This window comes from Micromonospora sp. NPDC047762 (genome assembly GCF_043204655.1).
Lineage (GTDB): Bacteria > Actinomycetota > Actinomycetes > Mycobacteriales > Micromonosporaceae > Micromonospora.
In genome coordinates this window covers 1-57671 of the sequence record NZ_JBIDCQ010000004.1, presented here as the reverse complement: position 1 = coordinate 57671, position 57671 = coordinate 1, and the positions used below count along the sequence as shown (strand labels likewise).

The 57671-nt window shown below is 71.1% G+C and carries 49 protein-coding genes, 1 tRNA gene and 1 pseudogene (1 of these 51 running past the window's edge); 35 read left to right on the top strand and 16 right to left on the bottom strand.

Annotated features, from left to right (window positions below):
• Nucleotides 1-42, bottom strand: a tRNA-Leu gene (locus ACGF3C_RS14250) (it extends 41 nt beyond the left edge of the window).
• An 83-nt stretch (nt 43-125) separates the two neighbouring features.
• Here ACGF3C_RS14250 and ACGF3C_RS14245 point away from each other — a divergent pair.
• From ACGF3C_RS14245 to polA, 11 genes are all read left to right on the top strand, one after another.
• Entirely contained in the window at nt 126-746 is a 621-nt protein-coding gene (locus ACGF3C_RS14245) for an ANTAR domain-containing response regulator (protein WP_091408093.1), read from the top strand.
• 13 nt (nt 747-759) lie between these two features.
• On the top strand, nt 760-1932 hold the full coding sequence (locus ACGF3C_RS14240; RefSeq protein WP_357229021.1) for a hypothetical protein: 1173 nt from the start codon (nt 760-762) through the stop codon (nt 1930-1932).
• Between the two features lie 257 nt (nt 1933-2189).
• The gene (locus tag ACGF3C_RS14235) at nt 2190-3350 is read left to right on the top strand and encodes a branched-chain amino acid ABC transporter substrate-binding protein (RefSeq protein WP_355007600.1); all 1161 of its coding nucleotides are present in this window, start codon (nt 2190-2192) and stop codon (nt 3348-3350) included.
• 109 nt (nt 3351-3459) lie between these two features.
• Complete coding sequence (locus ACGF3C_RS14230; RefSeq protein ID WP_091407906.1) at nt 3460-4410, top strand: branched-chain amino acid ABC transporter permease; 951 nt, start codon at nt 3460-3462, stop codon at nt 4408-4410.
• Entirely contained in the window at nt 4407-5516 is a 1110-nt protein-coding gene (locus ACGF3C_RS14225) for a branched-chain amino acid ABC transporter permease (protein ID WP_091407909.1), read from the top strand. The genes ACGF3C_RS14230 and ACGF3C_RS14225 overlap by 4 nt, the downstream gene beginning before the upstream one ends.
• The gene (locus ACGF3C_RS14220) at nt 5509-6354 is read left to right on the top strand and encodes an ABC transporter ATP-binding protein (protein WP_393222009.1); all 846 of its coding nucleotides are present in this window, start codon (nt 5509-5511) and stop codon (nt 6352-6354) included. Before ACGF3C_RS14225 ends, ACGF3C_RS14220 begins: the two co-directional genes overlap by 8 nt.
• Nucleotides 6344-7054: an ABC transporter ATP-binding protein gene (locus ACGF3C_RS14215; protein WP_355007597.1), complete on the top strand. Its 711-nt coding sequence runs from the start codon at nt 6344-6346 to the stop codon at nt 7052-7054. Before ACGF3C_RS14220 ends, ACGF3C_RS14215 begins: the two co-directional genes overlap by 11 nt.
• A 35-nt stretch (nt 7055-7089) precedes the next feature.
• The gene (locus ACGF3C_RS14210; protein WP_357229019.1) at nt 7090-8001 is read left to right on the top strand and encodes an ABC transporter substrate-binding protein; all 912 of its coding nucleotides are present in this window, start codon (nt 7090-7092) and stop codon (nt 7999-8001) included.
• A gap of 3 nt (nt 8002-8004) precedes the next feature.
• Nucleotides 8005-8982 carry an amino acid ABC transporter permease gene (locus tag ACGF3C_RS14205; protein WP_355007595.1) on the top strand — a complete coding sequence of 326 codons (978 nt, stop codon included), beginning with the start codon at nt 8005-8007 and terminating at the stop codon, nt 8980-8982.
• Nucleotides 8983-9035: 53 nt separating this feature from the next.
• Entirely contained in the window at nt 9036-9788 is a 753-nt protein-coding gene (locus tag ACGF3C_RS14200) for an amino acid ABC transporter ATP-binding protein (protein ID WP_387354411.1), read from the top strand.
• A gap of 90 nt (nt 9789-9878) precedes the next feature.
• Nucleotides 9879-12578, top strand: coding sequence for a DNA polymerase I (gene polA / locus ACGF3C_RS14195; protein WP_393222004.1), 2700 nt, complete (start codon nt 9879-9881; stop codon nt 12576-12578).
• A gap of 57 nt (nt 12579-12635) precedes the next feature.
• Here polA and ACGF3C_RS14190 read toward each other — a convergent pair.
• From ACGF3C_RS14190 to ACGF3C_RS14175, 4 genes and pseudogenes are all read right to left on the bottom strand, one after another.
• Nucleotides 12636-12980: pseudogene (locus ACGF3C_RS14190) on the bottom strand (DUF3140 domain-containing protein); the annotation flags it as partial.
• Entirely contained in the window at nt 12973-13185 is a 213-nt protein-coding gene (locus tag ACGF3C_RS14185) for a DUF2945 domain-containing protein (RefSeq protein ID WP_357234806.1), read from the bottom strand. The gene ACGF3C_RS14185 and the pseudogene ACGF3C_RS14190, both read right to left, overlap by 8 nt.
• A gap of 36 nt (nt 13186-13221) precedes the next feature.
• On the bottom strand, nt 13222-13773 hold the full coding sequence (locus tag ACGF3C_RS14180; RefSeq protein WP_357234809.1) for a Uma2 family endonuclease: 552 nt from the start codon (nt 13771-13773) through the stop codon (nt 13222-13224).
• A 106-nt stretch (nt 13774-13879) separates the two neighbouring features.
• Nucleotides 13880-14686, bottom strand: a complete 807-nt coding sequence (locus tag ACGF3C_RS14175) for a class I SAM-dependent methyltransferase (protein ID WP_354947970.1) — start codon at nt 14684-14686, stop codon at nt 13880-13882.
• A 521-nt stretch (nt 14687-15207) separates the two neighbouring features.
• Here ACGF3C_RS14175 and rpsA point away from each other — a divergent pair.
• Complete coding sequence (gene rpsA, locus ACGF3C_RS14170; protein ID WP_221309705.1) at nt 15208-16719, top strand: 30S ribosomal protein S1; 1512 nt, start codon at nt 15208-15210, stop codon at nt 16717-16719.
• A gap of 497 nt (nt 16720-17216) precedes the next feature.
• The gene (coaE, locus tag ACGF3C_RS14165; protein WP_393221999.1) at nt 17217-18398 is read left to right on the top strand and encodes a dephospho-CoA kinase; all 1182 of its coding nucleotides are present in this window, start codon (nt 17217-17219) and stop codon (nt 18396-18398) included.
• Between the two features lie 8 nt (nt 18399-18406).
• Here coaE and ACGF3C_RS14160 read toward each other — a convergent pair whose 3' ends face one another.
• Entirely contained in the window at nt 18407-20296 is a 1890-nt protein-coding gene (locus ACGF3C_RS14160; RefSeq protein WP_393221996.1) for a hypothetical protein, read from the bottom strand.
• Nucleotides 20297-20595: 299 nt separating this feature from the next.
• Between ACGF3C_RS14160 and uvrB the strand changes: the two genes are divergently transcribed.
• The 4 genes from uvrB (at nt 20596) to ACGF3C_RS14140 (ending at nt 25109) form a co-directional block, all read left to right on the top strand.
• Nucleotides 20596-22704: an excinuclease ABC subunit UvrB gene (gene uvrB / locus ACGF3C_RS14155; RefSeq protein WP_357230845.1), complete on the top strand. Its 2109-nt coding sequence runs from the start codon at nt 20596-20598 to the stop codon at nt 22702-22704.
• 82 nt (nt 22705-22786) lie between these two features.
• A complete protein-coding gene (locus ACGF3C_RS14150) occupies nt 22787-23596 on the top strand; it encodes a helix-turn-helix domain-containing protein (protein WP_393221992.1) in 810 nt (269 codons plus the stop codon).
• 90 nt (nt 23597-23686) lie between these two features.
• Nucleotides 23687-24055, top strand: coding sequence for a VOC family protein (locus tag ACGF3C_RS14145; protein WP_357229510.1), 369 nt, complete (start codon nt 23687-23689; stop codon nt 24053-24055).
• Between the two features lie 196 nt (nt 24056-24251).
• A complete protein-coding gene (locus ACGF3C_RS14140) occupies nt 24252-25109 on the top strand; it encodes a helix-turn-helix transcriptional regulator (RefSeq protein ID WP_357229508.1) in 858 nt (285 codons plus the stop codon).
• 122 nt (nt 25110-25231) lie between these two features.
• Here ACGF3C_RS14140 and ACGF3C_RS14135 read toward each other — a convergent pair whose 3' ends face one another.
• The gene (locus ACGF3C_RS14135; protein WP_357200510.1) at nt 25232-25525 is read right to left on the bottom strand and encodes an antibiotic biosynthesis monooxygenase family protein; all 294 of its coding nucleotides are present in this window, start codon (nt 25523-25525) and stop codon (nt 25232-25234) included.
• 117 nt (nt 25526-25642) lie between these two features.
• Between ACGF3C_RS14135 and pnuC the strand changes: the two genes are divergently transcribed.
• The 3 genes from pnuC (at nt 25643) to ACGF3C_RS14120 (ending at nt 28735) form a co-directional block, all read left to right on the top strand.
• Entirely contained in the window at nt 25643-26299 is a 657-nt protein-coding gene (gene pnuC / locus ACGF3C_RS14130) for a nicotinamide riboside transporter PnuC (RefSeq protein ID WP_357229505.1), read from the top strand.
• A complete protein-coding gene (locus ACGF3C_RS14125) occupies nt 26296-27420 on the top strand; it encodes an AAA family ATPase (protein WP_393221987.1) in 1125 nt (374 codons plus the stop codon). The genes pnuC and ACGF3C_RS14125 overlap by 4 nt, the downstream gene beginning before the upstream one ends.
• A 316-nt stretch (nt 27421-27736) precedes the next feature.
• The gene (locus ACGF3C_RS14120) at nt 27737-28735 is read left to right on the top strand and encodes a TerC family protein (protein WP_357229499.1); all 999 of its coding nucleotides are present in this window, start codon (nt 27737-27739) and stop codon (nt 28733-28735) included.
• Nucleotides 28736-28845: 110 nt separating this feature from the next.
• Here ACGF3C_RS14120 and ACGF3C_RS14115 read toward each other — a convergent pair whose 3' ends face one another.
• On the bottom strand, nt 28846-29769 hold the full coding sequence (locus tag ACGF3C_RS14115) for an NlpC/P60 family protein (protein WP_393221984.1): 924 nt from the start codon (nt 29767-29769) through the stop codon (nt 28846-28848).
• A 59-nt stretch (nt 29770-29828) separates the two neighbouring features.
• A complete protein-coding gene (locus tag ACGF3C_RS14110; RefSeq protein WP_357200521.1) occupies nt 29829-30926 on the bottom strand; it encodes a dipeptide epimerase in 1098 nt (365 codons plus the stop codon).
• A gap of 44 nt (nt 30927-30970) precedes the next feature.
• Here ACGF3C_RS14110 and ACGF3C_RS14105 point away from each other — a divergent pair, with 44 nt between their 5' ends.
• The gene (locus tag ACGF3C_RS14105) at nt 30971-31768 is read left to right on the top strand and encodes a tyrosine-protein phosphatase (protein WP_357229493.1); all 798 of its coding nucleotides are present in this window, start codon (nt 30971-30973) and stop codon (nt 31766-31768) included.
• On the opposite strand, the gene ACGF3C_RS14100 is transcribed toward ACGF3C_RS14105, so the two are convergent.
• From ACGF3C_RS14100 to typA, 3 genes are all read right to left on the bottom strand, one after another.
• Nucleotides 31737-32438 carry a lysoplasmalogenase gene (locus tag ACGF3C_RS14100; RefSeq protein ID WP_357229491.1) on the bottom strand — a complete coding sequence of 234 codons (702 nt, stop codon included), beginning with the start codon at nt 32436-32438 and terminating at the stop codon, nt 31737-31739. The genes ACGF3C_RS14105 and ACGF3C_RS14100 overlap by 32 nt on opposite strands.
• A 75-nt stretch (nt 32439-32513) precedes the next feature.
• A complete protein-coding gene (locus tag ACGF3C_RS14095; protein ID WP_357229488.1) occupies nt 32514-33365 on the bottom strand; it encodes a serine hydrolase in 852 nt (283 codons plus the stop codon).
• 115 nt (nt 33366-33480) lie between these two features.
• A complete protein-coding gene (gene typA / locus ACGF3C_RS14090) occupies nt 33481-35349 on the bottom strand; it encodes a translational GTPase TypA (protein WP_357200533.1) in 1869 nt (622 codons plus the stop codon).
• A gap of 133 nt (nt 35350-35482) precedes the next feature.
• Here typA and ACGF3C_RS14085 point away from each other — a divergent pair, with 133 nt between their 5' ends.
• Nucleotides 35483-36904, top strand: a complete 1422-nt coding sequence (locus tag ACGF3C_RS14085) for a DedA family protein (RefSeq protein WP_357233278.1) — start codon at nt 35483-35485, stop codon at nt 36902-36904.
• A gap of 34 nt (nt 36905-36938) precedes the next feature.
• Nucleotides 36939-37814 (top strand): transglycosylase SLT domain-containing protein, encoded by an 876-nt coding sequence (locus ACGF3C_RS14080; protein ID WP_393221977.1) that lies wholly within the window; start codon nt 36939-36941, stop codon nt 37812-37814.
• A 46-nt stretch (nt 37815-37860) separates the two neighbouring features.
• Here ACGF3C_RS14080 and ACGF3C_RS14075 read toward each other — a convergent pair whose 3' ends face one another.
• Nucleotides 37861-39987: an MMPL family transporter gene (locus ACGF3C_RS14075; protein ID WP_393221974.1), complete on the bottom strand. Its 2127-nt coding sequence runs from the start codon at nt 39985-39987 to the stop codon at nt 37861-37863.
• Nucleotides 39988-40111: 124 nt separating this feature from the next.
• On the opposite strand from ACGF3C_RS14075, the gene ACGF3C_RS14070 reads away from it, so the two are divergent.
• The 5 genes from ACGF3C_RS14070 (at nt 40112) to ACGF3C_RS14050 (ending at nt 45301) form a co-directional block, all read left to right on the top strand.
• On the top strand, nt 40112-40627 hold the full coding sequence (locus ACGF3C_RS14070; protein ID WP_393222824.1) for a MarR family winged helix-turn-helix transcriptional regulator: 516 nt from the start codon (nt 40112-40114) through the stop codon (nt 40625-40627).
• A gap of 3 nt (nt 40628-40630) precedes the next feature.
• Nucleotides 40631-42307 carry a CocE/NonD family hydrolase gene (locus ACGF3C_RS14065; protein WP_393221971.1) on the top strand — a complete coding sequence of 559 codons (1677 nt, stop codon included), beginning with the start codon at nt 40631-40633 and terminating at the stop codon, nt 42305-42307.
• 158 nt (nt 42308-42465) lie between these two features.
• Nucleotides 42466-43341: a hypothetical protein gene (locus ACGF3C_RS14060; protein WP_357230456.1), complete on the top strand. Its 876-nt coding sequence runs from the start codon at nt 42466-42468 to the stop codon at nt 43339-43341.
• Between the two features lie 107 nt (nt 43342-43448).
• Nucleotides 43449-44024, top strand: coding sequence for a helix-turn-helix domain-containing protein (locus ACGF3C_RS14055; protein ID WP_357230453.1), 576 nt, complete (start codon nt 43449-43451; stop codon nt 44022-44024).
• A complete protein-coding gene (locus tag ACGF3C_RS14050) occupies nt 44021-45301 on the top strand; it encodes an MFS transporter (RefSeq protein WP_393221967.1) in 1281 nt (426 codons plus the stop codon). Before ACGF3C_RS14055 ends, ACGF3C_RS14050 begins: the two co-directional genes overlap by 4 nt.
• A gap of 48 nt (nt 45302-45349) precedes the next feature.
• On the opposite strand, the gene ACGF3C_RS14045 is transcribed toward ACGF3C_RS14050, so the two are convergent.
• Nucleotides 45350-45553, bottom strand: coding sequence for a cold-shock protein (locus ACGF3C_RS14045; RefSeq protein WP_007462771.1), 204 nt, complete (start codon nt 45551-45553; stop codon nt 45350-45352).
• 193 nt (nt 45554-45746) lie between these two features.
• On the opposite strand from ACGF3C_RS14045, the gene ACGF3C_RS14040 reads away from it, so the two are divergent.
• A complete protein-coding gene (locus ACGF3C_RS14040; RefSeq protein WP_393221964.1) occupies nt 45747-46430 on the top strand; it encodes a class I SAM-dependent methyltransferase in 684 nt (227 codons plus the stop codon).
• A gap of 101 nt (nt 46431-46531) precedes the next feature.
• Nucleotides 46532-47140, top strand: a complete 609-nt coding sequence (locus ACGF3C_RS14035; RefSeq protein WP_357230442.1) for a VTT domain-containing protein — start codon at nt 46532-46534, stop codon at nt 47138-47140.
• Nucleotides 47141-47391: 251 nt separating this feature from the next.
• Here the strand turns inward: ACGF3C_RS14035 and ACGF3C_RS14030 are convergent, their stop codons facing one another.
• Both ACGF3C_RS14030 and ACGF3C_RS14025 read right to left on the bottom strand, forming a co-directional pair.
• Complete coding sequence (locus tag ACGF3C_RS14030; protein WP_357234844.1) at nt 47392-48045, bottom strand: MBL fold metallo-hydrolase; 654 nt, start codon at nt 48043-48045, stop codon at nt 47392-47394.
• Nucleotides 48046-48052: 7 nt separating this feature from the next.
• Entirely contained in the window at nt 48053-48769 is a 717-nt protein-coding gene (locus tag ACGF3C_RS14025) for a maleylpyruvate isomerase family mycothiol-dependent enzyme (RefSeq protein ID WP_393221960.1), read from the bottom strand.
• Nucleotides 48770-48947: 178 nt separating this feature from the next.
• Here ACGF3C_RS14025 and rsgA point away from each other — a divergent pair, with 178 nt between their 5' ends.
• From rsgA to ACGF3C_RS14000, 5 genes are all read left to right on the top strand, one after another.
• The gene (rsgA, locus tag ACGF3C_RS14020) at nt 48948-50018 is read left to right on the top strand and encodes a ribosome small subunit-dependent GTPase A (RefSeq protein ID WP_393221957.1); all 1071 of its coding nucleotides are present in this window, start codon (nt 48948-48950) and stop codon (nt 50016-50018) included.
• Nucleotides 50019-50248: 230 nt separating this feature from the next.
• Complete coding sequence (gene uvrA / locus ACGF3C_RS14015) at nt 50249-53194, top strand: excinuclease ABC subunit UvrA (RefSeq protein WP_091408018.1); 2946 nt, start codon at nt 50249-50251, stop codon at nt 53192-53194.
• A 161-nt stretch (nt 53195-53355) separates the two neighbouring features.
• Nucleotides 53356-53844 (top strand): Rieske (2Fe-2S) protein, encoded by a 489-nt coding sequence (locus ACGF3C_RS14010; RefSeq protein ID WP_357232691.1) that lies wholly within the window; start codon nt 53356-53358, stop codon nt 53842-53844.
• A gap of 184 nt (nt 53845-54028) precedes the next feature.
• Complete coding sequence (uvrC, locus tag ACGF3C_RS14005; RefSeq protein WP_357232689.1) at nt 54029-56017, top strand: excinuclease ABC subunit UvrC; 1989 nt, start codon at nt 54029-54031, stop codon at nt 56015-56017.
• 1175 nt (nt 56018-57192) lie between these two features.
• Nucleotides 57193-57671: C39 family peptidase (locus tag ACGF3C_RS14000; RefSeq protein WP_393221953.1), on the top strand; the 479-nt coding region annotated here is incomplete at its 3' end.

Below are 57671 nucleotides of genomic sequence, written 5' to 3'. Positions count from 1 at the left end.
AAGTGTTTGAGACTTCCGTGTATGCCGTTCCACCATCCCGGCGGGTGGCGCCTACTGTACCCGACTACTCTCATGCGGGAGCATGGGTGGTAGCCGTGCAGTGATCGATGGTGGGGGTAGGGCTGGTGGCTGAGACGCCGACGGATGCCGAGCGTAGGCGCGTACTGATCGCCGAGGACGAGGCGCTGATCCGGCTGGACCTCGCCGAGATGCTCGTCGAAGAGGGTTACGAGGTGGTGGGGGAGGCCGGTGACGGCGAGACAGCCGTACGCCTCGCCGAGGAGCTGAAGCCCGACCTCGTCATCCTCGACATCAAGATGCCGATCATGGATGGGTTGGCCGCCGCCGAGCGTATCGCCGGTGCCCGGATCGCCCCGGTGATCATCCTGACCGCGTTCAGCCAGCGCGATCTGGTGGAGCGGGCGCGGGCGGCGGGCGCGATGGCGTACCTGGTGAAGCCTTTCCAGAAGAGCGACCTGGTCCCGGCGGTGGAGATCGCGCTGTCGCGTTACTCGGAGGTCGCGGCCCTGGAGGCGGAGGTCGCGAGCCTGACCGACCGCCTGGAGATCCGTAAGTCGGTGGAGCGCGCCAAGGGTGCGCTGATGACCACGTACGGGATGACCGAGCCGCAGGCGTTCAAGTGGATCCAGCGCACGGCGATGGACCACCGGATGACCATGAAAGAGGTTGCCGAGCGGATCCTCGCGGAGACCGCCGGTGGCGAGGTGACCCTCCCGGCACCCTGACCGGCGTCGATTCATGTCGCGGCGGATGGGGGCAGTGCTCGGCGTTCTCGCCGTGCTGGTGGCCGCCTGTCAGGCCTCGGCTTGTCCCGACTGCGAGGAGCCGCCGCGACCGGTCCGGCCGGCCTGGCAGCCGGTGGTCCTGCCGGAGACGCCGGGTGTGCCGGGTCGACCGGTGCTGCGCGACGCCACCGCCTGTGCCGGCCAGTGGTACGTGGTCGGGGGTGCGGTCGATCCGGCCGGGGAGACCCACCCGGCCGCCTGGACCAGCCCGGATGCCATGTCCTGGGTGCCGCTGCCGACGGCGCCGGTGACGTTCTACGGCCGACAGCACGTGCTCTCCGCTGCGGCCTGCCGAGACGGACGGCTGGCGGCGGTCGGGGCGAAGAACGGGGGCGCGCACGGCAATCCCCGCACCGGCACCTGGAGGCAGGCGTCGGACGGCACGCTGCAGGAGGTGGACGCGCCCTTCGAGCGGTACGCCGGGCCGCGAGCGGTCAACGTGGCCCGGTTGGCGGCGGGGCCGCGGGGCTGGTTGATCGCCGGTAGTCGGATCGACGGTGCGGCGGTCTGGATCTCCTCGGACGCGGCCGGGTTCGCGCTGGTGGAGGGCGCGCCGGAGCTGGCCGGTGACGAGCGGGGGCGGACGGCGGCGTACGACGCGGTCGCCGTTCCGTCGGGTTGGCTGATGGTGGGGTCGTTGCTGCCGCCCGGGGGTACGGCGCTGGTGCCGCTGGCCTGGTCCTCGGCGGACGGCCGGAGTTGGCGACGATCCGCCCTGCCGGTGGTGGACGGGCGGGGGCAGGCGCAACGGGTGGCAGTGGCTGGCGGCGTACCGGTGGCGGTCGGGCCGGTGCGGGCTGGATTCGGCAGTTGGCGGCTGACGACGCAGGGCTGGCGGCCGGCGGGCGGGTTCGGGGCGGTCGGACCGGGTGTGGCGTCGGCGGCCGGGCTGGTGGCCGTCGGGCAGAGGTTGGTGGCGGTGACGAGGGACGGGGACCGTCACGCACTGTGGCTCTCGGTCGATATGGGCGAGTCATGGCGGGCGGTGAGCATGCCGCGGCCCGTGCCGGACAGCGGAGATACTGCGGTCTCGGTGACCTCGACTGGAGATCGACTGCTGTTGGTGACCGACGATGGAAAAACGTCGCGTGCCTGGTGGGCCGGGGTGTCGGACCTTGATCGGTAGCTGACGGAAGCCCTCTGGTCGGTGCCGACGAAACGAAGGTGAAAAAGCTTCACACCCGAAGGTTCTTACAGGGATCGTTTCCAATCCGCCACGGCGTGTAACGGTTCGGTCAACCCGCTCGCTTGGGGCTTACGTCACAGCTCCACGGTGGGATAACGTCCGGCCCCAGACCGGCGACGACGGTCTGGTTCGTCCGCCCCCGCAAGGGCCAATAGCCAGCGGGTGGTTCGGACCATGGGACGAGGAGGGTTCGGGCCTTGAGGCAAAAGCTCGCGCGCGTTATCGGTGGGGTCGCCATGGTGGCGCTCGTCGCCGGCGGAACCGCATGCTCCAGTGGCGACGATTCGGCAGGCGGCGGCGGTGACGCCTGCGGCAGCAAGATCGCGTTCTTCGGCGCGCTGACCGGCAGCTCGGCCGCGCTCGGCATCAACGAGAACAACGGTGTCAAGCTCGCCGTCGACAAGTACAACAAGGAAAACGCCGACTGCAAGGTCGAGCTGGCCGCCCTGGACTCGCAGGGCAGCCCCGACCAGGCGCCTGGTCTGGCGCAGAAGGCGATCGACGACACCAAGATCCTTGGCATCGTCGGCCCGGCGTACTCGGGTGAGTCCGAGGCGGCCGGCCCGCTGTTCAACGAGGCCGGCCTGGTGACCATCACCCCGTCCGCGACCCGGCCGAGCCTGGCCGACCAGAAGTGGAAGACCTTCTTCCGCGCGGTCGGCAACGACTTCAGCCAGGGCCCGGCGGCCGGCAACTACATTAAGAACGTGATGAAGGCCGACAAGGTCTACGTCATCGACGACCAGTCCGCGTACGGTGCCGGCCTGGCCGACGAGGTCAAGAAGGTCCTCGGCTCGGCGGTCGTCGGCTCGGACAAGGTCCAGGGCGAGGGCAAGCAGGTCGAGTTCTCCGGTGTGGTCACCAAGGTCAAGGCCGCCAACGTGAAGGCGATCTTCTACGGCGGTTACTACCAGGAGGCCGGCCTGATCCGTAAGCAGCTCACCGCTGCCGGGGTCACCGCGCCGCTGGTCGCCGGCGACGGCGTCAACGACGGTGCGTACATCACCTCCGCCGGTCAGGCGGCAGCCGAGGGCACCATCCTCACCTGCCCGTGCCAGCCGGCCGCCGAGGCCCGGGGCACGTTCGTGCAGGAGTTCAAGGCGCTCCACGGCACCGACCCGGGCACCTACAGCGACACCGCCTACGACGCGGCGAACATCCTGCTGGCCGGCATCAAGGCTGGCAAGACCACCCGTGAGGGCCTGCTGGAGTTCGTGAAGGGCTACAGCGGCGAGGGTGTCGCGGCGAGCTACAAGTTCACCGAGACCGGCGAGCTGGACCCGGCACAGGTCAAGGTCTGGGCCTTCAAGGTCACCGGCGGCAAGGTTGTCCCGGACCAGGAGATCCCCAAGTCCTGATGTTGGTCGCTGCTACGGCGATTGAGTTGTGATCGCGGGTGCGGCCGGGAGCTGCTCGCTCCCGGCCGCGCCCCATTTTTCTCTCCAGACGTGATGGAGCGTCCCTCCCTTGGACTTCAATGGACTGTTCTCCAACTTCGGAGAACTCACCACGACCGGCCTGACCCAGGGCGCGATCTACGCCCTGGTCGCGCTCGGCTACACGCTGGTCTACGGCGTGCTGAGACTCATCAACTTCGCTCACTCCGAGGTCTTCATCGCCGGCGCGTTCGCGGCGATCTGGACCTGGAACGGCTTTGGACTCGACCAGAACTCACAGGTCAGCGGCATTGGATCGATCCTGTTCTACCTGCTGGTGGCGATGATCGTCGCCGCCATCGCCTCGGCGGGCACGGCGACGGTGATCGAGCGGGTGGCGTACCGGCCGTTGCGTAAGCGCAACGCCCCGCCGCTGGCCTTCCTGATCACCGCGATCGGTGCCTCGATCGCGATTTCCGAGGCCTTCGGCATCTGGACCCGCCGACTGCCGGAGGGCGCGCCCAGTCTGGTGAGCAGCAAGCCGCTGTTCCACCTCTTCGGCGTGCCGATCGACTCGGTGCAGCTGCTGACGATTGGCGCGGCGCTGCTGATGATGGTCCTGCTGGACCTCTTCATCAACCGCAGCCGTACCGGTCGGGGTATCCGGGCCGTGGCCCAGGACGCCAACACCGCCGCGCTGATGGGTGTGAACAAGGACCGGATCATCCTGATGGTCTTCATCACCGGTGGTGCCATGGCCGGCGTGGCCGGTCTGCTGTACGACGTGCGGATCCAGACCCTGACCTACAGCGTCGGCTTCCTGCTGGGCCTCAAGGCCTTCACCGCCGCGGTGCTGGGTGGTATCGGCAACCTGCGCGGCGCGCTGATCGGTGGCCTGCTGCTGGGCGTGGTGGAGAACTACGCCGCCGGTCTGTTCGGCAGTCAGTGGAAGGACTTCGCTGCCTTCGCGGTGTTGGTGGTGCTGCTGATGTTCCGGCCGACCGGACTGCTGGGCGAATCGCTGGGGAGGGCACGGGCATGACGACCGTCCTGGAGAGGGTGCGTTCCGGCCGCGAGGCGGCCGGAGAACGGTGGCGTGGCGCGCCGCGCTGGGTGCGCTGGGCGCTGCTGGTCGCGGTGATCGCGTTCTTCTACGCGCTGCCGAACAGGGAGTTCTACCAGTATCTCGGGCCGATCCCGACCCCCGGTGCGAACTTCACGCAGGTGCTGTTCACCGTCTCGATCTACGTGCTGCTGGCCGTCGGGTTGAACATCGTGGTCGGTTTCGCCGGCCTGCTCGACCTGGGCTACTTCGGCTTCTTCGCCGTCGGCGCGTACACCGTCGCGGTGCTGACGTCGCCGAGCAGCAACCTCAAGACGCTCTGGCCGTGGCTGCTCGTGGTGCCGCTGGCGATCGGGCTGACCATGCTCTCGGGTGTGATGCTCGGTACGCCGACGCTGCGTCTGCGCGGTGACTACCTGGCGATCGTGACGCTCGGCTTCGCCGAGATGATCCGGATCGCCGCGGTCAGCTCTGAGTTCCTCAAGGGCCAGCGGGGCTTCAACCAGATCCCGCACCCGCCCGGCAAGTACGCCGACGGCAAGCCGTTCTTCGGCGTGCTGGACGCCCGTCCGTACTACTGGCTGGTGCTCACGCTGATCATCCTGGTGGTGATCGGTGTGCGGAACCTGACGCACAGTCGGGTCGGTCGGGCCTGGATCTCGATCCGGGAGGACGAGGACGCCGCGCAGCTGATGGGTGTGCCGACGTTCAAGTTCAAGCTCTGGGCGTTCGCCTCGGGTGCCGCGATCGCCGGCCTGGCCGGCGCGCTCTTCGCGGGTAAGCAGAACTTCGTCAACTCGCAGAACTTCGAGCTGCTCAACTCGATCATCATCCTGGCGGCGGTGATCTTCGGTGGTTCGGGCAACATCGTCGGCGCGATCGTCGGTGGTGGCCTGGTGGCGTACATGATCGAGCGGTTCCGCGGCATCGAGCTGTTCGGCGTGGAGCTGTACGAGTACCGGTTCCTGATCTTCGGTCTGGTCCTCGTGGTGATGATGATCTTCCGGCCGGAAGGCCTGATTCCGAACCGACGACGGGCGGCGGAGTTCAAAGACCGTCGCAAGGAGGTGATCGTCGGTGAGTGACACCGATCAGACGCCGGCTGTTCCGGCGCAGGCCGGCGCGCCGGCGGTGGAGGCGGTCCCCAGCCGGGAGCCGCTGCTGGAGGTCGACGACGTCACGCTGCGCTTCGGCGGCGTGGTCGCGCTCGACAACGTCAACTTCACCCTCTACAAGGGGGAGATCCTCGGGCTGATCGGCCCGAACGGCGCTGGCAAGACCACCTGCTTCAACGCGATGACCGGCATCTACCAGCCCACCAAGGGTGAGATCCGGTTCCGTGGCGGCAAGATCAGCGGGAAGAAGCGCCACCAGATCACCCAGATGGGTATGGCCCGGACGTTCCAGAACATCCGCCTGTTCCCGGAGATGACCGCCCTGGAGAACGTCCAGGTCGGCGCGGACGCGCACCACAAGACAAGCGTGCTCTCCGCTCTGTTCCGGTTGCCTCGGCACCGGCGCGAGGAGCGTGAGGGACGGGAGAAGGCCGAGCGGCTGCTGGAGTTCGTCGGCATCCGGCACCGGCTGCACGAGTTCGCCCGCAACCTCTCCTACGGGGAGCAGCGGCGGCTGGAGATCGCCCGGGCGCTGGCCACCGATCCGGTGCTGCTCTGCCTGGACGAGCCGGCCGCCGGCTTCAACCCGGCGGAGAAGGAGGAGCTGCTCCAGCTCATCCGGCAGGTCCGGGACACCGGCGTGACCGTGCTGCTGATCGAGCACGACATGCGCCTGGTCATGGGCGTCACTGACCGGATCGTCGTGCTGGAGTTCGGAAAGAAGATCGCCGAAGGGCTGCCCGCCGAGGTGCGGGACAACCCGAAGGTGGTCGCGGCGTACCTGGGGGTGCCGGACGATGTTGCTTGAGATCGACGATGTGAGCCTGCTCTACGGGCGGATCCAGGCGTTGCACGGCATCAGCCTGACCGTGGCCGAGGGTGAGATCGTCGCGCTGATCGGCGCCAACGGCGCCGGGAAGTCGACCACCATGCGGGCGATCTCCGGGATTCGGCCGATCGCCACCGGCAGCATCCGCTTCGAGGGTGAGGACATCTCCAAGCTCCGAGCCGACCTGCGGGTCCGGCGGGGGCTCTGCCAGGCGCCCGAGGGCCGGGGGATCTTCCCCGGCATGTCGGTGCTCGAGAATCTGGACATGGGGGCGTACACCCGGCGCGACCGCGCCGGAATCGCCGAGGACCTGGCCCGGGTGCTCGACCTCTTCCCGCGGCTGGCGGAGCGACGTAAGCAGGCCGGCGGTACCCTGTCCGGCGGCGAGCAGCAGATGCTGGCCGTCGGCAGGGCGTTGATGAGCCGGCCGAAGCTGCTGTTGCTCGACGAGCCCTCGATGGGTTTGGCACCGATGCTGATCCAGCAGATCTTCGACATCATCAAGGAGATCAACGAGCAGGGCACCACCGTCCTGCTGGTGGAGCAGAACGCGCAGCAGGCGCTGGCCCGAGCGCACCGGGCGTACGTGCTCGAGACCGGCAGGATCGTCAAGACCGGAACCGGTGCCGAGCTGCTGCACGACCCGGCGGTCAAAGAGGCATACCTCGGCGTGGCCTGAGCGGCCGTCACACCCCTCACGCAAGGAGTGCAGAAATGTTCAATACCAACGGTGCCCGGCGGGCGGCGCTCGGTGCCGCCAGTGCGGCGCTGATCGCCCTCTCGCTGACGGCGTGCGGGGAGAAGGAGAACAGCGGCTCGCCCGGTGCCGGCCCGACCGTCACGGCGGCGGCCGACTCGGCGCTGGCCGGAAAGGTGCCCGACGCCATCAAGGCCGACGGTGTGATCAAGGTCGGCACCGACTCGACGTACGCCCCGGCGGAGTTCCTCGACGCCGACGGTAAGACCGTGGTCGGCTTCGACGTCGAGCTGTTCAACGCGGTGGCGCAGAAGCTCGGTCTCAAGGCCGAGTACGAGTCGTCGCCGTTCGACGCGATCCTGCCCGGTGTCGACTCCGGCAAGTACGAGATCGGCGTGTCGTCGTTCACGATCAACGCCGAGCGTCTCAAGAGCGTCAACATGGTGAGCTACTTCTCCGCCGGCACTCAGTGGGTGACCAAGGCCGGCAATGCGGCCAAGATCGACATTGACAACGCCTGCGGCAAGAAGATCGCCGTGCAGACCGGCACCGTGCAGTTCGACGACATCACCGCCCGGTCGAAGAAGTGCACCACCGGCGGCAAGCCGGCGATCGCCATCGACCAGTACCAGGCGCAGAGCGACGCCACGGCCGCCGTGTTCAGCGGCAAGAACGACGCCATGCTGGCCGACTCGCCGGTCGGGGCGTACGCGGTGAAGCAGAGCAACGGCTCGCTGGAGCTGATCGGCGACATCTACGAGTCCGCCCCGTACGGCTACGCCGTCAAGAAGGACCAGACCGCCTTCGCCGAGGTGCTCAAGGAAGCCGTCCAGGCGGTCATCGCTGACGGCTCGTACCAGACCGCGTTGAAGAAGTGGGGCGTCGAGGGCGGCGCCATCACCTCCTCGGCGCTGAACCCCGCCAGCTGACGCATGTCGTCGGAAACGGACACAACCGAACGGGCACGGCCGGAACCCATCCAGGCCGTGCCCGTCCGGCATCCCGGGCGTTGGGTAGCGGTCGCCGTGATCGGGGTGCTGGTGGCCATGTTCGTCCACCTGCTGGTGACGAACAAGGCGTTCAACTGGGCGTTCATGGTCGACGAGATGTTCCGGCCGCCGATCATGGAGGGTCTGCGCGGCACGCTCGCGTTGACCGTGCTCGCGATGCTGATCGGCGTCAGTCTCGGCGTTGTCGTCGCCATCATGCGGTTGTCGGAGAACCCGATCCTGCGGGGCGTCTCCTGGGCGTACACCTGGTTCTTCCGGGCCGTGCCCCGGCTGGTGCTGGCGATCCTCTTCGGCAACCTCGGCATCCTCTGGGCCCGGATCGAGTTCGGCCTCCCGTTCGATCGGCAGATCGGCGCGCTCTTCGGCGTCGACGACTTCGAGGCACGTCTGTTCGGCTTCTCCGCGCTGGAGATCCTCACGGGATTCGTCGCCGGCATGCTGGCGCTCGGGCTCTCCGAGGCGGCGTACATGGCCGAGATCGTCCGGGCCGGGATCCAGTCGGTGGACGAGGGGCAGACCGAGGCGGCGCAGGCGCTGGGCCTGAGCCGTACCCAGATCCTGCGCCGGATCGTGCTGCCGCAGGCGATGCGGGTGATCATCCCGCCGACCGGCAACGAGACCATCGCGATGCTCAAGGACACCTCGCTGGTGGCCTTCGTACCGGTCTCCACCGAGCTGTTCTTCCAGCTCAAGGCCGTGGGTAACCGGACCTTCCAGGTCTTCCCGATGTACGTGGCGGCCTGCCTGTGGTACCTGCTGCTGACCAGCGTGCTGCTCGTCGGGCAGTACTACCTGGAGCGACACTTCTCCAGGGGGTTCGGCAGGAGCGCCCAAGCGAAGATCAGACTGCGCGGGATCACCGCTGAGGCCGGCGGCAGCGCGAGCGAGGCGGGTCGGTGATGACGCAGGTGACGACATCGGCGGAGGCCGCGGAGACGGCCGCCGACGGCGTGATGGTCCGCGCCGAGCAGGTGCACAAGTCGTTCGGGCCGGTGGAGGTGCTCAAGGGCATCGACCTGGAGGTCCGCAGCGGCGAGGTCTGTTGTCTGCTCGGGCCCTCCGGCTCGGGCAAGTCGACGTTCCTGCGCTGCATCAACCACCTGGAGAAGATCAACGCCGGCCGGATCCGGGTGGACGGCGACCTGATCGGCTACCGGGAACGCGGTGGCAAGCTGCACGAGATGCGGGAGAAGGAGATCGCCGCCCAGCGCCGCGCCATCGGCATGGTGTTCCAGCGGTTCAACCTCTTTCCGCACATGACCGCCCTGCAGAACGTCGCCGAGGCGCCGGTGCTGTTGGGCCGGGAGCGCAAGGCCGCCGCCCGGGAGCGGGCCGCCGCGCTGCTCGAGCGGGTCGGGCTCGGCGACAAGCTGGGCAACTACCCTGGGCAGCTCTCCGGCGGGCAGCAGCAGCGCGTCGCCATCGCCCGGGCGTTGGCGATGCAGCCGAAGCTGATGCTCTTCGACGAGCCCACCAGCGCGCTGGATCCGGAGCTGGTCGGCGAGGTGCTCGACGTGATGAAGGACCTTGCCCGCGACGGCATGACGATGATCGTGGTGACCCATGAGATCGGCTTCGCCCGGGAGGTCGGCGACTCGCTGGTCTTCATGGACGACGGTGTGGTGGTGGAGTCCGGCGCGCCGCGCGAGGTGATCGCCAACCCCCGGCACGACCGGACGAAGGCGTTCCTGGCCAAGGTGCTCTGAGTCGGTGCCCGGCGCGGCCGTTCCGTTCGGCCGCGCCGGGCGTCGTGCCGGTGTCCCGTCCTGTCGTAGCGGCGGACTAGAGTCGCTGCCGTGACAGCTACGACGCCGCGCCTGCTTCTCGTTGACGGACATTCCATGGCATATCGGGCGTTTTTCGCCCTGCCCGTGGAAAACTTCTCCACCACGACGGGGCAGCCGACCAACGCGGTGTACGGCTTCACCTCGATGCTGATCAACGTGCTGCGCGACGAGCAACCCACCCACATCGTGGTGGCCTTCGACGTCTCCCGCCACTCCTTCCGCACCGACAGGTACGCGGAGTACAAGGCCGGCCGCAGCGAGACCCCGACCGACTTCAAGGGCCAGGTCAGCCTGGTCAAGGAGGTCCTGGCCGCGCTGCAGATCCCCGTGGTGGAGAAAGAGGGCTTCGAGGCCGACGACGTCATCGCCACGCTCGCCTGCCAGGCCCGCGACCAGGGCATGTCGGTGCTGATCAGCAGCGGTGACCGCGACGCGTTCCAGCTGGTCGACGATCAGATCACCGTCCTCTATCCGCGCAAGGGCGTCTCCGACCTGGCCCGGATGGACCCCGCGGCGATCGAGGCGAAGTACGGCGTTACGCCACAGCAGTACCGGGACCTCGCCGCGCTGGTCGGCGAGACCAGTGACAACCTGCCCGGCATCCCGGGCGTCGGCCCGAAGACCGCCGCCAAGTGGATCACCACGTACGGCGGGGTGGAGGGCGTCATCGCCCGGGCCGACGAGATCAAGGGCAAGGCCGGCGACAGCCTGCGGGAGCGGCTCGCCGACGTGATCCGCAACTACGAGATCAACCGCCTCGTCTCCGACCTGGAGCTGCCGCTACGCCCGGAGGACAGCCGCTGGACAGGTTGGGACCGGGAAGCGGTGCACCAGGTCTTCGACACCCTGGAGTTCCGCATCCTGCGCGACCGCCTCTATCAATACCTGGAGGCGGTCGAGCCGGAGGCCGAGTCCGGCTTCGACCTCACCGGCGAGGTGCTCACCGAGCCCGGCGCGCTGGCCGGGTGGCTGACCACGCACGTCCCGACCGGCACCCCGGTCGGGTTGGCGGTCAAACTCGACACCGGCCCCAACCGCCGGCACACCGCCTCGATCACCGGTCTCGCGCTGGCCACCGCCGGCGGCGCGGCGGCCTGGCTCGACCCGGCAAGGCTCGACCCGACCGACGAGGGCGCCCTGGCCGGCTGGTTGGCCGACGAGCAGCGCCCCAAGGTGCTGCACGACAGCAAGCCGGCCGTGCTGGCCTGCGCCGCGCACGGCTGGCAGCTCGCCGGCATCGTCCGGGACACCCAGATCGCCGCGTACCTGGCCCGCCCCGATCAGCGGTCCTACGACCTGACCGACCTGGCGCTGCGCTACCTGCACCGGGAGCTGCGGGTGGACGTCCCGGAGTCCGGCCAGCTCACCCTCGACGGCCTCGGGGACGAAGGGGTGGTCGAGCAGAACCTGATGCTCCAGGCCCGCGCCACCCTCGACCTGGCTGACGCGATCGACGCCGAGCTGTCCCGCGACGGCGAGCAGTCCGCCCGGCTGATGGCCGGCGTGGAGCTGCCGCTGATGCGGGTGCTGGCCACCATGGAGAGCACCGGCATCGCCGCCGACACCGACTATCTCTCCGAGCTGGAGGCCCACTTCGCCGCCGAGGTGAAGGCCGCCGCGCAGGGCGCGTACGAGGCGGTGGGTCGGGAGTTCAACCTCGGCTCGCCCAAGCAGTTGCAGGAGATCCTCTTCACCGAACTGGGTCTGCCGAAGACCAAGAAGATCAAGACGGGCTACACCACCGACGCCGACGCCCTGCAGTGGCTCTACGCGCAGCAGCCGCACCCGGTGCTGGCCCACCTGCTGCGTCACCGCGACGTTGCCAAGCTCAAGTCGACAGTTGACGGGCTGCTGAAGTCGGTCTCCGACGACGGCCGGATCCACACCACCTTCAACCAGACCGTGGCGGCCACCGGTCGGCTCTCCTCCACCGAGCCCAACCTGCAGAACATCCCGATCCGCACCGAGGAGGGCCGTCGGATCCGTCGGGCCTTCGTGGTGGGAGACGGCTACGAGTCTCTGCTCACCGCCGACTACAGCCAGATCGAGATGCGCATCATGGCGCACCTCAGCTCGGACGACGCGTTGATCGACGCGTTCAACTCCGGCGCCGACTTCCACGCCGCCACCGCCTCGTCGGTCTTCGGGGTGCCGCTCGGCGAGGTCACCCCCGACCAGCGCCGCAAGATCAAGGCCATGAACTACGGCCTGGCGTACGGCCTGAGCGCCTTCGGCCTGTCCCAACAGCTCAGCATCAGCACCGAAGAGGCGCGCGGGCTGATGGAGAACTACTTCGCCGGCTTCGGTGGGGTGCGCGACTACCTCCAGCAGGTGGTCGCCCGGGCCCGCCAGGACGGCTACACCTCCACCATCCTCGGCCGACGCCGCTACCTGCCCGACCTGGTCAGCGACAACCGGCAGCGCCGTGACATCGCGGAGCGGATGGCGCTCAACGCCCCCATCCAGGGCTCCGCCGCCGACATCATCAAGGTGGCGATGCTGCACGTCGACACCGCGCTCCGCGAGGCTGGGCTGGGCTCACGGATGCTGTTGCAGGTGCACGACGAGTTGGTCTTCGAGGTCGCGCCGGGTGAGCGGGAAGCGTTGGAGGCCCTGGTCCGGCGGGAGATGGGCGAGGCTCACCCGTTGTCGGTGCCGCTGGAGGTGTCGGTCGGTCTGGGCCGGGACTGGAACAGCGCCGATCACTGATCTTTGTGCTTGTGGTGGTGGGGGTTGCGGTGTGGGGTGCCCCGGAACCCCTGACTACTTCATGGGGTCGTGGCCCCAGTTCATGAGCGACCAGCGCCATTTGGTGTCGCGGACGTTGCCGGACGGGCGCTGCGCCATGTGCCGGCGTACGTAGCCGACGACCTTGCGCATGTGCTTGTAGTCGCCCTCGGACAGATCGCCGCGTTTGCGACGGAGCAAGTTGATGATCTTCCGGCCGGACTCGTGCCCGACGGACTCGCCACCACCCGCACGACCGCCCTTGTGCCAGCCGACCTGTTTCGACTCGTCGGTCTCCAGCCACGTGGACAGCTCGCCGGGCTTCATGTTCACCGCCTCGGTGAACTCCCGGTAGGTGTCCCGGCCCTCGTCACTCTTACTCATGGCGCAGCGCCTCGGGGCGGTGGGCCACGTCGCGGCCCGTGCCCTCACTGCGGACCCGGTACTGCGGGTCGTCGGGGGCCGCGTTCACCGCGCGCCCGCTGACCCTGGTCCGCTCGGTGATCGTCTCCTGCACCACGCCGTACGCGCGGCTGCCGTGGGCCGACCAGGAGACATGGTCGCCCTTGTGGAATCTCGGTTCGGCCATGGTCCTCGGCTACCCGACCCGGCTGGGGCGAAACGGCTACGGCGTGATCTCGGCGACCGGCAGCTTAATGTCGAACGGCTCAGCCAACTCGATCACGTCGGCACCGTCGGCGACCAGCTCGTACTGCCGCTCACCGCCCGGACCCACCCGATCGCCGATCCGGTACGCGTACACGTGCACCGGGTCCTGCTCGATCCGCCAGTAGAACGGGATGCCCGCGGCGGCGTACTCACCCGGTTTCGCGAACCGGTCGATCCGTCGCGTTCCCGGCGAGACGATCTCCACGGCGAGCAGGACGTCTGATGGCCGCAGGGTAGATCGGTTGGACGGCACCTCAGCGCGGCAGACCAGGACGTCCGGCTGACGGCTGGTGTTGGGGCTGAGCCCGACTCCGACGGCCTGTGAGACCCGCAGGTGGGCCGGCGCGTGCGTGTGGAGCCACATACGCAGCAGAAACGAGATGTCTTGATGGCCCAGGGTGGGGGAGGGTGTCACCTGGATAACTCCGTCGACGAGTTCGACGCGGGGGGCGTCCGCCGGCAGGGTGAGCAGGTCCTCCAGCGTGTAGTCGGCACGCTGCTGCCGCATCGGATCCGGACACCAGGGGCCAGGTGATGTCGGGACGGGCTCGGCGCTCATGGGCACGAGCCTACCGGCGGTCGATGGCTCGCACGTCGGACAACGGGTGCGGCGCTCACGCGGCGGGCTTCTCGGTGACGAAGATGGCGGTGCCGGGGAAGAGTCGTCCGCGCAGTGGGCTCCACTGCCCCCAGATCCCCTCGTGTCCCTCCGGCCACTCCGGCTCCACCAGGTCCAACAGCCGGAACCCGGCACCGACCAGCTCGCGGATCCGGTCACCGAGGGTGCGGTGCTGCTCGACGTAGGTGGCCACGCCGGTCTCGTCCTGCTCGACGTACGGGGAGCGGTCGAAGTACGAGTGCACGGCCGTCAGGCCGCCCTCGCCGGGGTCGTCGAGGAAGATCCACCGCATCGGGTGGGTCACCGAGAACACCCACCGGCCACCCGGGCGCAGCACCCGGTGCACCTCGGCGAGCAGCGCCGCCGAGTCGTCCACGAACGGGATCGCGCCGAACGCGGTACAGGCGACGTCGAACGACCGGTCGGCGAACGGCAGGGCGAGCGCGTCGGCCTGCACCAGCGGTACGCGTACCCCGGTGCGGTCAGCGGCCTCGGCGGCGTGCCGCAGCATGCCGGCGGACAGGTCGAAGGCGACCGGCCGGGCACCCTGGGTGGCGAGCCAGCGGGCGGCGGCCGCGGCGCCGGCACCCACCTCCAGCACCCGCCGCCCCGACACGTCGCCGAGCAGCCGGGCGTCGGCCTCGCGCAGGCCCTCGGGGCACCACACGAAGTCCACGTCGCCGAGGAACGCACCGTGTTCGGCCTGGTAGTCGTCGGCGTCGGTGTCCCACCAGCCGCGGTTGGCGCGCCGGGCCTCGGCGTCACCCACCCGGCGCCGGGTAACCCGGCTGTCGTCATCCACGCGCTCACGCTAGGCCCCGCCCAGCCCATTGGGCACGGCGGCGCGTCCAGGATCTGCGCGACTCCTCGCGCGGTGGGCTTGATCCACCCGGCTTTGGGAGACGTCGCGGTGTCCGAGCCGCTTCGAACCGCGCCGGCGGGCCGGCAGCGACACCGCAGCGAACACCCAGGAAGCCGGGGCGACCAGGCGCGGCCCGTGGTGCGCACCGACGGGGCGGCAGGGGCTGCTGTGACGCAGGAGACAGCAGCGGTGTTTTCCGGGCGATTGTTCGGCTTTCGCAGGTCATCGCACGAAGAGAACCCGGGAGGGCTTGCACGCTGTGGTAATGCGCACGGTAGGCTAGACGATGCGCTCGCGGATCGCGTTGCCTCGGCAGGGAGCAGGTGCGCGGTCGACGGAGCCACATCATGATCTCACTAGGCGATCGTTCGGTGTGCCCGGCGACGGATCCGCTGGCGCGAACAGGTCACTGCGACACACCAGCCTGCTGTGACAACCCACCGACCGGAGCAACCGCCCACATGACGAGCAGCATCGAGGCCCCCTCGAGCGCCACCCGGGTCACCCACGACGATCTCGGTTCCGAGGAGGCATTCCTCGCCGCGATCGACGAGACCATCAAGTACTTCAACGACGGCGACATTGTCGAAGGCACCGTCGTCAAGGTCGATCGGGACGAGGTCCTGCTCGACATCGGCTACAAGACCGAGGGTGTCATCCCCTCTCGGGAGTTGTCGATCAAGCACGACGTGGACCCCGCCGAGGTTGTGACGGTTGGCGACCACATCGAGGCCCTGGTCCTCCAGAAGGAGGACAAGGAGGGTCGTCTGATCCTCTCCAAGAAGCGGGCACAGTACGAGCGGGCCTGGGGCACGATCGAGAAGATCAAGGACGAGGACGGCGTCGTCCGCGGTTCGGTCATCGAGGTGGTCAAGGGCGGCCTCATCCTCGACATCGGGCTGCGCGGCTTCCTGCCCGCGTCCCTGGTCGAGATGCGTCGTGTGCGCGACCTGCAGCCGTACGTCGGGCGGGAGCTCGAGGCCAAGATCATCGAGCTGGACAAGAACCGCAACAACGTGGTCCTGTCCCGCCGGGCCTGGCTGGAGCAGACGCAGTCCGAGGTGCGCACCGAGTTCCTCAACAAGCTGCAGAAGGGCCAGGTCCGCAAGGGCGTCGTGTCCTCGATCGTCAACTTCGGCGCCTTCGTGGACCTGGGCGGCGTCGACGGTCTGGTGCACGTCTCCGAGCTGTCCTGGAAGCACATCGACCACCCGTCCGAGGTTGTCGAGGTCGGCCAGGAGGTGGAGGTCGAGGTCCTGGACGTCGACCTGGACCGCGAGCGGGTCTCGCTGTCGCTGAAGGCGACCCAGGAAGACCCGTGGCGGCAGTTCGCCCGCACCCACGCGATCCAGCAGATCGTGCCGGGCAAGGTCACCAAGCTGGTTCCGTTCGGTGCGTTCGTCCGCGTGGACGACGGCATCGAGGGTCTGGTCCACATCTCCGAGCTGGCCGAGCGCCACGTGGAGATCCCGGAGCAGGTCGTCCAGGTTGGCTCCGAGGTCATGGTCAAGGTCATCGACATCGACCTTGAGCGTCGCCGGATCTCGCTGTCGCTCAAGCAGGCCAACGAGGGCTTCGTCGAGGGCGAGGAGCACTTCGACCCGACCCTCTACGGCATGGCCGCGACGTACGACACCGAGGGCAACTACATCTACCCCGAGGGCTTCGACCCGGAGACGGGCGAGTGGCTCGAGGGGTACGACAAGCAGCGCGAGACCTGGGAGAACCAGTACGCCGAGGCTCGTCTGCGCTGGGAGGCCCACACCAAGCAGGTGCAGACCTCTCGGGCCGCCGACGCCGAGGCTGCCGCCAACCCGACTCCGGCCGTTCCGGCCGCTGGCGGCGCCGGCGGCGGTGGCACCACCTCCTCGTCCAGCCCGGCCCCGAGCCGGCAGGCCGAGGAGCCGGCCGGCACGCTGGCCACCGACGAGGCGCTCGCCGCACTGCGGGAGAAGCTCGCCGGCGGTAAGTGACCCGCTGAACGACGACGGGCCCCGCCCCCGCGATCTCCGGATCGCTGGGGGCGGGGCCCTCGCCGTATCCGCCGACCGCCCCGCCGGCCGCCGACCGCTCCGCCGCTCCGCCGGCTCGCCAAGATCGTGCTCGATCCATGATGTAGGGGCCTCCCCAACGCCGTAGACCACTACATCCTGGTTCGAGCACGATCTTGGCGGTCGTGGGCGTCCCGAACCCCGCTCCCGGTGTCTCCGGGGGCGGGGTTCGTCGTCATGATCCGCGCAACATCAGGGCTGTTGCTGTCTCGCGGGCGTCGGAGGCAGCAACATCCCTGATGCTGCGGTGATCTTGGCGCGGGACGTGGCGTGCGGGGTGCGGTGCGTAGGTGGCCCCTGTGGGTGCGGCGGGGGCCGGTCGAAGCCGGGGATGGCCGAGTCCCGGGGTGGGGTGGTGGCGAGGTCGCCGGGCTGTGGGTGGGTTGGCGGCCGGCTTGTCGATCCGGTTGACTGTTCGGGTGCTGAGGGTGGGGTTGACCGGCGGGATCGGGTCAGGAAAGAGCGCGGTGGCCGCGCGGCTCGTCGAGCGGGGCGCGGTGCTGATTGACGCGGACCGGGTGGCCCGGGAGGTGGTGGCGCCGGGTACGGACGGGCTGGCTGAGATCGTCGCCGCCTTCTCCGACGCGGTGGTGGACGCCGACGGCGCACTGGACCGTGCCGCACTGGGAGCGGTGGTGTTCGCTGACGAAACCGCCCGTCGTCGGCTGGAGGCGATCACCCACCCCCGGGTCCGGGCCCGCACCGCGGAACTGGCCGCCGCGGCGGCACCCGACGCGATAGTCGTCAACGACGTACCGCTGCTGGTCGAGGTGGGTCTCGCGCCGACGTACCACCTGGTGGTCGTGGTGCAGACGGCCGTGGCGACCCGACTGCAGCGGCTGGCGCGTGACCGGGGGATGAGTCGCGCGGAGGCCGAGCGGAGGATCGCCGCCCAGGCCGACGACGCCCGCCGCCGGGCGGCGGCGGACGTGGTGCTGACCAACGACGGGAGCCTGACGGCGCTGCACGAAGCCGTCGACCTGCTCTGGAAGCAGCGGTTGGTGCCCTATGAGGACAATCTGCGCCAGCGGAGGGTGGTCCCGCCCGACGAGGCCGAGTTGGCCTGGGCCGACGCGAGTTGGCCGGAGCAGTACGAGCGGCTGGCCGCCCGGATCCAGCGCGCGCTCGGCTCGAGTGCCCTCCGGATCGATCACATCGGTTCGACGGCGGTGCCCGGCCTGGCCACGCAGAACGTCATCGACGTGCAGGTGGCTGTCGCCAGCCTCGCCGACGCCGACGGGCCGTTGGCCGATCGGCTGGCGAACGCCGGGTTCCCACGGGTGCCGGGGCAGTGGTGGGACGACCCGCGTCCGGCCGGCAGGGGCCGCTGGGAGAAGCGGTTGCACGGTAGTGCCGACCCGGCCCGCCCTGTCCGTCTGCACGTGCGGGTGGCGGATTCGCCGGGTTGGCGGTACGCGCTGTTGATGCGCGACCATCTGCGTGCCGACCCGGATCAGCGAGCCACGTATCTGCTGCTCAAGCGGGATCTCATCGACGCGGCCCCGGTGGCCGGCGATTCCGGGACGGGCCGCAACCCGTGGTTCGACGAGGAGTACCTGCGGGCCGAGCAGTGGGCCGCGCAGACCGGCTGGCGTCCCTGAGGAATCGGTCAGCGGGCACCGGGCCGAGGGGCCGGAGAGCGAGAGGCCGAGGGCCGAGGGTTGGCAGCCAGTCGGGGCACGACGGCGGGCTGAAGATCCAGGTGTGCCCACGCGCCGGCGTCGGTCTGCAACTCGAGCCGGCGGAGCGACCCGTCCCGGTCGAGCCAGTAACGCAGCCGCGCGTCGGCCGGGCCCGACTCGATGACGTCCACTGTTCGTCCGGCAATGACGTCCTCGCGTACCCGCACGGCCGCGCCGCGCTGCCCGACCGACCCGGTGGCTATCGCGGCGTCGACCAGCACACTCAGGTCGTCTCGGGCGGGCCGGGAGACGCGCCATCCCCCGGTCGGGGGCGGTAGCGGCGGCCGGGCCGGCGCCTCCGCGGTGCCGCCGCCACCGTCGGCCGCGGGCAGGTCCGCCCGGGCCAGGCCGGCGGCGTCGCGGCGCAGCAGGGTCCGGCGATCCGGTACGCCCAGGTCGGCGACCGCGAGGTACGCGCTGCGCGCGGTCCAGCTCAACCAGCCTGCGCCCCGCAGGTTCGTCTCAGTGCCCATCGGTGCGGTCAGCGTCACGGTGGCACCGCCGTGAGCGCGGAGCCGGGCCGGCAGCCGGTCGAGCCGACGTTGCTCGGCGTCGGTCAGCGCGCGGGGCAGACCGGGGCGACCGCCGAGTGCGTCCACCGGTCGTAGTGTCGGCCGGTCCTCGCGGTTGAAGGTCATCGTGACCGGCCCGGTGCCGGGCAGCACGGTTACCAGCTTGTGCAGCCTGGCGTCCTGATCGAGCCAGTACCGGGTCTGTCCGTCCGGGGCGGGCGTCGCGGCGCTGGGGGTGCCGATGGCCGTGCTGGCGGCTGGCGTGCCGCTGGGCAGTGGTGCCTGTATGACGTCCAGCGGGCCGGCCGGGACGGCCTCGCGGGCGATCCACCGCGCCCCGTCGGACGGTGCCGTCCGGGTCGTGGGGTCGGGGCGGTCGGCGGCGAGATCGAGGAGCAGGTCGAGCACCGGTGCCAGGTGCGCCCCGGGTGCCGGTCGGTGCAGCTGCCATCGGTCCGTCGGGGGCATCAGTGGTGGTGCGGCGGGAGTGGGCACCGCCGCCGGATCGGGCCGGATCACCAGCACGGGACCGCTCCTCTGCAGCAGCCCGCGTTCGGCACCCGCTCCCGGCCCGCCCACGTCGAGGTAGAGCAGTGACCGGGACCAGTCCACCCAGCCCACCAGTTCGAGGCGGGCGGCGCCGGTACCGGCCGTGACCCGCACGCCGGCGCGCAGGTCCCGCAGGTTGGTGACCCGCACGGCGGCCAGCCGCTCACCCTCCGCCAGGGTCAGCGGCCGGGCCGGCTCGGGCGGGTCGGGCGCCCAGCTCAACAGCCCGAGTACCAGCGCCGTCGCGGACGTCACCGCCGTCAGACCGAGCAACAGCAGCACCGTACGCCGACGACGGCCGGCCGAGGGCGGCCCGGCGGTGTCGGCGGCCTCGGTGGTGTCAGTGGTGTCCGGGGTGTCGCCGCTGCGGGTGGTCCCGCGGTTCTCCGCGAGGCTCCGCTCGGCGGCGGCCCGCCGCGTGTCGTTGGTCCTGTGGCCGGCGGTGGCTCGGCGCGCGCCGCCAGCGGACCGGCCGGCTGTGGGCCTGTTACCGGTCTCGGTGGTTCGGCCGGCCGTGGACGTGTTCCTGGCGTCGTCGGTTCGCCCGGCCGCCGGGGTGCCGCCGGCCGGGCCGGTGCGGTGCCGCCCGCTGCCGCTGGCCGTGCCCTTGCCGCCGGTCGTGTCCTTGCCGGTGCTTGGGCCCTTGCCGGTGCTCGGGCCGCTGCCGCTGGCCGGGCCCTTGCTGGTGCTCGGGTCGTCCGGCGGGGGTGCGGCGGTGCGGGCGGTGTCGGGCGCCGGGGTCGGAGAGGTGTCCACGGAGATGAAACGGGCGGGGAGGCACCGGGGTGACGAGCAGGGGCGCTCGCGGCGGCCGGTCTGCGCCTCGAGCGCGACCACACGGGTGCGCACGCCGGACGAGCCGGGTGCTGCGACCGCAGTGCCGGGGGTGACCGGCCGTGATGTTGGCCTGGCCACCGGCCCGGTCGGCCGCCGCGAGCGGCCTACATGAAGAGGGTAGTCCCGGTGACATGGGCCACACAATGGGAATATTGAAGCCGATCACGTACCTGGCGTGACGGCCGTTCCTGTCGGACCTCCGGCGTACCGTTGATGGCATGGCGCTCGACATTCCCCGGCTGGACAGCCGCTTCCAGGTCGTCAGTGACTTCCAGCCGGCCGGCGACCAACCGGCGGCCATTGATGACCTTGAGCGCCGAGTTCGGCGCGGCGACCGCAACACGGTGCTGCTCGGCGCGACCGGCACCGGCAAGAGCGCCACCACGGCGTGGCTGATCGAGCGGCTGCAACGCCCCACCCTGGTGCTCGCCCCGAACAAGACGCTCTGCGCACAGCTGGCCAAGGAGTTCAGCGAGCTGCTGCCGCACAACGCGGTCGAATACTTCGTCTCGTACTACGACTACTACCAGCCCGAGGCGTACATCCCGCAGACCGACACCTACATCGAGAAGGACTCCTCGATCAACGAGGAGGTGGAGCGGCTACGGCACTCGGCGACGATGTCGCTGCTCACCCGCCGCGACGTGATCGTGGTGGCGACCGTCTCGGCGATCTACGGCCTGGGCACTCCGGAGGAGTACCTCAACCGGGCGGTGAAGGTGCAGATCGGGCAGGAGCTCGACCGCGACCAGTTGCTGCGCCGTCTGGTCGACATCCAGTACACCCGCAACGACATGGCCTTCCAGCGGGGCACCTTCCGGGTTCGCGGCGACACGCTGGAGATCATCCCGGCGTACGAGGAGCTGGCGATCCGGATCGAGCTGTTCGGTGACGAGGTGGAGAAGCTCTACTACCTCAACCCGTTGACAGGTGACGTGGTCCGCGAGGTCGACCAGCTGGTGATCTTCCCGGCCACCCACTACGCGGCCGGCCCGGAGCGGATGGAACGGGCGATCCGTGACATCGAGGTCGAGCTGGCCGAGCGCCTCGCCGAGCTGGAGCGGCAGGGCAAGCTGCTGGAGGCGCAGCGGCTGCGGATGCGCACCACCTACGACATCGAGATGATGCGGCAGGTGGGTTTCTGCTCCGGCATCGAGAACTACTCGATGCACATGGACGGGCGGCTGCCCGGCAGCCCGCCGCACGCCCTGCTCGACTACTTCCCCGACGACTTCCTCACTGTGGTCGACGAGTCGCACGTGACCATCCCGCAGATCGGCGGCATGTACGAGGGCGACGCGTCCCGTAAGCGGATGCTCATCGACCACGGCTTCCGGCTGCCCAGCGCGGCCGACAACCGGCCGCTGCGCTTCGACGAGTTCCTGGAGCGGGTCGGCCAGATGGTCTACCTCTCCGCGACCCCCGGCACCTGGGAGATGGAGCAGGCTCAGGGCGAGTTCGTCGAGCAGGTGATCCGACCCACCGGTCTGGTCGATCCGGAGGTCGTGATCAAGCCGACCAAGGGCCAGATCGACGACCTGATGCACGAGATCAAGCTGCGGACCGACCGGGACGAGCGGGTGCTGGTCACCACGCTGACCAAGAAGATGGCCGAGGACCTGTCCGACTACCTCCTGGAGAACGGCATCCGGGTGCGCTACCTGCACTCGGAGGTCGACACGTTGCGCCGGGTGGAGCTGCTGCGCGAGCTTCGCAAGGGTGACTACGACGTGCTCGTCGGCATCAACCTGCTCCGCGAAGGTCTGGACCTGCCCGAGGTGTCGCTGGTGGCGATCCTCGACGCCGACAAGGAAGGCTTCCTGCGCAGCGGCCGGTCGCTGATCCAGACCATCGGGCGGGCCGCCCGTAACGTCTCCGGCCAGGTGCACATGTACGCCGACAAGATCACCCCGTCGATGGCGGCGGCGATCGACGAGACCGATCGGCGTCGGGCCAAGCAGATCGCGCACAACGAGGCGCACGGCATCAGCCCGGAGCCGCTGCGTAAGAAGATCCACGACATCCTGGACGACATCTACCGTGAGGCGGAGGACACCGAAAACTCCCGGGTCGGCGGCGCGGTGCGTCAGCTTTCCCGAGGCAAGGCGCCGGTCAAGGAGACCCGCAGCCGGAGCCGGTCCGCCGCGAGCGCCACCTCACGGGAGGGGATGGCCCGCGCCGACCTCGCCCAGCTCATCCAGGAGCTCAACGACCAGATGCTGGCCGCCGCCCGCGAGCTCCAGTTCGAGTTGGCGGCCCGGATCCGCGACGAGGTCTCCGACCTGAAGAAGGAGCTGCGCGGCATGGACGCCGCCGGCGTGAAGTGACGGCCACCCGGTCGGCCCCGCCAAGCGCACCGCTCGGGCCCGGCCGACCGGGGCACGCGAAGGGCGGGCACTGTTGACGGCGGTGGCGCCGATCGGCGAGATGGTCTTCGGGCTGCCCGACGCCAGCGTGCGTCCGTTCGTCGACAGGTACGTGGGCTACCGGGAGCGGGCGGACGTGCCGCTGGTCCGTCGGCAGTCGGCGGGCGTCTTCGTGGTGCTGATACTGGGTTGGGGTGCTCCGCTGGACGTGACCGACCCGCGTAGCGCTCAGCGTGGCGTCACCGCTGTCGACTCGTTCGTGGCCGGCACCTTCGACAGTTGGTGCACCACGCGCACCGTGGGCGTGGGGGAGGGCGTCGAGTTGCTGCTCGCCCCCCTGGCCGCCCGCCGGCTTCTCGGTCTGCCCCTGGGTGAGCTGACCAATCGGGCCGTCGGCGTCGGGCAGCTCCCGGGCCGTTGGCTGGATCGGCTGCGCGACCGGCTCGCCGAGGCCACCGGCTGGTCGGAGCGGTTCGACCTCCTCGACCGGGTGCTCGCCGCCCGGCTGGCGGCGTCCCCACCGGTGGACCCGCGGCTCGACTGGGCGTGGCGGTGGCTGGCCGCCAGCGATGGGCGGGGGAGCGTCGGTGTGCTCGCCGACGAGTTGGGCTGGAGCCGCCGGCACCTCGCAAACCGGTTCCGGCAGGAGGTCGGCCTGCCGCCCAAGATGGCTGCCCGGCTGCTGCGTTTCCAGCAGGCTCATGACGCGTCGACCCAGGCGGGCGGGGCCGGGCGGGGAGTCGACTGGGCCGCCGTGGCGGCCGGCTGCGGCTACTACGACCAGTCCCACCTGATTCGGGACTTCCACGAGTTCGCGGGGGCCACGCCGGCCGCGCTGCTCTCCGGCCGCTGACGGCCGCCGGCCGACCGGACCCGGTTCGGCGACCCGCCGAGGTCACATTCGTCCAATCCGGAGCCGCGCCACCGGCCGCAGAATGGGGTCATGCGAACCATCTATCCGATCTTCCGTTATCCCGATCCCCGCGCCGCGATTGACTGGCTCGGTGCCGCCTTCGGTTTCCGGGTGCACGCCGTGCACGAGGCGCCGGACGGTGCGGTCGCGCACGCCGAGCTGGTCCTCGACACCGGCATGATCATGCTGGGTGGTCGGGCCGACGCCCCGCCCCGGCCGGCCGACGACGACTGGTCGGTCTACGTGGCCGTGCCGGACGTCGACGCCCACTGCGCCCGGGCCCGCGCGGCCGGCGCCGAGATCATCCGCGAGCCGTTCGACACCGACTACGGCTCCCGTGACTACGCGGCCCGCGATCTGGCCGGTTACGTCTGGTCCTTCGGCACCTACCGACCCTGAGTCCGGCCACGCCGATCGGGGATGGTCGGCCCGCCGGGACCAGCCTTCGCGACCCGCAACCGCGCTGACCTGCGGAAACGATCTGCTCCGGCGAGCCGGTCCGGCCAGCGGTGTCGAATACCCTGATTGCGGTGCGCGAGCGAGCTATTGCACTGGGTGATCGTCCTGCGTAGTCTCCCTCGGTGGGGAGGCCGGGATGCCGCTGCCAACAAGTCCTGTCATTCGACGAGCACGTCTCGGCGCAGAGCTGCGCCAACTTCGTCGGCGCGAGTCGCTGACCCTGGAGCAGGTCTGCGACCGGCTGGGCTGGGCCTCGACGTCGAAGCTGTCCCGCATCGAGCTGGGGCAGAGTCGCCCGGACCTCGCCGACGTGCTCGACCTGCTGGACGTCTACAAGGTGCCCACGCCCGCCCGGGAGGCGCTGATCGTCATCGCCCGGGACGCGGCGACCAGTCGAGGCTGGTGGAAGACGCTGGGCGAGATGAGCGAACGGCAGCGCACCTACGCCGAGTTGGAGGCGGGCGCCGCCGACATCGTCGAGTACCAGCCGTCGGTGGTGCCGGGGCTGCTCCAGACGCCCGCGTACGCCCGGGTGTTGGTCAGCGCCGGCGTCCAGCTCACGCCGGACGTCGATGTGGAGGCCGAGGTGCGCGCGCGGGCACTGCGGCAGGAGGTGCTTCGGCGGGCGTACCCACCGCGCTACACGGCGGTGCTCGCCGAGGCCGTCTGCGACCCGGGTGACCTGCCGGTGGCGGTCTGGCGTGAACAGCTGCGTCACCTGGTCGCCGTGACCGGCCTGTCCCACGTGACGGTGCGGTTGTTGCCACGCGGAGCGGCCGGTGGCGGGCTGCATCCGCTCACACCGTATTCCTGCTACGCCTTTCCCGACCCGGCGGACCCGCGCACGGTCATGCTCGAGGCGTTGACCACCGACGTCCGGTTGGCCACCGTGCTCGACGTCGACCGCTACGAGCGGATGACCGCGGCGCTGCTGGCCGCGGCGCTGTCACCGGAGGAGACGGTCACCGCGCTGGCCCGTCGCGTCGGCGAGTGAGTGTTGACCGGTGCCGACGGTGACGCGCCGCGCGGCCACCGGGCCCGGCGCCCCCGAGCCCGTCGGGACCGGCAGCCGGCGCGTGCGCCCGGCACGATAACCGCGGGGTACGACAGCTCGGCTCAGGCCGGTACGTCGAGGAAGTGTTCGACAATGGGCGGTCCCGCGAAGTGCGGCCCGATCAGCGCCCGCCACGCGTCGAACCGTTCGGTGGCCCGGAAGTTGTTCTCGTGCGCCTCGACCGAGTCCCATTCGACGAGCAGCACGAACCGGGTCGGTGACTCGATTCCTCGGGTCATCCGCACGGACCGGCAGCCGGTCGCTCCGGCGAGCACCGGGTGACCCTCGGCGTACGCGGCGGCGAACGCGTCCTCGTGTCCGGGTAGTACGTCGATCAACGCGACCTCAAGCACCATGTCGGACAGCCTCCCACGGCGGTCGGGGCGGTCGGTGTCGCGGGTCCGTGCCGGACCACTGCCTGGACTCCGCCTCGGCCCGACAGAGGGCGTTGACACGGACCCTAGGGTGGCCTCGTGATCATCGATTGGCTCACCGGCACCGCGTTTCGGGTGGCCGGGACGGGCACCACCTGGGCGGAGCTGCTGGGGTTCGGGACCGGTGTGCTCAACGTGTGGTTGGTGGCCCGGCAGAAGATCGCCAACTGGCCGATCGGCATCGCCAACGTGCTGCTGCTCATGCTGCTGTTCTGGACCGCCGGGCTGTACGCCGACGCGGGGCTCCAGGTCGTCTACGTCGCGCTTGGCTGCTACGGCTGGTGGCACTGGCTGTTCGGGGGCGAGCGGCGCACCCGGCTCACGGTCAGCCGGACGGGGCGGCGGGAGTGGCTGGGGCTGGCCGCCGCCGGGCTGCTGCTCACCGGCGCGCTCTGGGTCCTGCTGGACCGGGCCACCGACTCGACAGTGCCGCTGCCGGACGCGTTGACCACGGCGCTGTCCCTGCTGGCCACGTACGGGCAGACCCGAAAGCGGGTGGAGAGTTGGTGGCTCTGGATCGCCGCCGACCTGATCTACATCCCGCTGTACGCGTACAAGGGGCTGCACCTGACGGCCGTGCTCTACCTGGTCTTCCTCGCCCTGTGCGTGCTCGGGTTGCGGGCCTGGCGCGCCGATCTGCGTCGGGCCGACCGGCCGAGCGCGGTCCCGCCGGGCCCGGCCCCGGTCACCGCGTGAGCCCCGCGACATCCGGCCGGCCGCCGGCACCACGCGGGCCGGCGCGTCGGTCCGCCGCCGAGTTCGGGCACGGGATGGTGGTGGGCAAGTTCTATCCGCCGCACGCCGGGCACCACGCGCTGATCCGGGCCGCCGCCGCCCGCTGCGCCGAGGTGACCGTCGTCGTGGCGCCCTCGCGTCGGGAGTCCATTCCGCTTCCGCTGCGCCTCGACTGGCTGCGCGAGGTGCACGCGGACACGCCGTGGGTCCGTGTCGTCGGCCGGTACGACGACCACCCGGTGGACTACGCCGATCCGGCGGTCTGGGACGCGCACTGCGCGGTGTTCCGCGAGGCGGTCGGGTCGGTGTCGGTGGACGCGGTCTTCTCCTCTGAGGCGTACGGCGTCGAGCTGGCGCGCCGCTTCCATGCCGTACCCGTGTCGGTTGATCCGGACCGGCGGACTGTGCCGGTGTCCGGGACGGCAGTGCGCGCGGACCCGGCGGGTCACTGGCGGTGGCTGAGCCCGCCGGTGCGGGCGTGGTTCGCCCGCCGGGTGGTGGTGGTCGGGGCCGAGTCGACCGGGACCACGACGATGGCGGCGGCGCTCGCCGGGCACTACGGCACGTCCTGGGTGCCGGAGTACGGCCGGGAGTTGACCGCTCGCAAGCTGGCCGGGTTGCGGGAACGAGCGCCGGAGGCGACCGTCTTCGACGTTGCCTGGGACCGGGACGACTTCCGCGCGGTGGTGCGCGAGCAGCAGGTCGCCGAGGACGCGGCGGCCCGGACGAGCGGGCCGCTGTTGGTCTGCGACACCGACGCGCGCGCGACGGCGGTGTGGGAGGAGCGCTACCTGGGCAGCGCGTCCGAGGAGGTGCGGGCGGCGGCCCGTCGGCCGGCGCTGTATCTGCTGACGGATCACCGGGGGGTGCCGTTCACCGATGACGGGCTGCGCGACGGTGAGCACCTGCGGGCCTGGATGACCGAGCGTTTTCGGGCCGAGCTGGCCGGGTGCGGGGTGCCGGTGGTGGAGTTGACCGGGCCGCACGCCGATCGGTTGGCCGCGGCGGTGCGGGCCTGCGACGACCTGCTCGCTGCCGGCTGGTCGCTCGCCGACCCGATCGCCGCACCCGACGTGCACTAGCCTCCTAGGAAGCCCTAGCGGGTGTGCGGTGGGACGCATCGAGTGGTGTCCGGCGCCACCGGGTGCCCGGGGTGTGATCACGGGGCGTGGTGGGCAACAATGGTCATTGAGGAGGGGAGTATTCCCCCGCAACGGAGTCGTCAGCACGGTCGATCGCCGGAACCACGGTGCCCGACCCGGCCCCGTAGGTCGCCGGCCCCAGGGGCGGCGGCGGAAGAGACCTCCGACAGTCACCAGAGTGAGCGACAGTGGCACGCCGGCTCCCGCAGGGGCGTACGGTGTGCCCGACGCCGCGTGTCTGCCGGAGGAATGAACGTTGGACGTGTCCGGATTGGTGTGGGCGGGGACGCTTGTCGCACTGACTGCGGTCCTGCTCGTCGACCTGTTGATCATCGGTCGGCGCCCGCACGAGCCGAGTGTGCGGGAGTCGAGCCTCTGGGTCGCCTTCTACGTCGGCCTCGCCCTGCTCTTCGGTGCGGGTGTCTGGCTGACCTCAGGGGCCAGCGCGGCCGGCCAGTTCTACACCGGCTGGCTCACCGAGTACAGCCTCTCGGTGGACAACCTCTTCGTCTTCGTGATCATCATGGCGCGCTTCGGGGTGCCTCGGCAGTACCAGCAGAAGGTGCTGCTCGTCGGCATCGTGCTGGCGCTGGTGATGCGCGGCGGGTTCATCGCCGCAGGTGCGGCGCTGATTACGCAGTTCTCCTGGGTCTTCTACATCTTCGGCGCGTTCCTGATCTACACCGCGGTGAACCTGGCCCGGCAGGGTGAGCCGGACGAGGACGAGTTCTCCGAGAACGTGCTGATCCGGTGGAGCCGCAAGGCGTTGCCGATCTCGAAGGACTACGACGGCGCGAAGCTGACCACCCAGGTGGCCGGCAAGCGGCTGTTCACCCCGATGCTGATCGTGATGATCGCGATCGGCACCACCGACCTGATCTTCGCGTTGGACTCGATCCCAGCGATCTTCGGCATCACCCAGGAGCCGTACCTGGTCTTCACCGCGAACGTCTTCGCGCTGATGGGCCTCCGGCAGCTCTACTTCCTGCTCGGTGGCCTGCTGGACCGGCTGATCTACCTGAGCTACGGCCTGGCCGTCGTGCTCGGGTTCATCGGGGTCAAGCTGGTGCTGGAGGCACTGGCCGACAACAACCTGCCGTTCATCAACGGTGGCGAGCACGTCGGCTGGGCACCGCACATCCCGATCTGGTTGTCGCTGCTGGTCATCATCGGCACCCTGGGCATCGCCACCGCCGCCAGCCTGGTGAAGTCCTCCCGGGACCGGCGTCGCGAGTTGGCCGACGCCCGACACTGACCGGTCACCGGCCGGGTGCGGACAGGCACCCGGCCGGTGTCGGAAGTGCTGGCCGGCCCGTGCCGGGTCCGCACACCTGCGACTCCGGCTCGGGTCGACAGAGACCCGCCCTAGACCCGGTGCGCGCCCACCAGTGTGGCGGTCCGGTCTGCCGGCAGTTCCTCTTCGATGACCCGCCGCCGCCGGTAGCAGGCGTGCAGCATCCGGCGCTGGCCGCCGTCGCCGGGGGCGGCGGTGACGATGCCGATGTGGTGGATCTTGCGGCCCGGTCGGGCGAAGAAGTAGAGATCGCCGGGGCGTTCCGCGCCCAACGACAGTGGGGTGGTGGCCACTGCCTGATCGTCGGCGTCGCGGGGCAGCAGCACCCCGAACCGCCGCCAGGCCAGATGCACCAGCCCCGAGCAGTCGATGCCGTGCGCGGAGAGACCGCCCCAGATGTAGACCACGTCCAGCAGGCGCTGTGCCACCGCGAGCGCCTGCGCGGCGGCCGGCGACGCGACCGCCGACGACACCAGGTGGCGGTCGGGCAGCCAGAGCGGGGTGGCCCGACCGGGGACGTGCACCGGCCGCCAGTCGTCGAGCGCGGGGCCGGCCGGGACGAGCCTGGTGCCGACGACGACGCCGGGCAGCACCACCGGCCCGTTCGGGGCGGCGTGCAGCCCGGTGACCGTGGCGTCCACCACCAGCGGGTGGTCGATACCGGTGTGGGTCGGGTCGAGAACGGCCAACTGCTCGGCGGGAAGCCAACCCGGGTAGCCGCGGGGATCCAGCTTGGCGGCTGGTTGTTCGACGGCGACGACCCGGGCCCAGCCGTCCGGGCGTACCTCACTGACGAGGACCCGTTCGCCGAGCAGGAGTTGGCTCAGCACGCAGTCGCCGACCTGCTGGTCGGTGTCCATCCCGGAGACCCAGGTCGGGATGTCGGCGCCGGCGGTCAGCGCCGGACGGTCGACCGGGCGGACGGCCTCGGGGGAGGTCCACAGCGTCGCCACGGCGACCCGGACGACGGCCTCGCGGCCCGGTTGCAGCTCCACGTCAACCCCCAGATCGTGTCGGCTGTCCAGGGGAACCCTATGAAAGAAACCGACAGCCATCAACCATGGGCCTGCACTTTTGCTTCAGCGAGGCCGGAGATGCCCAGGCCAGGGGCATCCGGCAGCACCACCGTCGCCCCGTCGTAGCGAATGCCGCCCTGCACCGGTGACCAGGCCAGCCACCAGGCGGCGTCCAGGTCGGGGACCGCTGTGGTGCCGTACGCGGCGACCAGGCTCGCGGCCGCCCCGATGCCGACCTGGCTCTCCATCATCGAGCCGACCACAGTGCCGAGGCCGTGCGCGGAGGCCAGGTCGAGGAGGGTGCGGGCCGGGTGCAGTCCACCGCACTTGGCCAGTTTGACGTTGACCAGGTCGGCGGCCCGGCGACGAATCACCTCCACCAGGTCACGGACCCCGAAGACCGCCTCGTCGGCCAGGATCGGCACGGACACCCGGTCGCTGACCCAGGCCAGCCCGTCCAGGTCCCAGCGGGCCACCGGCTGCTCGACCAACTCCACGTCGAGCCCGGCGTCCTCGATGCCGCGGATCACCCGGACCGCCTCCCGGGGCGTCCAGCCCTGGTTGGCGTCCAGCCGGATCCGGGTGCCGGGGCCGACGGCCGCCCGGACCGCGCGTACCCGGTCCAGGTCACCGGCCGCGTCGGTGCCGACCTTCAACTTGAGCACGCCGAAGCCGTCGGCCTGGCGCTGCCGTGCCGCGGTCGCCAGGTCCACCGCGTCGCCTGCGGCCAGCGTGACGTCCGTCGGGACCCGCAGCGTGGTGCCCCCGAGCAACCGCACCAGGGGTACGCCCAGTCGCCGCGCGGCGAGGTCGTGCAGGGCGACGTCCACCGCCGCCTTCGCGGCCTCGTTGCCGACCACGGCGCGCTGCACCTCGGCGCACCGGGTCACCAGGTCGTCCGGGTCACGGCCGATCAGCCGTGGGCCGAGCAGCTCGCGGACGCACGCCTGTGCGCCGGCGACCGACGCGCCGGTGACCTGCCAGACCTGCGGCGCCTCACCGAAGCCGGACCGGCCGTCGCTGTCGACGAGTTCGACGACCAGGGTGTCCACTGTGGTGGTGCGACGTAGCGCGGTGACGAACGGAGTGTGTAAGGGGGCGGAAACCCGGTGGGTGCGTACCGCCGAGATCGTCATGTCAGGCACCCTATACGGAGGTTCACCTTCGGAGGGGAGACCGCATGACCGAGCAGGGCTGGGAGCTGGTGGGTGCGCCGAACGCGCGTGACCTGGGCGGGCTCGTCGGCGCGGACGGGCGGAGGGTCCGGGTCGGCCAGTTGATCCGCACTCCGGCGCTGGGTCGGCTGACCGACGAGGACCTGCCGGTGCTGGCGAAGCTGGGGCCCGCGTGCGTGGTGGATCTGCGCGACGCCTCGGAGATCGCGGTCGCGCCGGAGGACCGGTTCGCCGGTGAGCCACGGGTGGTGCGCCTGCCGGTGCACGACGCGGAGCACCCCGTCTTCACGTACGTCTCGGCGGTGCTGCTCGGACACGACCTGAACGCGTACGCCGAGCTGGCCCGGCAGGGCACGGCGGGGGCGATGTCGGCGATCTACCGCTGGTTCGTCACCGGTGAGTCGGCGCGGGTCGGTTTCGCCGAGGCGGTGCGGCTGGCGTCCCGCCCGGAAAATCTGCCGCTGCTCTACCACTGCTCCGCCGGCAAGGACCGCACCGGTTGGCTGACCGTCATCCTGTTGACGGCGCTCGGGGTGGACGAGTCGGCCGTTCGCGCCGACTACCTGCGCAACAACGAGCTGACCGACAGCCTGCGGGCGGTGATCGTCGAGGCGATGCGTCGGCGAAATCCCGAGCTGGACGTCGACGCGGTGGTGCCGGTGCTGGAGGTCCGCGCCGAGTATCTCGACGCCGGTTACGCCGAGGTGCGTCGGGTGCACGGCTCGTTCGACGCGTACCTGCGCGACGGGCTGGGGCTCACCGACTCCGACCTCAGGGCGTTGCGGGCGCAGTTGCTGGAGTGACCGGTGCGTCGGTGGGTGTGCCGGTGCGGGCGGCGCAGCCGGTGACGATCAGTGCCTGGCCGGCGGCGTAGGTCGCCATGACCAGCACCGGCGCGCCGGGTGGTTGGGCCACCTCGGCCACCCCGGCGGCGATCAGCAGGTCGGAGCCGAGGAAGAGCGCGGCGCCGACACCGACCCGCCAGCCCTGGGTGGCGGCGGTGCTGGCCATGGCGGCCAGCGCGATCGCGTAGCCGGCCACCGGTACGGCCAGCCCGGCATCGGAGAGCCCGGCCCACATCCAGGTCAGCGCGATGACGGTCAGCGCCGCGTACCCCAGGGGGACGGCGGCCAGCGGCGTACGGCGCAGCGCGGTCGCGGCGCCGCGTCGGGTGAAGGCCGCGAGGTAGCAGAGGTGCGTGCCGAGGAAGCAGGCCATGCCGGCGAGGAACCAGCCGGTTCCGTCGATCATCAGGGCGATGTCGCCGCCGGTGGCGAAGGCCAGCGCGGCGAGCAGCAGCCGGTCCGGTCGGGCCGCGCGTTCGGCGCTGACCCGCCAGAGGTACGCGGCCAGCAGCGGCATCAGCAGCGGCTTGGTGAGCAGGAAGGCCAGGCCGCCGCCGGTGGCGTTGGCCAGCAGGTTCGCGGCCGTCACGACGAGGAAGGCGATCAGCACGGTGCGACTGCGGGGCATCGGCGGCTCCGGGGTGGGGGTGCGAGCAGCGTAGCCGCAGTCGGCGGTGCTGGCATCACCGCCGAGGCTGTGGGGTCAGAGGTGGTGGCGGGCGGCCCAGACCTGCGCCGAGATGTGCGCGAGCAGCAGGCAGGCGTCGTCCTCCACCTGGTCGTCGCCGTCGGCCAGGTCGGTGGTGGTGCAGACGGCGATGAGGTAGGGCGGGGCGTCGTCGGGCAGCACCACGCCGGCGGCGTGGCGGACGCCGCGTACCCAACCGTTCTTGTGCGCGATGCGGGTGTTAGTGGGCAGGCCGGCGGCGAGGTCCTCGCGGTGTTCCTGGGCGAGCAGGACGTCCAGCATGGTGGCGCAGGCCGCCGGTGAGGCGAGTGGGCCGGGGGTGTCGGCCCCGGTGGCCAGTGCGCCGAGCAGGGCGGCCAGGTCGGCGGCGGTGACCGTGTTGGTGATGCCGGCCTCGCGGGCGGCGAAGTCCTCGATGCCGCGGCCGGTGACGCTGTTGCGGGCACCGGCGAGCGCCCAGACCTCGGCCACCGCGGGTAGCCCGACGTGGCCGAGGACGAGGTTGGTGGCGAGGTTGCTGGATCGCACGATCATGCGGTCGGCCAGCCAGCGCAGCGTCGCGGTGCCGCCGACACGGTCCCAGACCGCGTCGTCGTTGTCGTAGGGCTGCGCGTTGGCGAAGCGGGGTGCGCCGGGCTGGGCGGAGGCGAAGTCGTTGACGACCGGGACCGGGGCGTCCAGGTCCAGGGTTCCGGCCTCGGCGGCGCGGTGCAGCGCGGCGAGCACCGCCACCTTCATGGTGCTCGCGGCGTAGTGGCCGGCGTCCGCGTGGCGGGTCCAGGTCGGCGGCGCGTCGAGGCGCCCCACGTACGCGGAGACGGTGCCGGGCACCCCGTCCAGGTGGGCGTCGAGATCATCCCAGGTCATGCCGGTGACCGTAGCGGATCAGGTGTGGGTGGGCTCGCGTACCCGTCTGGGGGAAAACGACCGGGCGCGCCGACCGCAAGCGGTCGACGCGCCCGGTGCCGGGTGCTGGGGTGGGTCAGCCGGCGTGCTTGCGGCGGGCGGCGGCGCGGCCCCGCTGCTGCTGGTCGAGCACCACCTTGCGGATGCGTACGGCGGTCGGGGTGACCTCGACGCACTCGTCCTCGCGGCAGAACTCCAGGGCCTGCTCCAGGGAGAGCTTGCGCGGCGGGATCAGCTTCTCCGTCTCGTCGGAGGTCGACGCCCGCATGTTGGTGAGCTTCTTCTCCTTGGTGATGTTGACGTCCATGTCGTCGGAGCGGGAGTTCTCCCCGACGATCATGCCCTCGTACACCTCGGTGGTGGGGTCGACGAAGAGCTGGCCGCGCTCCTGAAGGTTGATCATCGCGAAGGCGGTGACCGCGCCGGACCGGTCGGCGACCAGGGAACCGTTGTTGCGGGTACGCAGCTCACCGAACCACGGCTCGTAGGACTCGAAGACGTGGTGCAGGATGCCGGTGCCCCGGGTGTCGGTGAGGAACTCGGTGCGGAAGCCGATCAGGCCGCGCGCCGGCACCAGCCACTCCATCCGGATCCAGCCGGTGCCGTGGTTGACCAGCTGCTCCATCCGGCCCTTGCGGGTGGCGAGGAGCTGGGTGATCGCGCCCAGGTATTCCTCCGGGGCGTCGATGGTCAGCCGCTCGACCGGCTCGCAGGTCTTGCCGTCGATTTCCCGGGTGACCACCTGCGGCTTGCCGACGGTCAGCTCGTAGCTCTCCCGGCGCATCTGCTCGACCAGGATGGCCAGCGCCAGCTCACCGCGGCCCTGCACCTCCCAGGCGTCCGGCCGCTCGGTGGGCAGGACCCGCAGGGACACGTTGCCGATCAGCTCCTTGTCGAGCCGGTCCTTGACCATCCGCGCGGTGACCTTGGAGCCCTTGACCCGGCCGACCAGCGGCGAGGTGTTGGTGCCGATGGTCATCGAGATGGCCGGCTCGTCGACGGTGATCAGCGGCAGCGCGACCGGGTTCTCGACGTCGGCGAGGGTCTCACCGATCATGATCTCCGGGATGCCGGCGACGGCGATGATGTCGCCTGGGCCGGCGGTCTCGGCCGACGTGCGCTCCAGGCCCTCGGTCATCAGCATCTCGGAGATGCGGACCCGCTGGGTGCTGCCGTCGGTGCGGCACCAGGCCACCGTCTGACCCTTGTTGATGGTGCCCTGGCGGACCCGGCACAGCGCGAGCCGGCCGAGGAACGGCGAGGCGTCCAGGTTGGTGACGTGCGCCTGCAACGGCGCGCCGTCCTCGTACGACGGTGCCGGGATGGTGTCCAGCAGGGTGCGGAACAGCGGCTCCAGGGAGGTGCTGTCGTCGGGCACCGAGCCGTCGGCGGGCTGGGTCAGCGAGGCGATGCCGTCGCGGGCGCAGGCGTAGACGATCGGGAAGTCGATCTGCTCCTCGTCGGCGTCCAGGTCGAGGAAGAGTTCGTAGGTGTCGTCCACGACCTCCTTGATCCGGGCGTCCGGACGGTCCACCTTGTTGATCACCAGGATGATCGGCATCCGGGCCCGCAGCGCCTTGCGCAGCACGAAGCGGGTCTGCGGCAGCGGGCCCTCACTGGCGTCGACGAGCAGCACCACACCGTCGACCATGGTCAGGCCGCGCTCCACCTCGCCACCGAAGTCGGCGTGGCCGGGGGTGTCGATGATGTTGATGGTGACCGGGTCGGAGCCGTCGGCCGGCAGGTACCGCACACCGGTGTTCTTGGCCAGGATCGTGATGCCCTTTTCCCGCTCCAGGTCACCGGAGTCCATCACCCGCTCGGTGTTCTCGCCGCGTGCGCCGTACGCGCCGGCCTGCCGCAACATGGCGTCGACCAGGGTGGTCTTGCCGTGGTCGACGTGAGCGATGATGGCGACGTTGCGGAGGTCGGTGCGAAGCTGCATACCCTCTATCCTTCCGCCTGCGCTCGCGCAGGCTGCGTCGGGGTCACCCCCAGGTGCCCCTGATCTATGGTGAAACCGCTGTGCCGGTGGTTCCCCCGGCTGGCATGCTGGCTCCCGTGTCCTGGGGGCCTGAGTGCACGACCTGCTGACCTGGGTGCAGGGTCTGCCCACCCTGTGGATCTACCTGGTCGCCGCGCTGATCGTGGCGGGCGAGACCGCGGTGATCTTCGGCCTGCTCGTGCCGGGTGAGGCTACCCTGCTGCTCGTCGGCTTCCTCACCTACAACGGTACCTTGCGGCTCGGGCCGGCGTTGCTCGCGATGATCGCCGCGGCGGTCCTCGGCGATGGGCTGGCCTTTCGGGCCGGACGGCGGTACGGCTCCCGGCTGCGCGCCGGGCTGGGTCACCGGGTCGGGCCGCAGCGGTGGGCCCGCGCCGACGCCATGCTGGCCCGCCTGGGTGGGCGGGGGGTGTTCGCCGCCCGATGGGTGGCTTTCGCCCGGACCCTGGTGCCCCGGCTGGCCGGTGCGGCCGGTATGCCGTACCGGCGGTTCGCCCTCTGGAACCTGGCCGGGGTGGTGACCTGGGTGGGCGGCTCGGTGCTGCTCGGTCACCTCGCCGGTGAGTCGTACGACACCGTCTCTCGGCTTCTGGGCCGGGCCACCGGGGTGGCGTTCCTGCTGCTGGCCGGCCTGGTGGGTGTGGTGCTCGTGGGTCGGTGGCTGGGCCGTAACCCCGACCCGGCGCGCGCGCTGCTGTCCCGGGCCGGCGCGCTGCCCCCGGTGCGGTGGCTCACCGCCCGCTACGGGGTGCTGTTCTTCCTGGTGGCCATGCGGATCGGCCCGGCCTGGACGCTGCTGCTCAATCTGGCCGCCGGGTTGCTGCTGCTGTTCGCCGCCGGGCTCGCCATCGCCGGTCTGCTCGCGCTGGCGGTCCGCAACAGTGGTCTGGCCGCGCTGGACGGCGCGGTCGCGGCGTGGTTCGCGGCTCGGCGTACCCCGGACGCCGCCGACGCCACACTGGTCGTGGTGTCGGTGGTACGCGGGTCGGTGCTGATCCTGTTGGTGGCGCTGGTGGCGGCGGTGCTGGCGTGGCGCAACCGACCCTGGCGGGCGGATCTGCTCAGCGTGGTCGGTACGGCGGGCGCGTTCGTGCCGCTGGTGGTGCTGGCAGTGGTGGCCGAACTGACCGGCCCGCACGGGACCGCCCCGGGCGGCGGTGAGGTGGCTGCGCTCTCCACCCAGAGCGCCGTGGTCGCGGCGAGTTTCTGCACCCTGGCGTGGCTGGTGTCGCGCAGCGCCCGCTGGCCGGTGGCGGTGGCTGCCTGGACCGCCGCCGCGGCGGGGGTGCTCGGGATCGGCGGCGCGCGGCTCTACCTCGGACTGGAAACGGCGAGCGGGACGGCCGCGGCGGTGCTGCTCGGGGTGCTCTGGACCGTGGTGTTCATGGTCGCCTGGGCGACCCGGGACCGGGCGGTGGGCAATGGTCAGCCCCCGGTGGACCAGACCCCCCGGCGGCCGTCGCAGGGGCAACGCCGTCCGGTCGAACCTTGTTAGGGTGCGGCGACAATCACACGGGGGAGGCAACGGCATGGTTCGACGCACCGATCGGCTGGGCGCCGCAGTGCTCGCCGGGCTTCTGCTGGCGAGCGCGCTCGTCGGCTGCGCCGCCAAGGGGGAGAGCCCATCGGGCGTGGCCGCGCCGGTCGCCATCACCGACGGGCCGACCGATGCCCCGTCCGACGAGGTCGACGGGGAGCCGAGCCCGTCGGTGAGCGCCGTGGAGTCGATGGGTTCCGCGCCGAGTCGGAGCGCTACCCCGAAGCCGAAGACGACGAAGAAGCCGACCCGGGCGGCGCCGAAGCCGCGCCCGGTGCCGAAGCCGCCCACCGAGACCGAGGTTCCACCGGCGCCGCCGAAGCCGGCGCCGACCTCCTGCAAGCCGACCTACAAGGGCAGCCAGGCGAGCCGGTCCGAGGTGAAGGCGGCGCTGACCGACGCGGCCAGCCGCACCTACTGGCCGGTGTCGGCACCGGACATCAAGATCCCGCTCAACCTGCTCAAGGCCACCGCGTGGCAGGAGAGCGGCTGGCAGTCCAACATCTACGCCTGCGATGGTGGGGTCGGGCTGTTGCAGGTGATGCCGGACACCGCGACGTGGATGAACCAGCGGTTCGAGAAGAGCTACAAGATCGACGCGTACCAGGACAACGCCTCCCTCGGCGCCACCTACCTGGCCTGGGCGACGAAGTACATCGGCGACATGTACTTCGAGTCCGACTTCCGGCTCGACCCGGCACTGTGCACCAGCGAGCTGAATTCCTGCCTGCTCAACGCCGTCATCGCCGCGTACAACTTCGGGCACGGTGCGGTGGCTCAGGAGGGGAAGCCGCTGACGATCCCCAACCCGTCGTACGTGCGCAACGTGCGGGCACTGATGAACGAGTGCGTCTGCCTGGCGTACTGACCCTCGCCGGGGCCGTGGCGGATTCGCCGCGGCCCCGACGGGTCGGTCAGTCGTGTGCGGCGACCGGCTCGGGCGAGCGCGGGGTGGCCTGCACCGGGTCGGGCGTGATGCGGCCGGGCCACCAGAAGCGGTCGCCGAGCAGGAACGCCAGCGCCGGCACCAGGACCGTACGAACCAGCAGGGTGTCGAGCAGCACACCGATGCAGACGATGATCCCGATCTGGGTCAGGGTGATCAGCGGCAGCACACCGAGCACGGCGAAGACCGCGGCCAGCAGCACTCCGGCGCTGGTGATCACACCGCCGGTGACCCGCAGGGCGGAGAGCATCCCGGCGCGGGTGCCGGCGCTGCGCGCGTCCTCCCGGGCCCGGGTGACCAGGAAGATGTTGTAGTCCACCCCGAGCGCCACCAGGAACACGAAGGCGAGCAGCAGCACACCGCTGTCCAGCGCCGGGAAGCCCAGCACGTGGTCGAAGAGCAGCCAGGCCGCACCGAGGCTGGCGAAGTACGAGGCGATCACGGTGAGCACCAGCAGCAGTGGCGCGAGCAGACCGCGCAGCAGCAGCACGAGCACGGCACCGACCAGAAGCAGGATGATCGGCAGGATGAGCCGCAGGTCCCGGTCGTTGGCCTCGTCGGAGTCGTATGTGGCCGCCACGGAACCACCGACGATCGCCCCGGCCGGGGCGTCGGCGCCGGCGGCGGCCGGCGGCGCGGAGTCGGGGACGGCGGCGACCGCCGCGCGCAGCGCCTCGATCGCGCGGTCCGAGGCGGTGGTGCCGGGTTCGGCGTCGAGGACCACGTCGACCTGGGCGACGGCCGTGCCGGCGTCGCCGGGGCGCGCCGAGGCGACACCGGGTACCGCTGTGGCGGCGTCGGTGACCGCCCGCACCGCCGCCGGGGTGGTGATCACGGCGACGGGCTGGGTGCTGCCGGCGGGGAAGGCCCTGGCCAGGGTCTGCGCGCCGGTCACCGCCTCGGGTTCGGCCCGGAACTGTTCGGTCTCGGACAGGCCGGTGCGGATGCCGAGCCCGCCCAGGGCCAGGCCGCCGAGCAGCAGTGTGGCCAGCGTCGCGACCACCACCGGGCGGCGTTCCACGGCGCTGCCGAGCCGGCCCCAGATCTTGCCTTCGCGGACCGGGCCGCCGACGCGGGGGACGAACGGCCAGAACAGGCCGCGACCGAAGAGCACCAGCACGGCGGGGAGCACGAACAGGGCCGAGAGCATGGCGAAGACCACACCGGTGGCGCAGGCCACGGCCAGCGCCCGGTTGGTTTCCTGCTCACTGAGCAGCAGGGTGAGCACACCGAGCACGACGGTGCCGCCGCTGGCGAGGATCGGCTCCGCGGTGCGGCGCAACGCGGCGCGCATCGCCGCGAACCGGTCCTCCTCGCGACGCAGCTCCTCCCGGTAGCGGGCGATGAGCAGCAGCGCGTAGTCGGTGGCGGCGCCGAAGACCAGCACGCTGGCGATGCCGGTGACCTGACCCTGCTGGAGGTTGATGCCGACACCCGGCACGATGACGTCCACCGCGCGCAGGGTGAGCTGCTCGGTGGCGGCGACCACGACCAGCGGCACGATCCACAGGAACGGGCTGCGGTAGGTGATCAGCAGCAGCAGCGCGACCACGGCGGCGGTCACCACGAGCAGGGTGACGTCGGCGCCGTCGAACACCGAGGAGAGGTCGGCGGTGAACGCCGGGGAGCCGGTCACCTCGGCGCTCAGCCCGTCGGGCAGGTCCGCGAGGGTTTCGCGCAGCTGGGTCACCGTGTCGGTGACGACCTCCTGGCCGCCGGCGGTGTCCAACGGCACGGCGACCAGGGCCACCGCGCCGTCCGGGGAGACCTGGGCGGGGCTGACCTGCCCACCCACCGCGAAGCGGCGCAGGTCGTCGGCGCGAGCGCCAACGGTCGCCCGATCGGTTTCGCTCAGCGCGCCGCCGTCACCGCGACTGATCACCACGATGGCCGGCTGCACGTCGCTGGAGGGCAGCTGATCCTGCAGACGTTGCACCTGGGTCGACTGCCACTGCACGGACAGGCCGGTGGCGGAGACCGGGGCCGGGTTGTCCGGCTGGGGTGTCCCGAAGACGGCAGCGCCCACGACGATCGCGGCGGCCACTGTGAGCCACGCGGCCAGCCGGCCACGAGCGACTCTGGTGAACACAGACATCAGGTGACCTCAAGGTCCTTCGGAAGTCGAGTATCTTGATAGCCGAGATTATCCGGGGCTGTTCTATGCTGCAACCCGGGGGATTAACGACGGGAAGAAGCGGCGCGAGGTGGCGACTCACGGCATGTACCGACGGCGCGACACGCGCCGCGAGCAGCTGGCCGCGGAGATCACCAACAACCTCCGGCGGTACGCGGTGGACGCCCAGCAGGTCGGCCACGCCTTCGCCAACCTGCACGGCCTCAACCCGACCGACCTGCAGGCGTTGATCGCGGTGATGGACGCCGAGCTGCTCGGTGACCCGATCACCCCCGGCCGTCTGGGCGAGCAGCTGAACCTCTCCTCCGGCTCGGTCACGGCCCTGATCGACAGGCTGGAACGGGCCGGGCACATCCGCCGCGACCGGGACACCGTCGACCGGCGCAAGGTGCTGCTGCACTACGCCGACCAGGGCGCCGCGCTGGCCATGGAGTTCTTCCGGCCGCTGGGCGCCCGTACCGACACGGTGATGGCCCGCTTCAGCGAGGACGAGCTGGAGGTGGTGCACCGGTTCATGGAGGAGATGAGCGAGTCGCTGCGCGGGCACCGCGACGCGGTGCGCGCCACCCGGCCGGAGTCACCCCGCCGCCCGACGGGCTGACCGGTGCCGCACCTCGTCACCCGCCTCGCCAGCGCCGCGCTGCGCCTAACCCCGACCCGCCCCGGCCCGGTGCGGGTCAGCCGTGACCTCGCGGTGCGGGCCCGCGACGGCGTGGTGCTGCGTACCGACCACTACGCCCCGGCCGTCCGCGGTGCGCCGACCGTGCTGATCCGCACCCCCTACGGGCGGGGTGGGCCGCTGCGGCTGCTCGGTCGGCTGCTCGCCGCCCGGGGTCGACACGCGGTGATCCAGTCGTGCCGGGGCACCGGCGGCTCTGGTGGAACGTTCGCCCCGCTGGTGCACGAGCGCGACGACGGCGCGGACACGCTGGACTGGCTGCGTCGCCAGCCCTGGTGGTCCGGGCAACTCGGCATGTTCGGGGTCAGCTACCAGGGCTTCGCCCAGTGGGCCCTGGCCGCCGACGCCGACGAGGAGCTGCGCGCCATGGTCGCGGTGGTGACCGCCTCGGCCACCCGCGACTCGACGTACGCGGGGGAGTCCTTCGCCCTGGACACCGTGCTGACCTGGGCGGAGCTGCTGCACGCGCAGACCGTGCCGTGGCTGGCCCGGCAGTGGGAACTCAAGCGTGGGCAACCCCGGCTGGCCGCCGCGCTGGAGCACCTCCCGCTGGCCGAGGCCGACCGGGTGGCCACCGGCGTGACCATCCCGTTCTTTCAGGAGTGGCTACGCCACCACACACCGCAGGCCGCTTACTGGCGGACCCGGGTCTTCGCCGACCAGGTCGCGAAGGTGCGGGCGCCGGTGGTCATGGTCACCGGTTGGCACGACATCTTCCTGCCCGCCCAGCTCGACGACCACGCCGTGCTGCGCGCCGCCGGCACACCGCCGCGCCTGGTCATCGGCCCATGGACGCACGGCAGCCCCGGACTGTTCGTGGGCGCGCTGCGCGAGGGGCTGGCCTGGCTCGACGAGCATCTGCCGGCCACGACCCGATCGCGCGGCCCGGCGGAACCAGCCCGGCCGCCCGTACGCATCCACGTCGGCGGCCCCGGTGGCGGCTGGCGGGACCTGCCGGACTGGCCACCCCCGGCGGTCGAGACCGAATGGCACCTGCAACCCGGTGGCGAGCTGGCGGCACGCCCACCTGTCGTGTCGACACCGGACGGGTTCCGCTACGACCCCGCCGACCCCACCCCGTCGCTCGGCGGTCCGCTGCTCGTCGCCCAACGGGCCGGCCCGGTCGACAACCGGCGGGTCGAGGCCCGCCCCGACGTGCTGACCTACACCAGCGCCCCGCTGGCCGCGCCGGTCGAGGTGATCGGCCCGGTCCGCGCCGAGATCCACCTGCGCAGCGATCTGCCCTACCTGGACGTGTTCGTTCGTCTGTGCGACGTGGACCGCCGGGGTCGCTCGTGGAACGTGTGCGACGGTCTGGTGCGGGTCACGCCCGAGCGCTTCCCGGCCGACCCTTCCGGGGCGCTGCGGATTCCGGTGCCGCTCTGGCCGACCGCGTACCGCTTCGCCGCCGGGCACCGACTGCGGGTGCAGGTCTCCGGCGGCGCCCATCCACGGTGGGCGCGCAACCCCGGCACCGGAGAACCGCTCGGCACGGCGGTGACGCTACGTGCTGGTTGGCGGCAGGTGCTGCACGACCCGGCGCACCCCTCGGCGCTGCTGCTGCCGATCGTCCACTCTGCCCCGCACCAACCTCCAATCTGAACAGACCCCTCCTGAGCTGGGCGTTTACCGAAAATGCGGGCTATGGTGGAGTCAACGCCCGGCGCCGTGCACCAGTAGGCCGGGCTCGCCCGAAGCCCAGCACCGCGTACGCGGTGTGACGTCGTGCCCGGTCCCCGCCTCTCGGAAAGGGGGACCCCATGACCCGGGCCCCGGCTAATCTTCTGGCCGTCCGAAGTCTGCTCCTCACTCACCTCGACAACGCTCCCGGGCCCGACGACCTGGATCCGGGCGAGGTCGGCATCGTCGGTGACTCGTCCCACCGGGGCGGCTACCACTGCGGGTCGGACCGCGTGGTCCCCAACGACTACTCGGTGGTCGAGTCGCCTCGGGACCGGGCCGGGCTGACCCTCGACGCGGCGGCGCTGGACGTCGGACAGTTCGATGTCCGTTCCGGTGGCCGATCGAACACCCTGCCCAGCTTCTCGGTCTGGTGCGTCGCGCAGTGCGCCGCGAACGCGGCCGACACCCGGGACATCCGGGAGATCATCTACAGCCCCGACGGCAGCACTGTGAAGCGGTGGGATCGCCTCGGCAAGCGCACCACCGGCGACAGCTCACACCGTTGGCACACCCACTTCAGCTTCTTCCGCGACGCCATCAAGGCGGGCCGCGACCAGCGGCCCCTGTTCCGCCGCTACCTCAGTTCCATCGGACTCCTGGAGGACGACGACATGACCCCCGAAGAGCACAACTGGCTGGCCACCGTCCACAAGAACCTCACCGTCCTGGACGGCCGCAACCCGATCGGGCAGATCTACACCCGGATGGCGATGGGTGAGGACGCCACCGTTTCGAACTTCAGGCCGGCCCACCCGACCCTGAAGTCGCTCGGTTTGCAGGTCACCGCCCTGCAGGCCGCGCTGACGGAGTTGTCCAACCGGGACTTCACCGACGAGGAGGCGATCATCCAGGGCGTGCTGGCCGGGCTGACCCCGGAGGAGATCGCTGCCGCGATCCCGCCCACGATCGCCAAGCAGGTGGCCGACGAGTTGGCCCGCCGGCTCGTCGCCTGAGCGAGGGGCGGTTCGTAGCCGCCGGGCCGCCCCTCTTGACGCGATCCGCAACGACTGTTGGGCAATGAGTGTTGCGCAACAGTCGTTGCGGATGTCAGGCTGTCGACATGAACAGCCCCGACGTACGCCAGATCACCGACTCCCGGGTGCTGGCCGCCATGTCCCACCCGCTGCGCCGCCGGCTGATGGACGTGTTCAAGGTCCACGGGCCCTCCACCGTCGGGCTCCTCGCCGAGCGCACCGACCAGGCCCCAGCGAACGTCAGCCACCACCTCAAGGTCCTCGCCGCCGCCGACCTGGTCGCCGAGGCGCCCGAACTGGCCCGGGACCGGCGCGAGCGGTGGTGGCGCCTGGTGACCAGGGGGTTGCGCTGGTCCAACGCCGACTTCGACGCCGACCCGGCCTCCCGCGCGGTCGCCGACGCCGCCACCTCGCTCAACCTCGACCGGCACGTCGCCCTGGCCCGGGCCTGGCACGCCGCCGACGAGAGCACCCAGGCCACCTGGAACGACGCGCCGTTCTCCACCGACCACTGGCTGAGCCTCACGCCGCAGGAGTTGGCCGAGTTGAGCCGCGAGATGATCGAGGTCCTCGGCCGCTGGGCCGACCGGGAGCTACCCGACGACGACGCCGACCGCAGGCCGGTCTTCGTCTTCGTCCACGGCGTACCGGCCCGACCGTGACCATCGCCACCCGTTCTGACGACGCCGACGTCCGGCCGACCGGAGGGCTGCTGCGGCACCGCGACTTCCGGCTGCTCTGGGCCGGCCAGGCGGTCAGCAGCGTCGGCAGCAACGTCACCACTGTCGCGCTGCCCCTGGTCGCGGTCGCCGTCCTCGACGCCGGCACCTTCCAGGTGGCGGTGCTCACCGCGGCGGCCTGGCTGCCCTGGTTGCTGATCGGCCTGCCGGCCGGCGCGTGGGTCGACCGGCTGCCCCGCCGACCGGTGATGGTGATCTGCGACCTGCTCTGCGCGGTGGCCTTCCTCAGCGTGCCGCTGGCCGCCGTGCTGGGCCGGCTCACCGTCGCGCAACTGCTGGTGGTGGCCCTCAGCGCGGGCGCCGCGCGGGTCTTCTTCGAAACCGCCGACCAGGTCTACCTGCCGGTGCTGCTGCGACCCGGGCAACTGCCGGAGGGCAACGCCAAGCTCCAGGCGACCCAGACCGCGAGCTACGTCGTCGGACCCGGCCTCGCCGGTCTGATCGCCCAGCTCGTCGGCGCCGTCGCCGCACTGCTGCTGGACGCGCTCACATTCCTGCTCTCCGCGATGTTCCTGTTGCGCATCCGCACCCGCGAACCACGCGTACGACCCTCGCAGCGGTCCCGATCGCTGCGCCGGGACATCACCGAAGGGCTGCGCTTCGTCATCAGGGACCCGTACCTACGGGTGCTCACGCTCTTCGGCGCGGCCAGCAACATCGGGCTGACCGGCTACCAGGCCGTCCTGGTGGTCTTCCTGGTCCGTGAACTGCGACTCGAACCGGGCCTGGTGGGTGGGCTCGTCGGTGTGATGAGCGCCGGCGGGATCATCGGCGCGCTGCTCGCCACCACTGTGGCCCGGCGCTGCGGCACGGCACGGGCGGTGCTGATCGCGGCGGCGCTCACCGGCCCGCCCGCGCTGCTCATCCCGCTCGCCGCGCCCGGCGTCGGGCTGGCCTGGCCAGCCCTCGGCGGCCTGCTGATCGGTCTCGGGGTGGCCATCGGCAACGTGGTCAAGGGTGCCTTCCGGCAGACCTACACGCCGCACCACCTGCTGGGCCGGGTGACGGTGAGCATGCATCTGCTCAACTACGGCACGATCCCGCTGGCGGCCGTGCTGGCCGGTGCCATCGGCGCACGTTACGGCGTCGAGACGGCAATTGTCGTGATGACCGCCTGGCTGGCGCTCACCCCGTTGATTCTGCTTGTCGGACCAATCCGGAGGCGGCGGGACCTGCCCGCCGCCCCGGCGGCGTCTTGAGTGCGCTGCGACGGCGGCCGGAGACCGGCCGCCGTCACCGGCACGGAGCTACATCGGGCGGACGTTGTCCGCCTGCGGACCCTTCTGCCCCTGGGTCACCTCGAACTCGACCTTCTGGCCCTCGTTGAGCTCCCGGTAGCCGCTCGAAGCGATGGCGGAGTAGTGGACGAACACGTCCGGCCCTCCACCGTCCTGCTCGATGAAGCCGAAGCCCTTTTCCGAGTTGAACCACTTAACCGTGCCGGTTGCCATGCATCTCTCCCTGTTCAAAGCGGCTGACCCTCGGCCTCTGGCCGATGATCGCCCGTACCTGTTCGACAGTAACGGGCAAAACCCCGATCCGCTGGCCGAAGTGCCGTAGGTATTTGACTGAACTCGGGTGAACTCTGCGCGGCGGCATGTGAAACCCGCCCCGACCAACCGCCGCTGCGGCATGCTTGCGCCGATGAGTGATGCCGCAGCCGACGCGCTGACCGAGCTGGAACGCGAAATCCACGCGCCCGGTACTGGTCTGGACCGGCTCCGGTTGATGCCCACTCCGTTCGTCCCCGAGGTGCGGCTGCACCTGGCCGAGGACGCGATCGTCTGGTGGGCCCGGATGGAGGCCGCCGCCGGACGCGCGCTGCCCGCGCCGTACTGGGCGTCCGCCTGGGCCGGGGGACAGGCCCTGGCCCGCCACCTCCTGGACCACCCGGAGCTGGCCGCCGGTCGCCGGGTGCTCGACCTCGCCGCCGGGTCCGGGCTGGTAGCCATCGCCGCCGCGCTCGCCGGCGCCGCGGAGGTGATCGCCAACGACATCGACCCGTACGCCGTCGCCGCCGTCACCCTCAACGCGCGGGCCAACCACGTCGTCGTCGACGCCACCGGGGACGACCTGCTCGACAGCACCGAAGCGAAGGTCGACCTGGTCGTCGCCGGAGACGTCTTCTACGACCGCGCGATGGCCGACCGGATGCTGCCCTTCCTGCAGCGGGCCGCCGCCGCAGGTGCCGACGTGCTGGTCGGCGACCCCGGCCGCGGACACCTGCCGACGGACCGCCTGACCGTGCTGGCCGACTACCCGGTACCCACCACCGAACCGTCGGTCGACTCGTCGCTACGCCACGTGCAGGTGCTGCGCCCCGCCTGAGGCGCACCCCCGACTCAGGGGCGACCCCGAGGCGGATACCAGGGGTCACTGGGGGCTACGACCCGATGTCCGAAGTGGCGCCACGGCCATAGCGTCGACGCATGACGCAATGGCTGGCCCAGATCGGAGAACTACCGGTTCTGCTGCTGATGGGCGCGCTCGGGCTCGTCATGCTCTTCGACGCCGTACCCCTGCTGGGTGTCCTGGTTCCCGGCGACGTCGCGATCCTCGCCGCCGTCGGCGTGGGCCGCCCGAGCACCGGGCTGGCCACCTTCACCGCGGTGCTGATCGGTTGCCTGGCCGGTTGGTCACTGAGCTTCCTGGTCGGCCGTCGCTACTCCGACCGACTGCGCGACAGCCGCATCGGTGGCTGGATCGGCGAGGCCCGCTGGACAGCGGCCGAAGGAATCCTGCGTCGCGGAGGCGGCCGGATGATGGTGGTCGCGCCGTTCCTGCCGGTCTTCAACGCGCTACTGCCACTGGCCGCCGGCGGGCTGCGGATGTCGTACCGCCGATTTCTCGGCTGCGCGACGATCGGCGCGGCCGCCTGGGCCGGTCTCTACCTCGCCCTGGGCACCGCGTCGCGGTCGGTGGCCGCGCTGCTGCCGGGCGACCCCAGCCCTCTGCTGGTCACGATGGGGGTCGGGCTGGTGCTGGCCTCCGTCGCGTTGCTGGGGGCGCGGCGGCGGTTGTTTGCCGTCGTCGGCTGAGGCTGTTCTTCGCTCTGGGGGGGTGTGGGGGCTCTGGGGCCGGGTTGCGGTGGGTGGGGCGGGGGCCCGCCGTGCCCGGCTCCGGGCGGTCAGGCTTGATCCCTGCGCCGGGCACGGCGGGCCCCCGCCCCCGTCGTGGTTCCGGTTCGCGCGGGGGTGCCGCCGCCGTCGGCCGGCAGTGGGTGATCTTGGTGGTTCTTGGTCGACGTTGGGTTGTCTTTGCTCTTGGTGGTGGTGGTTGTGCTGGGGGGTTACCAGCCTCTGGCTTTCCACTGGGGGAGGGCGGGGCGCTCGGCGCCCAGGGTGCTGTCCTTGCCGTGGCCCGGGTAGAACCAGGTGTCGTCCGGGAGCTGGTCGAACAGCTTGTGCTCGACGTCATCGATCAGCGCCGCGAAGCGCTCCGGGTCCTTGTCGGTGTTGCCCACCCCACCAGGGAAAAGGCTGTCGCCGGTGAAGAGGTGCGGGGTGCCGGACGGGTCGCGGTAGAGCAGCGCGATCGAACCCGGGGTGTGCCCCTTGATGTGGATGACCTCCAACGCGCAGTCGCCGACTGCCACGGTGTCGCCGTCGGCCAGCCGCTCCGCCTCGATCGGCAACCCCGACGCGTCGTCGGCGTGCACCAACGCCCGGGCGCCGGTCTTGGCGACGACCTCCTCCAGCGCCACCCAGTGATCCATGTGCTGGTGGGTCGTCACCACGGCGGTGAGCCCACCGTCACCGATCAGCTCGAGCAGCCGGGGCGCCTCGTTCGCGGCGTCGATCAGCACCTGATCGCCGGTGCCCGTGCAGCGCAGCAGGTAGGCGTTGTTGTCCATCGGACCCACCGACAGCTTGCTGATGGTCAGCCCGTCCAGCTCCCGAACCGCCGGTGCGCCGCCGTGCGTGACGTCTCCGCTGTATGTCATGACGTTTCTATATCCATTCCGGTGGAGTAGGCAGGGGACCGTCAGGGGTGACGGAGAGCAGGGTGCCGTCGGCGCGGCCGATCAGCCAGACGGCGAGGTCGGGGGCGGAGCCGGCGACGACCGGAGCGCCGACGCGCCCCCCGATCACCACCTCGTGCTCACTGCCGTCGAGGCGCAGCACCATCGACGGCGGTGTCGGCCCCATGGCGTGATGACTGGCCGCCTCCCGCAGCAGTCGGTGGGCGAACGTCTCCGACCAGTCCGCGGCCCGGTAGTCGGCGGCCAGATCGAGGTGGTGCACCTCGATCTCCCGCAGTCGACCCCAGACCAGCAGCGCCGCCGGCCAGGGACCCTTACGCGCCTGCACCGTCGCCGCCCAGGCGTCGGCCGGCATCGCCGCGACCGCCTCGGCGAACAGGTCCGCGGTGCGTCGCAGGTCGTCCAGGTGCGCGGCCGGTGGCCGGCTCGAACCGGCTTCGATGTCGGCGGTGCGGGCATCCAGCGAGGCGTACATCGGCAGCGCCGCCCCGGTGCGGGCCGCGGTGAGCAGGTTGACGAAACCGTCGGCGTTGCGCGCCACATGCGCCAGGACGTGGCCGCGCGTCCAGCCCGGCAGCAGCGACGCGGCGGCCAGGTCCGCGGCGTCGAAAGAAGCGGCGGTACGCAGTAGTCGCCTGGTGGCCGCGTCCACCTCGCCCATCAGCAACAGCGGATCCGTGGTCACCCGTCGACCCTAGCGGTCCGCCGTCGCGCCGTCGCCGGGGAAATCGCTTTCGGCGCGTCGGCGCGCGACCTACCGTCAGCGGCAGACGCGGCACCGGGACATCGGACGGAGGTGGTGATCATGCCGGACGTGGCACGCGTGTTCCGCCATCACCAGCTTCGACACCGATGAGGATGCCATGACGATCGATTTGACCGCCCTCGGCTGGGACGCCGAGCGGACGGCGTACGCCGCGCGCCGCGGCGAGCACCAGCCGGGTCGGGTGGCCCGGGTGGACCGGGGGGTCTGCACGGTGCTCACCGCAGGTGGCCCGGTCCGGGCCAGTCTGGGTGGGGCGGTGCTGACCGTCGCCGCCCGGGACCCGTCCGCGCTGCCCTGCGCCGGGGACTGGGTGCTGCTCACCCACTGGCCGGACCGCCGCGTCACCGTCGAGGCGGTGCTGCCGCGGCGGAGCGCGCTGATCCGACGTACCGCCGGCAAGGACGCCAGTGGTCAGGTGCTGGCCGCCAACCTCGACGCCGCCGCCGTGGTGGAGCCGGTGCACCCCGAGCCGGACGTGGGCCGGATCGAGCGGCTGCTCTCCCTGGCCCACGAGTCCGGAGCCCGGCCACTTGTCGTACTGACCAAGGCGGACCTCGCGGCCGACCCGGCCACGCTGGCCCGCCAGCTGGCCGCCGTCGCGCCCGGGGTGCCAGTGCTGCCGGTCAGCGCCGAACGTGGCCTCGGGCTGGCACCGCTGCGCGCCGAGGTGACGCCCGGCCGCACGCTCGGACTGCTCGGCCCGTCCGGCGCTGGCAAGTCGAGCCTGGTCAACGCTCTCGTCGGGGCGGTGATGATGCCCACCCAGGCGATCCGGCGCGTCGACGGCAAGGGCCGGCACACCACCACCTGGCGGGCGCTCGTACCGATCCCCGGTGGCGGTGCGGTGATCGACACGCCCGGTGTCCGGGCGGTCGGCCTGCTGGACGGCGCGGCCGGGCTCGACCGGGCGTTCGCCGACATCGCCGGGCTGGCCGAGGGCTGCCGGTACGCCGACTGCGGTCACGACGGCGAGCCGTCCTGCGCGGTCCGGGAGGCGGTGCACACCGGCGAGCTCTCCCCCCGTCGGTGGGAGAGCTGGCGGCGGCTGCAGGGCGAGGTGGCCCACGAGAGCCGACGGCGGGAGGCCCGGGTGGCGGCGGAGCGACGCGGCGGGTGGCGTTCGGCCCGGCGTCGGGCCGCGCGTCCGCCGGCGCCCGGCGGCTACTGACCGGGCATCCGCCGGCGCGTGGCCGACCGGGCTCGCGGGCGGCGCGGCCGACCGGGCTCGCGGGCGGCGCGGCCGACCGGGCTGAGCTGGGGGAATGTGCGGGCGAGGGAAACTGTCGTACCTCGGGGCTAGAGTTGCCGAGGCGTGTTTTCCGCGCCCGCACGACCGCTCAAGACCACCCAGAGCGGGACAGATCCATTGCTTCGTCTTCTCCCGGGAGTACACGCACCGTGGCCGACCGACTGATCATCCGTGGCGCGCGCGAGCACAACCTGCGTGACGTCAGTCTCGACCTGCCCCGGGACGCGCTCATCGTGTTCACCGGGCTGTCCGGGTCGGGCAAGTCGAGCCTGGCCTTCGACACGATCTTCGCCGAGGGGCAGCGCCGCTACGTCGAGTCGCTCTCGTCGTACGCCCGGCAGTTCCTCGGCCAGATGGACAAGCCAGACGTCGACTTCATCGAGGGCCTGAGCCCGGCCGTCTCGATCGACCAGAAATCCACCTCGCGCAACCCGCGCTCGACGGTCGGCACCATCACCGAGGTCTACGACTACCTGCGTCTGCTCTACGCCCGCATCGGTGAGCCGCACTGCCCGGTCTGTGGTGAGCGCATCTCCCGGCAGAGCCCGCAGCAGATCGTCGACCGGGTCCTCGCCATGGCCGAGGGCACCAAGTTCATGGTGCTCGCACCGGTGATCCGTGGCCGCAAGGGCGAATATGTCGACCTCTTCGCCGAGCTGCAGGCCAAGGGCTACGCCCGGGCCCGGGTCGACGGCGTGGTTCACCCGCTGACCGAGCCGCCGAAGCTCAAGAAGCAGGAGAAGCACACCATCGAGGTGGTGATCGACCGGCTCACCGTCAAGCCGAGCGCCAAGCAGCGGCTCACCGACTCGGTCGAGGCGGCCCTGGGCCTGTCCAGCGGCCTGGTCCTGCTCGACTTCGTCGACCTTCCCGAGGACGACCCGGACCGCGAGCGCCGCTACTCCGAGCACCTGGCCTGCCCCAACGACCACCCGCTCGCCATCGAGGATCTCGAGCCTCGGGTCTTCTCCTTCAACGCGCCCTACGGCGCCTGCCCGGAGTGCACCGGCCTGGGCACCAAGAAGGAGGTCGACCCGGAGCTGCTGGTCCCCGACCCGGAGCGCAGCCTGCGTGAGGGCGCCATCCAGCCCTGGTCCACCGGGCACAACCTGGAATACTTCCTGCGCCTGCTGGAGGCGCTCGGCGAGGCCCAGCACTTCGACATCGACACCCCGTGGCGGGCGTTGCCGGCGCGCGCGCAGAAGACGATCCTGCACGGCTCCGACGACCAGGTTCACGTGCGCTACCGCAACAAGTACGGCCGCGAGCGCTCCTACTACACCGGCTTCGAGGGCGTGGTGCAGTGGATCGAGCGCCGGCACTCCGACACCGAGTCCGAGTGGTCCCGCGACAAGTACGAGGGCTACATGCGCGACGTGCCGTGCGCGGCGTGTGGCGGTGCCCGGCTCAAGCCCGAAGTCCTCGCGGTCACGTTGGCCGGCAAGAGCATCGCCGAGGTCTGCAACCTGTCCGTGGGGGAGTGCGCCGACCTGCTCGCCGGCATCGAGCTGACCGACCGGCAGAAGATGATCGCCGAGCGGGTCCTCAAGGAGATCAACGCCCGGCTGCGGTTCCTGCTCGACGTCGGCCTGGACTACCTCTCCCTGGACCGCCCGGCCGGCACGCTCTCCGGCGGCGAGGCACAGCGCATCCGGCTGGCCACCCAGATCGGCTCCGGCCTGGTGGGTGTGCTCTACGTGCTCGACGAACCGTCGATCGGGCTGCACCAGCGCGACAACCACCGGCTGATCGAGACCTTGATCCGGCTGCGTGGGCTCGGCAACACGCTGATCGTGGTGGAGCACGACGAGGACACCATCCGCACCGCCGACTGGATCGTCGACATCGGGCCCGGCGCGGGTGAGCACGGCGGCAAGATCGTGCACAGCGGCTCGGTGCCGGCGCTGCTGAAGAACAAGGAGTCGATCACCGGGGCGTACCTGTCCGGTCGGCGGTCGATCCCGACGCCGACGGGCCGCCGCCCGCAGGACCCGGCCCGCGAGCTGGTGGTGCACGGCGCGCGGGAGCACAACCTGCGCAACCTGACCGTCTCGTTCCCGCTGGGCCAGCTGATCGCTGTCACCGGGGTCAGCGGCTCGGGCAAGTCGACGCTGGTCAACGACATCCTGTACGCGGTGCTGGCCAACCAGATCAACGGCGCCCGGCTGGTGCCCGGCCGGCACACCCGCGTCTCCGGGCTGGAGCACGTGGACAAGGTCGTCGGCGTGGACCAGTCGCCGATCGGCCGCACGCCGCGCTCCAACCCGGCCACCTACACCGGCGTCTGGGACCACGTCCGCAAGCTCTTCGCCGAGACGACCGAGGCGAAGGTGCGCGGGTACGGCCCGGGTCGGTTCTCCTTCAACGTCAAGGGCGGGCGCTGCGAGGCGTGCTCGGGTGACGGCACGATCAAGATCGAGATGAACTTCCTCCCCGACGTGTACGTCCCCTGCGAGGTCTGCAAGGGCGCCCGGTACAACCGGGAGACCCTGGAGGTGCACTACAAGGGCAAGACCGTCTCGGACGTGCTGGAGATGCCGATCGAGGAGGCCGCCGAGTTCTTCTCCGCGATCCCGGCCATCCACCGGCACCTGAAGACCCTGGTCGACGTCGGCCTGGGCTACGTCCGCCTCGGTCAGCCGGCGCCGACCCTCTCCGGCGGTGAGGCGCAGCGGGTCAAGCTCGCCTCCGAGCTGCAGAAGCGCTCCACCGGGCGGACGGTCTACGTGCTCGACGAGCCGACCACCGGTCTGCACTTCGAGGACATCCGCAAGCTCCTGATGGTGCTGGAAGGGCTGGTCGACAAGGGCAACACGGTGATCACGATCGAGCACAACCTCGACGTGATCAAGACCGCGGACTGGCTGATCGACATGGGTCCCGAGGGTGGCCACCGTGGCGGCACAGTGCTCGCCACCGGCACCCCCGAGGAGGTCGCCGAGGTGGCCGAGAGCCACACCGGCGAGTTCCTGCGCCAGGTGCTCAAGCTCGACGGCAAGGCCAAGGGTGCGGCTGCCGCCACCACCCGGGCCGCCAAGGCCAACGGCGTGACCAAGGCGCGGGCCAGCCGCAAGGTGCCGGCCGCCGCGCGCTGACCTCTCGACGCGTGCTGATGGGGTGGGGTGGGTCGGATGACGACCTGCCCCACCCCATTTGTCGGGTCGAGCGGATGCCGTGCTGAACCATCCGGCACAGTTGCCCGTGTGGAGAAGTGTGGCCGGCTTTCGACCGGCAGCGGGCTAGAGAGAGGCGAGGCATGAGTGACGATCAAGCGCTGACCGGACCAGGTACGCAGACACGTCGTAACCTGCTCACCGGCGTCGGGGCGGTCGGCGCGGCCGTCGTCCTGGCTGCCTGCGGCAGTGACGACGACGGCGGCAGCAGCAGCGGTGCGCCCACAAGCGGTGGCCCTGCCGTACCCAGCACCGGCGACGCTGGCGGCGGTGACCGGCAGGATGCCCAGTCGCTGGCCACCACCGCCGACATCCCGGTCGGCGGCGGCAAGGTCCTCGCCGCCCAGGGCGTGGTCATCACCCAGCCCACGGCCGGCCAGTTCAAAGGCTTCAGCCCGATCTGTACGCACCAGAACTGCCCGGTGACGAACGTCGACGGCGGCACCATCAACTGCACCTGCCACAACAGCAAGTTCTCGATCGAGGACGGCTCGGTGAAGGCCGGCCCGGCCACCAAGCCGCTGCCGCCCAAGGAGATCAAGGTCACCGGCGACCAGATCTCGCTGGCCTGATCCGACGCGGGGCCGGTGGGCCGGCCCGGGCCGCACCTTGACCGGCCGGTCGCCCGGCGTCGCAGGACCGATCCGCGTTCGGGAAGTCGGGGTGTCAGCGGGTGTGCCGACACCCCGACTTCCGGGGTGCCGAGTGGATCACGCCTGCGGTGGGCTGTCGGTGCTGCGGACTAGGCTTGTTGGTGTGGCTGACCCCTCGACCTACCGCCCCGCACCCGGCACCATCCCGGAGCTACCAGGGGTCTACCGCTTTCGCGACGGCACCGGCCGGGTGATCTACGTCGGCAAGGCGCGAAATCTGCGCAGCCGACTCAACTCATACTTCGGCGACGTCTGGAACCTGCACGAGCGCACCCGACAGATGGTCACCACCGCCGAGTCGGTGGACTGGATCACCGTCGGCACCGAGGTCGAGGCGCTCCAGCAGGAGTTCACCTGGATCAAGCAGTACGACCCGCGGTTCAACGTCCGCTACCGCGACGACAAGTCGTACCCCTATCTTGCTGTCACCCTCGACGAGGAGTACCCCCGGCTGCAGGTGATGCGCGGCGCCAAGCGCAAGGGCGTGCGTTACTTCGGTCCCTATTCGCATGCCTGGGCCATCCGGGAGACCCTCGACCTGCTGCTGCGCGTGTTCCCCGCGCGCACGTGTTCCGCCGGGGTGTTCAAGCGGGCCGGCCAGGTCGGTCGCCCCTGCCTGCTGGGCTACATCGGCAAGTGCTCGGCGCCGTGCGTGGGCACCGTCTCCGCCGACGAACACCGGGCCATCGTCGACGGGTTCTGCGACTTCATGGCCGGGCGCACCGACACCATGGTCCGCAAGATCGAACGTGAGATGACCGAGGCGAGCGAGCAACTGGAGTTCGAGCGGGCCGCCCGCCTGCGCGACGACGTGGCCGCACTGCGCCGGGCCATGGAGAAGCAGACCGTGGTGCTCGGCGACGGCACCGACGCGGACGTCGTCGCGTTCGCCGACGACCCGCTCGAGGCGGCTGTACAGGTCTTCCACGTCCGCGACGGCCGGGTCCGCGGCCAGCGCGGTTGGGTGGTGGAGAAGACCGAGGAGCTGACCACCGGGGACCTGGTGCACCACTTCTGCACCCAGGTGTACGGCGGCGAGCACGGCGAAGCCGACGTGCCTCGGGAACTACTGGTCCCCGAGCTGCCCGCGGACGCCGACGCGCTGGCCGAGTGGCTCTCCAACCACCGGGGCAGTCGGGTGTCGCTGCGGGTGCCGCAGCGTGGCGACAAACGCTCACTGATGGAGACGGTGGAGCGCAACGCCAAGGACGCGCTGGCCCGGCACAAGCTCAAGCGCTCCGGTGACCTGACCACCCGGGGCAAGGCACTGGACGAGATCAGCGAGGCGCTGGGCATGAGCACGTCGCCGCTGCGCATCGAGTGCTTCGACATCTCCCAGATCCAGGGCACCGACGTGGTCGCCAGCATGGTGGTCTTCGAGGACGGGTTGCCCCGCAAGAGCGAGTACCGGCGGTTCATCGTCCGGGGTGCCACCGACGACCTCTCCGCGATGTCCGAGGTGCTCCGTCGCCGCTTCGCCCGCTACCTGGACGCCAGGGCCGAGACGGGTGAGGTGGGCGTGGAGTCGGCCGACGACTCGGCCGCCCCCCAGGACGCGGTCGAGCCCCAGGTCGGCGTCCTGATCGATCCGACCACCGGCAGGCCACGGAAATTCGCGTACCCGCCACAGTTGGTGGTCGTCGACGGCGGCGCCCCGCAGGTCGCCGCCGCCGCGCAGGCCCTCGCCGACCTCGGCATCGACGACGTGGCCCTGTGCGGGCTGGCCAAGCGGCTGGAAGAGGTGTGGCTGCCGGACGACGAGTTCCCGGTCATCCTCCCGCGCACCTCGGAAGGGCTCTACCTGCTGCAACGGGTGCGTGACGAGGCCCACCGGTTCGCCATCACCTTCCACCGGCAGCGCCGGTCCAAGCGGATGACCGAGTCAGCGCTGGACCACGTACCCGGCCTGGGCGAGGTGCGTCGCAAGGCGCTGCTGCGGCACTTCGGCTCGCTCAAGCGCCTCTCGGCAGCAACGGTCGACGAGATCACCGAGGTGCCTGGGGTGGGGCGGCGCACCGCCGAGGCGATTCTGGCCGCCCTGGACAAGGACACGAAGGCCGGCGACGGCGCGGGAGCGAAGCCCAGCACCTGAGCGCCGTCGCTCGCTCGCTGCCGGGCCGGAGGGGGGCACCCAGGGCACGCTGGCTGTCCTCGCTCGCCCCGCTGATGGGCGGTCGCCCCCCATGATCGTGCTCGTTCCTGGATGTAGTGGCCTCGTTGCGTTGGGAGGGGCCTCTTTCCTGGATCCAGCACGATCTAGCGGGGGTTGCGGGCGCCGGGCTGTCCCGGGACGGGGCTGGCCCGCCCGGCGCTCTGCCCGTGTGTCGGGCCGAACCCCGCCCCGCCCGCCCGGGTCCGCCCCGCCCGCCCGGGTCCGCCCCGCCCGCCGGGTCCGCCCCGCCCGCCCGGGTCCGCCCCGTCCGGTCCGCCCCGTCCGGTCCGCCCCGTCCGGTCCGCCCCGCCCCGTCCGGTCCGCCCCGCCCCGTCCGGTCCGCCCCGTCCGGTCCGCCCGTCCGGTCCCCCCCGTCCGGTCCGCCCCGTCCGGTCCGCCCCGCCCCGTCCGGTCCGCCCCGCCCCGTCCGGTCCGCCCGCCCCGCCCGGCGCGCCCGCTCGGCCCAGGCGCGCCCGCTCGGCCTGCCCCGCCCGCCCGGCCACGCCCGCCCCGCCCCGGACTGCTCCGCCCCGCCCCGGGGCGCAACGGACGAACGGTGCTTGCGGGCATGATCGACTCGGGTTCCGTGATGTTGGGGGGTCTCCGGCAGCGGGACACCGCGTTTTCAGGGAACCGGAGTGGATCATGCCGCCGTGGCCGTCGTGTCGGGTTCGGCAGGGTGACGGGGTGGGCGGTTTGTCGGGTTCGGGGTGAATGTCGGGTGGTTGGGGCCACCCCGACGGCGGAATCGGCGACCGGCCCGGGTCGTTATACCTGGCAGACCACCGCAACAGCCCGGGTCACCGCGGGCCGGCCGCCGGGAACACCCGGCAGGCCGCCACGGTTACACCCCCCGAACGGCCGAGCACCATAACGGCCCGGGGCCGCCGCCGGGAACACCCGGCAGGCCGCCCCGGTTACATCCCCGGAACGGCCGAGCACCACAACGGCCGACCCCCGCAGGTAGGCGGAATGATCCGCCGCCGGCACCCGTTACACCGCGTCCCGACGCCGGCCCCCGTTGCGGGTCGCCGGGCACGAACTTTCCCCGCACCACCATCCACCACCCCCCTGGTGTGGTGTGGGTATCCCCCGAGGCAGAGGAGCACGCCATCATGCGTACCGATCTGATCCTTAAGACCGCCCTGACCGCCGCCGGCCTCGCGTTCACCGGAGGCGCCATCGCCGGGCCCGTGACCGCCGCTTACGCCATGTCCGATGCGAAGCCGGCCACGCAGACGCAGACCGACCGCAAGGGCGGCCACGGCGAGCGGGAACTCGGTGTGCGCTACGAGGCCCAGCCGAACTTCTACTACTGCGGGCCCGCCGCGACCCGTAACGCCCTGAGTGTGCAGGGTAAGAACATCAACGTTGATGACATGGCCAAGGAGATGGGCACCACCGAGGCCGGCACCAACTCCATCAACGACATCACCCCCGTGCTGAACAAGGAAACCGGTAAGAACGACGCCTACCGCTCCGTGGAGATCAGCACCCCCGACGCTGACGCCAAGCAGACCGACCAGCTGCGCGCCGACATCGTCCGCACGGTTGACGACGGTAGGGCCGTGGTCGCGAACATCGCCGGGACCAG

Excerpts from the sequence above, each read along its gene's own strand:
- ACGF3C_RS14010 (WP_357232691.1), top strand. The coding sequence starts at position 53,356 with ATGAGTGACGATCAAGCGCTGACCGGACCAGGTACGCAGACACGTCGT.
- ACGF3C_RS14145 (WP_357229510.1), top strand. The coding sequence starts at position 23,687 with ATGCGAACCATCTATCCGATCTTCCGTTATCCCGATCCCCGCGCCGCG.
- ACGF3C_RS14135 (WP_357200510.1), bottom strand. The coding sequence starts at position 25,525 with ATGGTGCTTGAGGTCGCGTTGATCGACGTACTACCCGGACACGAGGAC.
- ACGF3C_RS14030 (WP_357234844.1), bottom strand. The coding sequence starts at position 48,045 with ATGACATACAGCGGAGACGTCACGCACGGCGGCGCACCGGCGGTTCGG.
- ACGF3C_RS14075 (WP_393221974.1), bottom strand. The coding sequence starts at position 39,987 with ATGTCTGTGTTCACCAGAGTCGCTCGTGGCCGGCTGGCCGCGTGGCTC.
- uvrB (WP_357230845.1), top strand. The coding sequence starts at position 20,596 with ATGGCGCTCGACATTCCCCGGCTGGACAGCCGCTTCCAGGTCGTCAGT.
- ACGF3C_RS14240 (WP_357229021.1), top strand. The coding sequence starts at position 760 with ATGTCGCGGCGGATGGGGGCAGTGCTCGGCGTTCTCGCCGTGCTGGTG.
- rsgA (WP_393221957.1), top strand. The coding sequence starts at position 48,948 with ATGACGATCGATTTGACCGCCCTCGGCTGGGACGCCGAGCGGACGGCG.
- ACGF3C_RS14035 (WP_357230442.1), top strand. The coding sequence starts at position 46,532 with ATGACGCAATGGCTGGCCCAGATCGGAGAACTACCGGTTCTGCTGCTG.
- ACGF3C_RS14100 (WP_357229491.1), bottom strand. The coding sequence starts at position 32,438 with ATGCCCCGCAGTCGCACCGTGCTGATCGCCTTCCTCGTCGTGACGGCC.
- ACGF3C_RS14040 (WP_393221964.1), top strand. The coding sequence starts at position 45,747 with ATGAGTGATGCCGCAGCCGACGCGCTGACCGAGCTGGAACGCGAAATC.
- ACGF3C_RS14200 (WP_387354411.1), top strand. The coding sequence starts at position 9,036 with ATGGTCCGCGCCGAGCAGGTGCACAAGTCGTTCGGGCCGGTGGAGGTG.
- ACGF3C_RS14180 (WP_357234809.1), bottom strand. The coding sequence starts at position 13,773 with ATGCGGCAGCAGCGTGCCGACTACACGCTGGAGGACCTGCTCACCCTG.
- typA (WP_357200533.1), bottom strand. The coding sequence starts at position 35,349 with ATGCAGCTTCGCACCGACCTCCGCAACGTCGCCATCATCGCTCACGTC.
- ACGF3C_RS14045 (WP_007462771.1), bottom strand. The coding sequence starts at position 45,553 with ATGGCAACCGGCACGGTTAAGTGGTTCAACTCGGAAAAGGGCTTCGGC.
- ACGF3C_RS14110 (WP_357200521.1), bottom strand. The coding sequence starts at position 30,926 with ATGACGATCTCGGCGGTACGCACCCACCGGGTTTCCGCCCCCTTACAC.
- ACGF3C_RS14080 (WP_393221977.1), top strand. The coding sequence starts at position 36,939 with ATGGTTCGACGCACCGATCGGCTGGGCGCCGCAGTGCTCGCCGGGCTT.
- ACGF3C_RS14210 (WP_357229019.1), top strand. The coding sequence starts at position 7,090 with ATGTTCAATACCAACGGTGCCCGGCGGGCGGCGCTCGGTGCCGCCAGT.
- ACGF3C_RS14105 (WP_357229493.1), top strand. The coding sequence starts at position 30,971 with ATGACCGAGCAGGGCTGGGAGCTGGTGGGTGCGCCGAACGCGCGTGAC.
- ACGF3C_RS14140 (WP_357229508.1), top strand. The coding sequence starts at position 24,252 with ATGCCGCTGCCAACAAGTCCTGTCATTCGACGAGCACGTCTCGGCGCA.
- ACGF3C_RS14095 (WP_357229488.1), bottom strand. The coding sequence starts at position 33,365 with ATGACCTGGGATGATCTCGACGCCCACCTGGACGGGGTGCCCGGCACC.
- ACGF3C_RS14205 (WP_355007595.1), top strand. The coding sequence starts at position 8,005 with ATGTCGTCGGAAACGGACACAACCGAACGGGCACGGCCGGAACCCATC.
- ACGF3C_RS14225 (WP_091407909.1), top strand. The coding sequence starts at position 4,407 with ATGACGACCGTCCTGGAGAGGGTGCGTTCCGGCCGCGAGGCGGCCGGA.
- rpsA (WP_221309705.1), top strand. The coding sequence starts at position 15,208 with ATGACGAGCAGCATCGAGGCCCCCTCGAGCGCCACCCGGGTCACCCAC.
- ACGF3C_RS14055 (WP_357230453.1), top strand. The coding sequence starts at position 43,449 with ATGAACAGCCCCGACGTACGCCAGATCACCGACTCCCGGGTGCTGGCC.
- ACGF3C_RS14070 (WP_393222824.1), top strand. The coding sequence starts at position 40,112 with ATGTACCGACGGCGCGACACGCGCCGCGAGCAGCTGGCCGCGGAGATC.
- ACGF3C_RS14185 (WP_357234806.1), bottom strand. The coding sequence starts at position 13,185 with ATGGCCGAACCGAGATTCCACAAGGGCGACCATGTCTCCTGGTCGGCC.
- ACGF3C_RS14215 (WP_355007597.1), top strand. The coding sequence starts at position 6,344 with ATGTTGCTTGAGATCGACGATGTGAGCCTGCTCTACGGGCGGATCCAG.
- ACGF3C_RS14060 (WP_357230456.1), top strand. The coding sequence starts at position 42,466 with ATGACCCGGGCCCCGGCTAATCTTCTGGCCGTCCGAAGTCTGCTCCTC.